This is a genomic window from Pantoea osteomyelitidis (genome assembly GCF_044342975.1).
Classification (GTDB): domain Bacteria; phylum Pseudomonadota; class Gammaproteobacteria; order Enterobacterales; family Enterobacteriaceae; genus Pantoea; species Pantoea osteomyelitidis.
The window spans coordinates 55,406-113,076 of record NZ_JBGFSN010000006.1 but is presented as its reverse complement, the minus strand read 5'-3'; the positions used below and the strand labels follow the sequence as shown (position 1 = coordinate 113,076).

The 57,671-nt window shown below is 50.3% G+C and carries 48 protein-coding genes and 3 pseudogenes (2 of these 51 running past the window's edge); 32 read left to right on the top strand and 19 right to left on the bottom strand.

Translation table 11 applies throughout. The annotated features are described in order from the left end of the window. From ddpX to ABU178_RS16565, 5 genes are all read right to left on the bottom strand, one after another. Positions 1 to 445, bottom strand: the 5' portion of a protein-coding gene (gene ddpX / locus ABU178_RS16585) for a D-alanyl-D-alanine dipeptidase (RefSeq protein ID WP_397216891.1). The gene continues 140 nt to the left of window position 1, outside the view; 445 of the gene's 585 nt are visible here — the first part of the coding sequence; it begins with the start codon at positions 443 to 445; its stop codon lies beyond the left edge, outside the window. A gap of 18 nt (positions 446 to 463) precedes the next feature. Next, positions 464 to 1,330, bottom strand: a complete 867-nt coding sequence (locus tag ABU178_RS16580; protein ID WP_397216889.1) for a MurR/RpiR family transcriptional regulator — start codon at positions 1,328 to 1,330, stop codon at positions 464 to 466. A 683-nt stretch (positions 1,331 to 2,013) separates the two neighbouring features. Next, positions 2,014 to 2,832 (bottom strand): ABC transporter substrate-binding protein, encoded by an 819-nt coding sequence (locus tag ABU178_RS16575; RefSeq protein WP_397216887.1) that lies wholly within the window; start codon positions 2,830 to 2,832, stop codon positions 2,014 to 2,016. 126 nt (positions 2,833 to 2,958) lie between these two features. After that, positions 2,959 to 4,305: an MFS transporter gene (locus tag ABU178_RS16570; RefSeq protein ID WP_397216885.1), complete on the bottom strand. Its 1,347-nt coding sequence runs from the start codon at positions 4,303 to 4,305 to the stop codon at positions 2,959 to 2,961. 274 nt (positions 4,306 to 4,579) lie between these two features. Further along, a complete protein-coding gene (locus ABU178_RS16565; protein ID WP_397216883.1) occupies positions 4,580 to 5,329 on the bottom strand; it encodes an IclR family transcriptional regulator in 750 nt (249 codons plus the stop codon). Positions 5,330 to 5,586: 257 nt separating this feature from the next. Between ABU178_RS16565 and ABU178_RS16560 the strand changes: the two genes are divergently transcribed. From ABU178_RS16560 to ABU178_RS16520, 9 genes are all read left to right on the top strand, one after another. Continuing rightward, positions 5,587 to 6,930: an NAD(P)/FAD-dependent oxidoreductase gene (locus ABU178_RS16560; RefSeq protein WP_397216881.1), complete on the top strand. Its 1,344-nt coding sequence runs from the start codon at positions 5,587 to 5,589 to the stop codon at positions 6,928 to 6,930. 38 nt (positions 6,931 to 6,968) lie between these two features. Further along, positions 6,969 to 7,673: a hydantoinase/oxoprolinase N-terminal domain-containing protein gene (locus tag ABU178_RS16555; RefSeq protein WP_397216879.1), complete on the top strand. Its 705-nt coding sequence runs from the start codon at positions 6,969 to 6,971 to the stop codon at positions 7,671 to 7,673. Further along, positions 7,627 to 9,018 carry a hydantoinase/oxoprolinase family protein gene (locus tag ABU178_RS16550; RefSeq protein ID WP_397216877.1) on the top strand — a complete coding sequence of 464 codons (1,392 nt, stop codon included), beginning with the start codon at positions 7,627 to 7,629 and terminating at the stop codon, positions 9,016 to 9,018. Before ABU178_RS16555 ends, ABU178_RS16550 begins: the two co-directional genes overlap by 47 nt. Before the next feature lie 16 nt (positions 9,019 to 9,034). Then, positions 9,035 to 11,029, top strand: a complete 1,995-nt coding sequence (locus ABU178_RS16545; protein ID WP_397216875.1) for a hydantoinase B/oxoprolinase family protein — start codon at positions 9,035 to 9,037, stop codon at positions 11,027 to 11,029. A gap of 373 nt (positions 11,030 to 11,402) precedes the next feature. After that, positions 11,403 to 12,074, top strand: coding sequence for a haloacid dehalogenase type II (locus tag ABU178_RS16540; protein ID WP_397216873.1), 672 nt, complete (start codon positions 11,403 to 11,405; stop codon positions 12,072 to 12,074). 31 nt (positions 12,075 to 12,105) lie between these two features. Continuing rightward, positions 12,106 to 13,158, top strand: coding sequence for a phosphotransferase (locus ABU178_RS16535; RefSeq protein ID WP_397216871.1), 1,053 nt, complete (start codon positions 12,106 to 12,108; stop codon positions 13,156 to 13,158). Between the two features lie 14 nt (positions 13,159 to 13,172). Continuing rightward, positions 13,173 to 14,543 carry an aspartate aminotransferase family protein gene (locus ABU178_RS16530; RefSeq protein WP_397216869.1) on the top strand — a complete coding sequence of 457 codons (1,371 nt, stop codon included), beginning with the start codon at positions 13,173 to 13,175 and terminating at the stop codon, positions 14,541 to 14,543. 7 nt (positions 14,544 to 14,550) lie between these two features. Then, positions 14,551 to 15,054: an Lrp/AsnC family transcriptional regulator gene (locus ABU178_RS16525; protein ID WP_397216867.1), complete on the top strand. Its 504-nt coding sequence runs from the start codon at positions 14,551 to 14,553 to the stop codon at positions 15,052 to 15,054. 657 nt (positions 15,055 to 15,711) lie between these two features. Then, a complete protein-coding gene (locus ABU178_RS16520) occupies positions 15,712 to 16,143 on the top strand; it encodes a molybdopterin-binding protein (RefSeq protein WP_397216865.1) in 432 nt (143 codons plus the stop codon). Positions 16,144 to 16,436: 293 nt separating this feature from the next. Here ABU178_RS16520 and ABU178_RS16515 read toward each other — a convergent pair whose 3' ends face one another. After that, positions 16,437 to 17,015, bottom strand: a complete 579-nt coding sequence (locus ABU178_RS16515; protein ID WP_397216863.1) for a TetR/AcrR family transcriptional regulator — start codon at positions 17,013 to 17,015, stop codon at positions 16,437 to 16,439. Between the two features lie 396 nt (positions 17,016 to 17,411). On the opposite strand from ABU178_RS16515, the gene uidA reads away from it, so the two are divergent. The 7 genes from uidA (at position 17,412) to codA (ending at position 27,637) form a co-directional block, all read left to right on the top strand. After that, positions 17,412 to 19,223 carry a beta-glucuronidase gene (gene uidA, locus ABU178_RS16510; protein ID WP_397216861.1) on the top strand — a complete coding sequence of 604 codons (1,812 nt, stop codon included), beginning with the start codon at positions 17,412 to 17,414 and terminating at the stop codon, positions 19,221 to 19,223. Then, on the top strand, positions 19,220 to 20,593 hold the full coding sequence (uidB, locus tag ABU178_RS16505; RefSeq protein ID WP_397216859.1) for a glucuronide transporter: 1,374 nt from the start codon (positions 19,220 to 19,222) through the stop codon (positions 20,591 to 20,593). Before uidA ends, uidB begins: the two co-directional genes overlap by 4 nt. Before the next feature lie 36 nt (positions 20,594 to 20,629). Further along, positions 20,630 to 21,895, top strand: coding sequence for a glucuronide uptake porin UidC (gene uidC, locus ABU178_RS16500; protein ID WP_397216857.1), 1,266 nt, complete (start codon positions 20,630 to 20,632; stop codon positions 21,893 to 21,895). A 197-nt stretch (positions 21,896 to 22,092) separates the two neighbouring features. Further along, on the top strand, positions 22,093 to 23,577 hold the full coding sequence (locus ABU178_RS16495) for a fructuronate reductase (protein ID WP_397216855.1): 1,485 nt from the start codon (positions 22,093 to 22,095) through the stop codon (positions 23,575 to 23,577). Between the two features lie 324 nt (positions 23,578 to 23,901). Beyond that, complete coding sequence (gene codB / locus ABU178_RS16490; RefSeq protein WP_397216853.1) at positions 23,902 to 25,170, top strand: cytosine permease; 1,269 nt, start codon at positions 23,902 to 23,904, stop codon at positions 25,168 to 25,170. Then, positions 25,167 to 26,402: a PucR family transcriptional regulator gene (locus ABU178_RS16485; RefSeq protein WP_397216851.1), complete on the top strand. Its 1,236-nt coding sequence runs from the start codon at positions 25,167 to 25,169 to the stop codon at positions 26,400 to 26,402. The genes codB and ABU178_RS16485 overlap by 4 nt, the downstream gene beginning before the upstream one ends. Then, on the top strand, positions 26,399 to 27,637 hold the full coding sequence (gene codA / locus ABU178_RS16480) for a cytosine deaminase (protein WP_397216849.1): 1,239 nt from the start codon (positions 26,399 to 26,401) through the stop codon (positions 27,635 to 27,637). The genes ABU178_RS16485 and codA overlap by 4 nt, the downstream gene beginning before the upstream one ends. 138 nt (positions 27,638 to 27,775) lie before the next feature. On the opposite strand, the pseudogene ABU178_RS16475 reads toward codA, so the two are convergent. Beyond that, a pseudogene (locus ABU178_RS16475) lies at positions 27,776 to 27,982 on the bottom strand (MFS transporter); the annotation flags it as partial. A gap of 267 nt (positions 27,983 to 28,249) precedes the next feature. Next, positions 28,250 to 29,269, bottom strand: coding sequence for a LacI family DNA-binding transcriptional regulator (locus ABU178_RS16470; RefSeq protein WP_397216847.1), 1,020 nt, complete (start codon positions 29,267 to 29,269; stop codon positions 28,250 to 28,252). 270 nt (positions 29,270 to 29,539) lie between these two features. Here ABU178_RS16470 and ABU178_RS16465 point away from each other — a divergent pair, with 270 nt between their 5' ends. The 3 genes from ABU178_RS16465 to ABU178_RS16455 all read left to right on the top strand — a co-directional run bounded on the left by ABU178_RS16465 (position 29,540) and on the right by ABU178_RS16455 (position 33,890). Beyond that, the gene (locus ABU178_RS16465) at positions 29,540 to 30,604 is read left to right on the top strand and encodes a 1,4-beta-xylanase (protein ID WP_397216845.1); all 1,065 of its coding nucleotides are present in this window, start codon (positions 29,540 to 29,542) and stop codon (positions 30,602 to 30,604) included. 99 nt (positions 30,605 to 30,703) lie between these two features. Beyond that, complete coding sequence (locus ABU178_RS16460; RefSeq protein WP_397216843.1) at positions 30,704 to 32,062, top strand: MFS transporter; 1,359 nt, start codon at positions 30,704 to 30,706, stop codon at positions 32,060 to 32,062. An 838-nt stretch (positions 32,063 to 32,900) separates the two neighbouring features. Further along, entirely contained in the window at positions 32,901 to 33,890 is a 990-nt protein-coding gene (locus ABU178_RS16455) for a tyrosine-type recombinase/integrase (protein WP_397216841.1), read from the top strand. A 96-nt stretch (positions 33,891 to 33,986) separates the two neighbouring features. Here ABU178_RS16455 and ABU178_RS16450 read toward each other — a convergent pair whose 3' ends face one another. Further along, a complete protein-coding gene (locus ABU178_RS16450; RefSeq protein ID WP_397216839.1) occupies positions 33,987 to 34,874 on the bottom strand; it encodes a LysR family transcriptional regulator in 888 nt (295 codons plus the stop codon). 113 nt (positions 34,875 to 34,987) lie between these two features. Between ABU178_RS16450 and ABU178_RS16445 the strand changes: the two genes are divergently transcribed. Then, the gene (locus tag ABU178_RS16445) at positions 34,988 to 35,647 is read left to right on the top strand and encodes a glutathione S-transferase family protein (RefSeq protein ID WP_397216837.1); all 660 of its coding nucleotides are present in this window, start codon (positions 34,988 to 34,990) and stop codon (positions 35,645 to 35,647) included. A gap of 117 nt (positions 35,648 to 35,764) precedes the next feature. Here ABU178_RS16445 and ABU178_RS16440 read toward each other — a convergent pair. From ABU178_RS16440 to ABU178_RS16430, 3 genes and pseudogenes are all read right to left on the bottom strand, one after another. After that, positions 35,765 to 35,890, bottom strand: a pseudogene (locus ABU178_RS16440) (GntR family transcriptional regulator); the annotation flags it as partial. Positions 35,891 to 35,985: 95 nt separating this feature from the next. After that, positions 35,986 to 36,291, bottom strand: coding sequence for a HigA family addiction module antitoxin (locus ABU178_RS16435; protein ID WP_397216835.1), 306 nt, complete (start codon positions 36,289 to 36,291; stop codon positions 35,986 to 35,988). After that, positions 36,291 to 36,569 carry a type II toxin-antitoxin system RelE/ParE family toxin gene (locus tag ABU178_RS16430; protein ID WP_397216833.1) on the bottom strand — a complete coding sequence of 93 codons (279 nt, stop codon included), beginning with the start codon at positions 36,567 to 36,569 and terminating at the stop codon, positions 36,291 to 36,293. The genes ABU178_RS16435 and ABU178_RS16430 overlap by 1 nt, the downstream gene beginning before the upstream one ends. A 578-nt stretch (positions 36,570 to 37,147) precedes the next feature. On the opposite strand from ABU178_RS16430, the gene ABU178_RS16425 reads away from it, so the two are divergent. The 5 genes and pseudogenes from ABU178_RS16425 to ABU178_RS16405 form a co-directional block, all read left to right on the top strand. Next, positions 37,148 to 38,629 (top strand): UbiD family decarboxylase, encoded by a 1,482-nt coding sequence (locus ABU178_RS16425; protein WP_397216831.1) that lies wholly within the window; start codon positions 37,148 to 37,150, stop codon positions 38,627 to 38,629. A 12-nt stretch (positions 38,630 to 38,641) separates the two neighbouring features. Beyond that, the gene (locus ABU178_RS16420; RefSeq protein WP_397216829.1) at positions 38,642 to 39,220 is read left to right on the top strand and encodes a UbiX family flavin prenyltransferase; all 579 of its coding nucleotides are present in this window, start codon (positions 38,642 to 38,644) and stop codon (positions 39,218 to 39,220) included. Between the two features lie 9 nt (positions 39,221 to 39,229). Beyond that, positions 39,230 to 39,946: a DUF554 domain-containing protein gene (locus ABU178_RS16415; protein WP_397216827.1), complete on the top strand. Its 717-nt coding sequence runs from the start codon at positions 39,230 to 39,232 to the stop codon at positions 39,944 to 39,946. 39 nt (positions 39,947 to 39,985) lie between these two features. After that, the gene (locus tag ABU178_RS16410; protein ID WP_397216825.1) at positions 39,986 to 40,867 is read left to right on the top strand and encodes a LysR family transcriptional regulator; all 882 of its coding nucleotides are present in this window, start codon (positions 39,986 to 39,988) and stop codon (positions 40,865 to 40,867) included. A gap of 204 nt (positions 40,868 to 41,071) precedes the next feature. Then, positions 41,072 to 41,209, top strand: a pseudogene (locus ABU178_RS16405) (GNAT family N-acetyltransferase); the annotation flags it as partial. A gap of 7 nt (positions 41,210 to 41,216) precedes the next feature. On the opposite strand, the gene ABU178_RS16400 reads toward ABU178_RS16405, so the two are convergent. Continuing rightward, positions 41,217 to 41,639: an NUDIX hydrolase gene (locus ABU178_RS16400; protein ID WP_397216823.1), complete on the bottom strand. Its 423-nt coding sequence runs from the start codon at positions 41,637 to 41,639 to the stop codon at positions 41,217 to 41,219. Positions 41,640 to 42,065: 426 nt separating this feature from the next. Here ABU178_RS16400 and ABU178_RS16395 point away from each other — a divergent pair, with 426 nt between their 5' ends. Continuing rightward, positions 42,066 to 43,214, top strand: coding sequence for a methionine synthase (locus ABU178_RS16395; RefSeq protein WP_397216821.1), 1,149 nt, complete (start codon positions 42,066 to 42,068; stop codon positions 43,212 to 43,214). 105 nt (positions 43,215 to 43,319) lie between these two features. Here ABU178_RS16395 and ABU178_RS16390 read toward each other — a convergent pair whose 3' ends face one another. Further along, on the bottom strand, positions 43,320 to 43,979 hold the full coding sequence (locus ABU178_RS16390) for a TetR/AcrR family transcriptional regulator (protein ID WP_397216820.1): 660 nt from the start codon (positions 43,977 to 43,979) through the stop codon (positions 43,320 to 43,322). A 115-nt stretch (positions 43,980 to 44,094) separates the two neighbouring features. Between ABU178_RS16390 and ABU178_RS16385 the strand changes: the two genes are divergently transcribed. Further along, positions 44,095 to 44,748, top strand: a complete 654-nt coding sequence (locus ABU178_RS16385; RefSeq protein ID WP_397216819.1) for an O-methyltransferase — start codon at positions 44,095 to 44,097, stop codon at positions 44,746 to 44,748. A gap of 130 nt (positions 44,749 to 44,878) precedes the next feature. Continuing rightward, complete coding sequence (locus ABU178_RS16380) at positions 44,879 to 46,348, top strand: alpha/beta hydrolase-fold protein (protein WP_397216817.1); 1,470 nt, start codon at positions 44,879 to 44,881, stop codon at positions 46,346 to 46,348. Positions 46,349 to 46,743: 395 nt separating this feature from the next. Here ABU178_RS16380 and ABU178_RS16375 read toward each other — a convergent pair whose 3' ends face one another. From ABU178_RS16375 to ABU178_RS16355, 5 genes are all read right to left on the bottom strand, one after another. Then, positions 46,744 to 47,808, bottom strand: coding sequence for a VOC family protein (locus ABU178_RS16375; RefSeq protein WP_397216812.1), 1,065 nt, complete (start codon positions 47,806 to 47,808; stop codon positions 46,744 to 46,746). Positions 47,809 to 48,336: 528 nt separating this feature from the next. Further along, on the bottom strand, positions 48,337 to 49,647 hold the full coding sequence (locus tag ABU178_RS16370) for an MFS transporter (RefSeq protein ID WP_397216810.1): 1,311 nt from the start codon (positions 49,645 to 49,647) through the stop codon (positions 48,337 to 48,339). Between the two features lie 28 nt (positions 49,648 to 49,675). Further along, positions 49,676 to 51,001 (bottom strand): MFS transporter, encoded by a 1,326-nt coding sequence (locus ABU178_RS16365; RefSeq protein ID WP_397216808.1) that lies wholly within the window; start codon positions 50,999 to 51,001, stop codon positions 49,676 to 49,678. Positions 51,002 to 51,019: 18 nt separating this feature from the next. Next, positions 51,020 to 52,372: an MFS transporter gene (locus ABU178_RS16360; protein WP_397216806.1), complete on the bottom strand. Its 1,353-nt coding sequence runs from the start codon at positions 52,370 to 52,372 to the stop codon at positions 51,020 to 51,022. Between the two features lie 85 nt (positions 52,373 to 52,457). After that, positions 52,458 to 53,369 (bottom strand): dihydrodipicolinate synthase family protein, encoded by a 912-nt coding sequence (locus ABU178_RS16355; protein ID WP_397216804.1) that lies wholly within the window; start codon positions 53,367 to 53,369, stop codon positions 52,458 to 52,460. Between the two features lie 465 nt (positions 53,370 to 53,834). On the opposite strand from ABU178_RS16355, the gene ABU178_RS16350 reads away from it, so the two are divergent. The 4 genes in view from ABU178_RS16350 to ABU178_RS16335 are tightly spaced (at most 47 nt apart) and all read left to right on the top strand, a layout consistent with a single transcriptional unit that may run on beyond the window. After that, positions 53,835 to 54,692 carry an IclR family transcriptional regulator gene (locus ABU178_RS16350; protein ID WP_397216803.1) on the top strand — a complete coding sequence of 286 codons (858 nt, stop codon included), beginning with the start codon at positions 53,835 to 53,837 and terminating at the stop codon, positions 54,690 to 54,692. Between the two features lie 47 nt (positions 54,693 to 54,739). Beyond that, complete coding sequence (locus ABU178_RS16345; RefSeq protein WP_397216802.1) at positions 54,740 to 55,738, top strand: dihydroxyacetone kinase subunit DhaK; 999 nt, start codon at positions 54,740 to 54,742, stop codon at positions 55,736 to 55,738. Next, positions 55,735 to 56,340: a dihydroxyacetone kinase subunit L gene (locus ABU178_RS16340; RefSeq protein WP_397216800.1), complete on the top strand. Its 606-nt coding sequence runs from the start codon at positions 55,735 to 55,737 to the stop codon at positions 56,338 to 56,340. The genes ABU178_RS16345 and ABU178_RS16340 overlap by 4 nt, the downstream gene beginning before the upstream one ends. Then, positions 56,337 to 57,671: the 5' portion of an aldehyde dehydrogenase (NADP(+)) gene (locus tag ABU178_RS16335; RefSeq protein ID WP_397216799.1), read on the top strand. The gene runs 195 nt beyond the window's last position; only the first 1,335 of its 1,530 coding nucleotides appear in the window; the start codon lies at positions 56,337 to 56,339; the stop codon falls past the right edge of the window. The genes ABU178_RS16340 and ABU178_RS16335 overlap by 4 nt, the downstream gene beginning before the upstream one ends.

The following is a 57,671-nucleotide window of genomic DNA, read 5'->3' as shown; positions in this document are numbered from 1 at the left end:
CGTTTAAAAGAAGCCGGTTTCGCTGAAAAGCCTGAGCAAGTGATGGATGATAGGGATGTGATAATTCGTCCATTTCGTCAAAGCCGGTGCCCATATCAAGAATTTGCCCGTCTGCATCCATCAGGGTGACATCAATGGCTGTTCCCCTGGTATGATTAGAACCCTGTGAAAGAGGGACGACATAGTCCTGGTCAGGACAGGCATGCCACAGCAGTTCCTGGGCTTTTTGTGGTCGGTAAGCATCCAGTACGAGTAAAGAGAACCCGGCCACACGGGCTATCTCGATACTTTTTCCAAGCGCAACGGCTGCATCAGCGTGAAGCAAACACTTCGCTATGCTGTAAATGGGCTGACCCGTAATGTTGTCTGATGTGGCGTATTTCATATCAATATGCAGCTGGGGAAATTTCTCTGCGACATCGATGAGCTGTGTTTCCTGAATCATTATTGATTCCCTGTTTTATTAACGTTCAAACTGACCAAATTCCTGCTGAAGCAGGCGGTTTTGCGAGAGACGGGCTGAGAGCCTTGGTCCCAGGCGCTCTACTACTGCAGAAAGGAGAAGGTTGAAAAGGCAGCTCACGGGGGCAAGAGAATCCCAGAAGTTACCGGTATCAGTTTTTACCTGTAACAAATCAACCGGATAATCCCTTGCCCAAGGGCACCAGATATCAGTCACCAGTGCCATGGATACGCCGCGCTCCGTTGCCACGCGGCAGAACTGTCTCGCAACCGTTGAATAAGCACGCGTGTCCGTCAGCACGACGTAAGGTTTTTCATATTCAGAGTTAAGCGATTCAAGCCAGCTTCCGGAACTCCCATCGGCATACGTCACACGCGGACGCAGGTACTCAAGATGGCTGAAGAAGGTGTTGGCTACTCCTCTGGTTGACTGAATACCCAGGATGACAACCGCATCCGCGTCAGCTATCTGCTGGCTGATAGTGGCAAACACCTCAGTCTGCGCCAGCTGATAGACGTAACGGATTGCCTCCAGCTCCAGCTGAAGCGACTGATGAGCCCGGTCGGGCAGTGACTGCTGATGCGCCCAGGAATCAAGGCGGTCAATGACCCCCCAGTGCTTGTAAGGTGTGTTTGGCACGTCACGCAAAATATTTTTGACGTCCTCCAGATTGCGATAGCCCAGCTTTCTGAGGTAACGGCCGACAGTGATGCCGCTGGTACCGGTTACCTGCGCAATGCTGTCGGCTGTCTCAAAGGGGATCTGCTCCCTGTTATTCAGCAGCCATGAACTGATCCGTTTTTCACTGGGCGTCTGAGAGCTGTAAGCCGATTCGATTGTCTTGAAAAAATTTGTGTCCGCGTTCATTCCCGACCCAATGTTATTTTGTTGTCATTGCACCTGGTTCTGACATAAATTTCACAAAGCATGATGCGTGCCAGGTTTTGAACTAAAAGAATTCAAATAAATTTCATTAGGTTATTTTTTATCTGGTTGTTGTTGGCAATTTATCTGAATGGGGCTGAGCGTAATACCGGTGCAACACCAAGGGCATTTGCCTCACATCAGTGCAACGTTTGATCACAAGAGTTTTGACGGGAAGCAGCGTTCTGTTCCCGTCCAGTCCGATGGTTAACTACTGTAAAAGCCAGCAGCCAGAAGCTGCCGCATCGTCTGCTGGATTCGGTACGTTAACACCTTGCACACGGCACTGAATTTGCCTTTCTGTTACTGGGTGTTGTCGCATGGATGCGCTATGTCAGCCGTAAAAATGAACAGGGAATGCCAGTTAAGGTGGTTAATCCCCTTACTGCGTAGCTTTAGCGAAGCAGTACCTGAATAGCGAAGAGTTTGACCGACCTTAACTGGCATCAAAGCAGATATTTGATGATGAACTGCCCGCAGATTTAATCTTTGTAAATAGTGTGATGAAGGCTTACCGTTTTTTGAAAGAAACCGGGGTTTTTATAATATCCAGTCATCACTTTCCCCTCGGTTATTCAGACCGAAATGCCTCATCACTCATCGCCGCTAAAATAGTTTTTAACGGATCAGGCCGGGATGTACTGCATGCCCCATTTGTTGAGGATTTTTTGCAGAGAGCCGTCTTGTTTCATGCTCTCAATCGCCTGATTGATTTTCAGCAACAATGGCTCATTACCTTTGCGTAGTGCAAAAGCGATCGGTGCCACTTTCGTTGACTGATAGCTTTCTACGACGTGCATTCCTTTAAGCGCGCCGATACTGGCTTGCCCTTTTATAATAGGATAATCGTTCATACCCACTGAAACCCGTCCCAAAGAGACGTCGCGGGCCAGATCCGCTGCGCTCTCATAAAACTTGATCTCTTTGGCTACATTCATTTCAGAGATACGCCGGCCATAGTCAGTGCCGGCCATAATACCAATCGCTTCGCCTTTAAAATCGGCGGGTGAGCGGTACTGTTTTTTATTGTCGTCCCGGGCATAAATACCTTCGCCAACACTGGTTATGCCGTCAGAAAAATCAACTTTCGTTTTTCGCTGGTCGGTTGGGGACATACCCGCCACAATCATATCGATCTTGTCAGAAAGCAGTGACTGCAACAAAGTTGAAAAAGGTATGGCATTAAAACTCACTTCAAAACCGGCGCGTTTTGCCACTTCCTGCGCAATTTCAGGCATGAATCCTTCAAATTTGCCGGACTCCATATCCATAAAACAGGTAGGGCGACTGGAGGGAGTCGACCCCGCCAGAAGCTTCAGGGTTTCGGCTTGAGCACTGACACTGAGCAGGTTGACGCAAAGCGCACCCGTTACCATCAGCTGTGAAAATCGCAAAAAGCCCCTTTTACAGGCATCACTGGCGGCGGAATATGACATCGTTGACATATTTACTCTCCGTATAAAAGTTAAGCATGGCTGATAACAAAACGTGACGGAACGCAGTATGTGCGGACTTAACATCTGAACTCCGTTTGATGGAATACCACTGTCGGTTGGGTCTGTGAGAGCAAACTACTTAACTGCGGAATACCGCTGCTTCAGGTTCTCAGTGCTCTTATTACTAATACTTTGTGAAGGATATTTGAAAAATAAACCTATAGAAATTAGTGAAATAAAGGCAATGGCTGCGACGTAATAGACCAGCGCAAAGGGGCCTGACCAGCCTATCAGGGACGCAGCAACAAGCGGTGCCGTTCCGCCAAAAAGCGCGGTGCCAGTGTTATAAGCAATCGCGCCTGCCGTCGTTCGCATTTCCGCCGGGAACATATCGACCAGGCTGATCGTCATTCCGCTGGTAACCATAGGGAATATCATTACCGGCACAATGGCGGCAATAATGGCGCTCGTCAGCGTACCCTGTTGTGCAAAAGTGAAGGCAAAGAACATCGCCGGGATAATCAATATACAACCCAGCATCAACCAGCGTTTTCGGCCGATGACATCACTCAGGTAGCCATGTAACAACGTGCTGAAGATAAGTACAAACTGAGAAACAAGCACCGCCAGTGCGGCATCCGGTTTCGCCATGCCGATAAAAGTTGTCAGATAGGTGGCAAAGAATCCCAGCATCAGATAATTGGGCAGGGTATGGCTCATCAGAATCGAGATGAACACCAGGATGTTTTTCCACTGTGAACGAAGCACCACCAGCATGGAGGGTGGCCTGATGTTCTTTTCAATTCGCATCTGCTCAACTGCTTTGAACTCGGGACTTTCGTCCAGCTTGCGCCGAATCAACAGGCCAACCAGTCCGAGAGGCAGACCGATGGCAAACATCACACGCCATCCCCAGGACTCCATTTGTTCAGGTGTAATCAGTGACGACAGCAGTGTGAACAGACCCATCGCAATCACTGTTCCGATGTATGCGCCTATAGGAGAAAAAGAAGCGCGGAAGGCGCGTCGCCGCTGATTACTGTTTTCAACAATGTAATCCGTTGCAGTAGCGTATTCGCCTCCGGCGAAGAACCCCTGAATCAAACGGCAGATGATGAGCAGAACGGTGGCTGTTGTGCCTGCCTGGTCATATGTCGGAAGCAAAGCCGTCAGGCCGGTTACGATGCTCATGCCCGTAATAGTGATCATTAATACTGAACGTCTTCCCCAGCGGTCACCAGCCAGCCCAAGGACAATCCCCCCAATCGGGCGCACAAGAAAGCTTGAGGCATAGACCAGCAAAACAGCCAGTAATGCGGTGAGGGGAGCATCCTGAGGAAAAAAGATGCGAGATATCACGCTGGCAAGAAGACCGTAAATCGCAAAGTCGAGAAATTCCACCAGATTACCAGCCACTGCGCCTATTAACGTTTTACGCTGCATCTCAGCGGTTACCGCCGGAAGCTTTACTGAAGTAGTCATTGTTAACTCCATCATCACCGCAAAAACACGGACAGTTGAACGTGATGGAATAAGCATTGCACTCATTCCACTATACGGCATGGCATTCCGTCTTTTACGTTAATTGAGCAAAAATTGAACGTCAACAGTCTGGTAATAGGAGTTCTTTATGGATCACACTTAGAGATGTTCTGCGAAAGTAAATGGCTTTTACCACTATATCTATAAAAAACAATCAGATGAGAAGAGATGTGATGAAAAATGGCAGGTTTTTGATGGTGCCTGCCATGTGATATTAGCTTTTGAGGCTCTTCTGAAAGCCGATGGACTGAGCGGCTTTTACCGTCAGGTTACCCCAGTGATCAATTTTATTTTCCTGATAGCGGGAGTCAGGCATTGAAATGCAGATACTGGCAACAGGCTGATGCGCCGCATCAAAAATGGGTGCACCAATAGCAAAGATGCCTGAGCGATAATAACCCCGGTTGACCGAATAGCCACGCTCACGGACCCGCTGCAGCTCCTGTTTCAGCTCTGCGGGATCGGTGATAGTCGACGGGTTAAAAGCATTCAGACCCGCATCTATAATCTCATCGATCCGTTTTTCCCCCAGAAAGGCCATGATAGCCATTCCGTTCGCGGTCGAATAAATAGGAGCAATATCGCCTACCGGGCTTACCGCCCGCACCGGATGGGGACTTTCGAGGCGATCGAAAACTACAACGGCACCGCTACCGTCATATACGGAGACGTACACCGTTTCTTGGGTGGCATCGCGTAATTCTGCCATAGGCCCCTGTACTGCAGAAGCCAACCCGCCTCCAGCCAGTTCATTGGGACGCACAGCCAGTACCCGTGGACTGATCGTCCAGCGGGGCATATCGCCTTCCAGAAGGCGTAGCCAGCCAGCTTCATGGAATGTCCATAAAATACGCTGCACGGTTGTCTTTGGCATCGCCATCATTTTTGACAGCTCACCCACGCTTACGGGCTGCTTTTCAGACACCATTTCTAGCACTTTAAGACTCTTAATCAGACTTTGCATAATAAAAAGCGTTACCTTTCAACAGGGTTAGCATCAGCAGACTTCTGGTTTGCTGTGCCATAATATGGCACAGCAAATATGTTATGGCTTCTCATTTCACCCTTCTGGTTACTTTAAATACGATTTTTGCCGCATTTCTGTGCTTGCATGTCTGTCAAATCCATGACAACTTAAATATATGGAATGGCATTCCGTATTATGGAACGTTTAAGCATATCACTGATTCCTTGTATAGAAACAATTCATGAGGCCTGTTTATGCCTGTCAAAAAATCTATTTTTTCTGATGATTTTAAAGAACTGCCTTACTGGTGGGAGCAGTGGACACCTGCGGATGCCATTCCTGCTACTGTCCCGGCTGAAACGGAATATGCCATTGTCGGCGCAGGTTATGCGGGACTCTGTTGTGCGCTTGAGCTGGCAGGAGAGGGCAAACACGTCGTAATCTTAGAGGCCGGATTACCAGGCGAAGGGGCCAGTACCCTGAGCGGTGGTCAGGTTACGGGGGGCATTAATGTCGGTAAAACAATGTCGTCAAAAAAAGGCATCGGGAAAGGCGATGACGCTCTGAAACGAGCCATGCTGACAGAAGCCGCGCAGGGATACCGCTACCTTGAGGCGCTAATCAGGCGTTACGACATACGGTGTGATTATCAGCAGAATGGCAGAATCGCTGCGGCCTGGATCCCCGAGCACCTTAATAACTGGAAAAAAAGGCTGCCGCTTCTCAATGAAGTCAGCCAGGTTCGGGCAAAAATTCTTACGCCTGACGAGATGCGCGAGGAAGTGGACAGCCCGAGCTATCACGGCGGTGTGCTTATTGAGCGTGGCGGACATCTTAATCCGGCGCTTTACTACGCCGGTATGCTAGATGCCGCCCGTTCAGCAGGCGTTACCGTCTGCAGCCGTTCAGCGGTAATGCGAATAATAAAAGAAGGAGCGCATTATCGTGTGATCTCGCAGCGGGGAAATATTCAGGCGCGTCACGTCATTATTACCACAAATGGCTATACCGGCGCTGAAACCGGTAGCCTGCACCAGCGGATTGTACCGGTAACCAGCCATCAGATTGCCACCGCACCTTTGCCGGAAGCACTCCGGAAAAGTGTGATCCCGCATAATCGCGGTATTGCGGAGACACAACGGGTTACGCATTATTTTCGCTATTCTCCGGACGGCACCCGCCTTCTCTTCGGCGGCCGTGCCCGCTTTTATCCGTTAAGTCGCCGGCAGTCTGCGCAGGTTTTGCATGCGCATCTGATCCAGCGTTTCCCTCAACTTAGAGACATCAAGGTCAGCCACAGCTGGGGAGGTAAAGTCGCCGTCACGCTGGATTATCTGCCCCACATTGGCAGAACGGCGGAAGGACTCTATTACGCTCTGGGCTGTAACGGAAGCGGTGTGACAATGATGAGCTGGCTCGGTCACCGCCTGGCCCGACACCTTATTGAGAACACACCTCTGCAGACAAGCCCTTACGGGACTTCTCCACTGCCGGGCCATCCTCTCTATCATGGAAATACCTGGTTCATACCTTTACTGGGCAGTTATTACCAGGTTCGTGACTATCTGGACAAATCCACTTATCAGCAGAAGTTCTGAAACTTTTACCGGTCTGTATCAGCGAAGCAGGAGGGACGATGGGTTTACGTATAGGCGTTGACATCGGGGGGTCGTTTACAGACTTCGCCGTATTTAATGAAGACACGGGAAAGCTACAAAGCTTGAAAGTCTTTTCCCGTCCTGATGAACCCGGTCAGGAGGTGCTTCTCGGCTTGCAGGAATTGAGCAGCCGTTACGGCATCAGCCCGGCTGATATCAGTTACTTCACTCATGGCACCACCGTGGGTGTAAATGCCGTTGTGCAGAAAAAGGGGGCAAAGCTGGGTTTGATCACTAACCGCTATTTTGAGGATGTGCTGGCGCTGGGAAGACTGAAAACACCGGATATGTACAGCCTGCACTCACTCAGACCCGAGCCGCTTATCGCACGTGAGCATGTCTTTGGAATAGATGGGCGGCTGGATGCTGCGGGCAATGAGCTAACAGCAATTGATTATGAAAGCGTAAAGCTGGTCATTGAGGGGCTGTTACGTTCAGGTTGCGAAGGGGTGGTGATTTCGCTGTTACATGCTTACCGTAATCCGCAGCATGAACACCAGGTCAAAACTATTATTCAGGATCGGATCCCCGGCTTCTTTGTCTGTTGCTCCAGCGATGTCTGGCCAACCATACGTGAATTTGAGCGCACGCAAACGGCCGTGATTAGCGCTTATGTTCAGCCACGTGTATCACACTATGGGCGCGCTTCAGCAGGCATTGAATCAGGCGGGCGTCAGTGCTGAGCTGAAGGTCACCAAATCTAATGGTGGCGTCATGAGTGCGGAAAGCGGTAAATCAGAGTGCGTTCAGATGATCCTTTCAGGCACGGCGTCAGGAGTGATAGGTGCTGCATGGGTTGCAAGGCAGTGCGGCAGACCAGACGTTATGAGCCTGGATATAGGTGGCACAACTGCTGATGTCGCACTGATCGTAAAGGGTCAGCCACAGTACGATACGGGGGAATACATCGGAGATTATCAAATCCACATTCCCTCCGTCTCGGTAACCTCTATTGGCGATGGCGGAGGGTCAGTTGCCCGCGTCGATCAGTTTGGTGTACTGAAAGTGGGGCCGGAAAGCGCGGGCTCAACGCCAGGTCCGGTATGTTATGGCCGGGGCGGCACACAGCCGACGATTACGGATGCATTCGTCACGCTCGGGATCCTGGGGCAGGCAAAACTGGGCTACAACGCTGTTGATGTCGATATCGCTGCCGCAAAAGCTGCAACAGGAACACTGGCAGAAAAACTGTCCCTCACAGCAGAAGCGACAGCAGAAGCGATAATCAATGTTTCTGTCTCAGGCATGTACGCCGGTATCAGCCGCCTGGTTTCACGCTTCGGCATTGACCCCCGGTCATTTTCTCTGATGCCTTTTGGCGGGGCCGGTCCAATGATGGCCTGCTATCTTGCCCGGGCAATGAACATGCGCGAAGTACTGGTTCCACTTACGCCCGGCGTGCTGAGCGCACTGGGCGGTCTGGTCGCCGATGTCAAAAACGACTTTGTGCGAATTACCTATTACGACCTTACGCCCGAAATCTTAACGGCACTTGAAAAAGAGTGCGAGGCACTGGAAAACAAGGCCCGCCTCTGGCTGAGCAATGAAACAGACGACAGTGCAAAAGGACACTTCACCCTCTCAGCGGAGATGCGCTACAAGGGGCAATCTTTTGAAATCGAAACACGCCTGAACCGTTCGGATATTTCACAAGGTGAAATAGCATCCATTCGCGACGCTTTTCATCAGGAGCATACACGGTTATATGGTTACAGCGATGCGCAGGCACAGATTCAGGTTGTCTCCTTACGGCTCGTCGTCAGTCATGAAACCCCCAAGCCTCAGCTTGAACCTTTGCCGGAAACCGTCAAAGCACCGTTTGCCACAGACCAGATTGATGTCTGGATGGAAGGGCGCTATCACACCGTACCGCTTTATAAGCGGGAGCATTTAACCAGCGGGCAGCAGTTTTCCGGCCCAGCCGTGATTGCTCAGGAAGATACCACGGTTACCGTCCTGCCGGGATTTGACGCACGCGTCGATGCACTGGGCAACCTGATCCTGACTGACATTCACCATAACGTTTAATTCGGGAGGCACTGCTATGAGTTTTGACCCATCCGGCCTGCAAATCCTGGCTAATTACTGCGTCGCAGCAGCAGAGAGCATGGCCCATACTCTGGTGCGTACCGCACATTCGACATTTATAAAAGAGACTGAAGATTTTTCCTGCGCACTTCTGACGCCGGAAGGACTGGCTTTTGCCTCCCCGAAAACACTGGGCGCCACCTGGTATATTGGTCTCGATTATGGCCCGGTGCTGGGCATGATAGAAGATTACAGACCCGGCGATGTGGCTATGACCAATGATGCCTACAGCGGTAATGTCGCGACTCACAGCCCGGATATGGTGATGTGGAAACCGATATTCTGGCAGGGCAAACTCGTCTGCTTTGTTGGCGGCCATATTCATAATACCGATGTCGGAGGTGCGGTTCCGGCATCGCTGTCCAGAACGCTGACAGAAATCCATCAGGAAGGTGTTCGCATTCCCCCGACCAAAATCGTGCGCGAAGGCGTACTGGATGACGCATTACTGAATCTGCTGAAAATCAACGTTCGTGCGCCAGAGCAAAATACTGGCGATCTGCATGCTCAGCTGGCCATGCTGGCAAATGGTGAAAAGCGTGTACTGGAAATGGTCGCTCATTTCGGCGTCGACTATTTTTCACAAGGCATGTACGCCCTGTTGGATTACGCAGCCATGCAGGCTGCAAGTGTGCTTGAAACGATCCCGGAAGGAGATTACTTCTTCGCTGAATATGCGGATGAAGACAGCGTGAATGGTAAGCCCATGCGCGTCGCCATGACACTGAAAATCCGTGGTGGGAGTGCCGTCCTCGATTATACCGGTAGCGACCCTCAGCTTCTTTCTTCGCTCAATATGCCAACGGGTGGGATGACCCGACACGCGCTTGCTCTTGTCGGCTATCACTATGTTCTCTATACGCTGAATCCCGACATATTGCTCAATGCAGGACTGGATCGTGTTGTGGAATGTGTTCTGCCGCCGGGGACAGTAATGAATGCCGTTTATCCAGCCGCGGTGGGTATGCGCAGTCTGACCTGCAAACTTACTCATGTACTGACTTTCGGCGCCTTTTCCCAAGCCATTCCGGATCGACTTCCCGCCTGTGCTGCCTGTGGGCTCGCTATTTTGAATGTTAAAACAACAGATCCTCATGGACGTACCATTATTGCTTCCATTGGTCCCGTTGGCGGTGGTGCAGGCGGTATGCCTTTTGATGACGGCGAAGAGGGTTCTGGTGCGAATGTTGCTTTCCTGCGTAATACGCCGGTTGAGATCAACGAAGCAGAAGTGCCAATCCGTATTAATCGTTACTGTCTGGTTCCGGATTCAGGCGGTGCAGGACGTTACCGTGGCGGGCTGGGACTGATGATGGAATTTCAGGTTTTTGCCCCAAATACTATCGTAACGGCGAGAAACCGCGATCGTACACATTTTGCTTCGTGGGGTGTTCTGGGTGGAAAAGCGGGCAGTAATGCCATATTTTCCCGTAATCCGGACAGTAGTAAGGCTGAAATACTGGGCAACAGCGACATCATCCAATGTCAGGCAGGCGATATCATCAGACTCATCGGGGCTGGCGGGGGGGGTTATGGCTCGCCTCTGGAACGCGAACCGGAACGTGTACTTGCTGATGTTAACAGCGGCTACGTTTCGGCAGCACAGGCAGAAAAACATTACGGTGTAATTATCCGTAATGGTGAGATAGATAACCCACGAACGTCGGCTTTACGAGCCTCTTTGTCTGAAAATGAACCGAGTATTCAAGCGCATTTTGATTTTGGGTCGTGGCGCATCGCTTTTGAAAAAAAATGGACACATGAACGATACGCAGCACTGACAGAAATTCTGGCCTCGCTGCCGGTTAACTGGCGCTTTTTTGTGAAGCACCAGCTTTTTGAATTGCTTGAAACGAGAGAAACACAGGGGCAATTCGCTGACGGGAAAGAAGGGATTCATGAACTCTTTGATGATTTAAAAAACAGATATCCGGAGCTACAGACATTTTGACGCTCGTCCTGGATCCAGAGTCTGAACAGAGTGTTAAATAGCAAAAAACAGCATGATGTGAATATGAGCGCGCTCAGCTTTTTTTCACACGGCTTGTAATGAGGTTATCCCCTGTTTTTGTGGATAAGAAGCCTATAGCTGACAGACAGAACCTAACAATACCTGCCTCGCCTCTGCGTCTTAAAGAGCTGTGCGCAAACAGGCAGGTTTTTTTGGCTGTTTTAGTTGGCCACTACAAACATACCGAAAATCAATAAATGCTGTGATTGGCTATGAATTAAGTAAGACTGACTTCATTCCCCAAACAATCTGAAATTTTATGTTCGTTCAGGACGATATACTTCTTCTATACCAAAGGAAGAAGGTTAATCCAATGATTTTTAAACCGAAGTTCATAAGTCTTGATTGTTACGGAACACTCATTAACTTTGAGATGGGGCCAACGGCGAAAAAACTCTTCACTGATCGCGTTAATGAAAAGCGGATGCCTGCGTTTCTTGAAAGCTTTCGCTTCTATCGACTTGATGAAGTTCTGGGTGACTGGAAACCCTTTTTTCAGGTTATCGAGAACGCCATCCAACGGGCGTGCAAAGCGCACGGAATCGAATACCGTTCTTCTGACGCACAAGCGCTCTATGATGCTGTGCCAACCTGGCAGCCTCATCCTCATGTCGTCGAGACACTGGAGGTGGTTGCACGACATATTCCGTTAGTGATTTTGTCGAATTCGATGGTTGATCTCATCCCACACAGTGTCGCGCATCTTAAGGCCAGCTTCCACGCTGTATACACTGCTGAAGATGCTCGCGCTTACAAGCCGCGTGCCCAGATCTTCGAATATATGTTCGACAAATTGGGTTGCGGGCCTGAGCAGATGATGCACTGCTCGTCTAGCTTTCGTTACGACATGATGACGGCGTCTGACCTCGGTTTCATGGCCAAAGCATTTATTGATCGCGGCCACGAACCTGCTTTTGATGGGTACGGTGTGAGCCGGCTGACTGATTTCCGTCAGCTTACTGCCTTGCTGGGACTTGATCTTTAAATCGGAGCGGCAAGATGAAGCGAGGATTAGAATGCTGAAGGTACACTCGCAAGTGACCGATGCGGCCGAACTGAGTACAGAAGCCCCAAGTATTCCCCTCTCAGAGGTGCAGTCTATAGTAGCAAGACTGTATGGAATCGAAGGCACTGTCAGTCAGTTGGCTGGAGAGCGCGACCAGAATTGCTGCATCGAGCAAAGGGATGGGACACGATATGTCTTTAAGATCAGTAATCAGTCTGAATCTGCATCGGTTGTAGATTTCCAGATTGCTGCACTTAATCATGTCGCTGAGGTCTCTCCTGATCTGCCTATTCCACGTATTATCCGGACATTGAGCGGACAAAGCTGTGAAAAAATTTCGTTAAATAACGGGGCGTGCACAACTGTTCGGATGCTTTCTTATCTGGAAGGGCTACAGATTAAAGAAACGGTTCGAACACCTGAGCAGCGTCGCACCATGGGGACTTGCCTGGCAAAGCTGGATTTGTCCTTACATGATTTTTCACATCCTGCCGCCAGCCACGACCTTCTTTGGAACGTATCGGCCGCGCATCGATTGACTGATCAGCTGGAGTGCCTTGTAAATCCTGAAAATCGCAGGCTTGCCTCTGAATTTATGGCACGCTTTAAAAAGTATGTATTGCCTCTTCTTTCATCGCTCAGGACCCAGGTGATACATAACGATTTTCATCTTTATAATGTGCTCGTCGCGCAGGAGGAGCAGGATCGCATCACTGGTATCATCGACTTTGGAGACATGCTGTATGCGCCATTGGTAGGAGAAGTGGCAACCGCAGCAGCCTTTCATATGACAGGATGTGCTGATCCGTTTGAGGGGCCTGCTCAGTTTGTCGGGGCCTACCACAAGGAATGTGCACTCACTGATATGGAGCAGGAAATCCTTGCCGATCTCATGGCAACGCGCCATCTCATTACAGCCCTGATTTCGGAATGGCGGGTTATCCAATATCCCGACAACCGCGCCTATATCATGCGTCACAATCCCGCCGCATGGGAAGCCCTGTCACAAATGGCAGACATATCCCGCGAGAATGCGCGCGATCGGCTGTTATCCGAAACTTAAAATGGTAGAAATCGATGAAAAGCACGACAGATCTTAATATGGTGAATGCGTACATTCCCGGTCTTGCCGACGTGGAACCTGCTACTGCGGAGATGATCCAACGACGCGATAAGCTTCTGGGACCCGCCTATCGCCTTATGTATGAGCATCCTTTGCATATCGTACGCGGTGAAGGCGTCTGGCTCATTGATTCTGAAGGTCGCCGTTACCTCGACATTTACAATAATGTGACCTCGCTGGGGCATTGTCACCCGGCCGTGAGCGAGGCGATTTGCAAGCAGGTCCAGACCCTCGCGACTAATACCCGCTATTTGCATGACACAATTCTGGAGTTGGCCGAACGCTTGCTGGCAACCGTTCCTGAAACAGAACTGGCCCATCTCATGCTTACATGCACCGGCAGTGAGGCGAACGACCTCGCCTATCGCATCGCAAAGATACGCACTGGCGGCACCGGCATTATCGTCACCGAGACAGCTTATCATGGTATCACTGACGCAGTTTCTCTGTTCTCGCCATCACTGGGAACGGCGGTCGACCTCGGCCCCCACGTGCGTATGGTGCCTGCGCCTCGCCAATACCATGCCGATGGTGCTGATCTGGGCGACCGCTTCACCCGAGACGTCGAAGCCGCAATCGCCGATCTGCAGCGTCATGGGATCAAACCAGCCGCATTGATTGTCGACTCACTGTTTACAAGTGATGGTATCCTTCCCGGGCCGACAGGTTTCCTGAAAGGTGCGGTCGATGCAATTAAGCGGTCTGGCGGCCTGTTCATTGCTGATGAGGTACAGCCCGGTTTTGGACGGACAGGAGAGCATATGTGGGGATTCCAGCGTCACGGTGTTATTCCGGATATCGTCACTATGGGCAAACCGATGGGTAATGGTCAACCAATTGCAGGACTGCTGGCGACTACTGACGTATTGGAGGAGTTCGGCCAGCGCTCCCGATACTTCAATACCTTCGCGGGTAATACAGTTTCGTGTGCAGCAGCCTTAGCCGTTTTGAAGACGATCGAGAAGGATGACTTGATAGCTCACGCGCGCGAAGTTGGAAAGCGCCTTCTTGATGGTATTTCAGCACTCGGCGATCGTCACCAAGCCATCGGTAATGTGCGTGGGGCAGGGCTCTTCGTGGGCGTGGAACTGGTGTCTGATCGCCAGTCGCGTACCCCTGATCGCTGGCTAACAAGCCAGGTTGTGAACCGGATGCGTCAGAAGGGAATATTGCTGAGCGCCTGTGCAATGGGACACAACGTCCTGAAAATCCGCCCTCCGTTGGTGTTGACGCGTGAGCATGCGGGGATGATCATAAGCGCGATCGATGAAGCGTTAAAGGACGCGACGGCAGCGAAAGATGTTCAGTCTAATAAGAGGTCATGAACAGTTAATGCCATCTTCAAAACCCTTGGACCGTTTCGACATCAGGATTATCGAGCTGCTTCAGCGCGATGGTCGTTGTTCAAACCTTGAACTGGCCGAGAAAATAGGCCTCAGTGCCAGTCCGTGCTTGACGCGTACCAAACGCATGGAACAAAGCGGTATCATCTCGGGCTACAGAGCACAGGTCACGCTAGACAAATTGGGGAGCAATGTTGTGGTATTTTCTGAGATCACCCTGATGAGTCACTATCCAGCTGATTTTCGTAAGTTCGAGATGGGCACAAGCAAGTACCATGAAATTGTTGAATGCTACAACGTCAGCGGTGGTTACGATTATCTGCTTAAAATAATCGCCCCTAACGTTTCCATGTTTCAGGAGTTGATGGAACGTTTACTGGAAGATGAAATCGGTATAGCGAAATTTGCCAGTCGTATTGTATTACGTCAGCCTTATCAGCGGCGCGTGGATCCTTTGACCGTCATTGCTACGGGTGGTTCGAGTTGGAAGTAAGACTGCATATCATTAACTGTGAACAGAATTCGTTATCGAAGGAAATGTCTGCTCTTCCGTCAAAAAAGAAGACATATAAGTATACCAGGTTATTTTTGTTGGTAAAAAACTAACGTAATAATTATTCTCATTTGCAACAAAATGGAATCATGTTGTTACCCAATAACTTAACTGGTTACATCTTTTGACATAGTGCTGCGCAAAAATTTTCAGTGCTTTTTTAAAGCGGAAACAGGGAGAAAACTCAGGGGGTTTTGACAGGTAGTACGTGTACGGCATGGCTCAGTTGCAGCGCGATCTGACAAACCTGCTGGCTGCCAATGCTTTCGGTGTGTTTGTGCCATCCGTGGCGTCAACAAGGCGGGCAGCAACGAATTCTTTGAGGGGAAGGGGATTATCTCTTTGAGCTAGCCGAGATGAGGGATTTAGCCTGCAAAATGATGATCCTTTCCTGCCCGACCTGTTTGCCGATCCGCATCTGAAAAACACGCAAATCCTGTTTAAAGCGGGTGAATACGTAGAAATTTATTTCTGTGGCATACGGTTCTTTCGTCGGATGTTAACTGTCGGGCGGGCAGTGATGCATCAGAGCGCTAAAGCCTGTCCTCATATACACTTCGGTTTGTTATTAAACCTTCCTGTATAAAGGAGAACAGTATGTCAGTATCTGCACGTAATCAGTTGCCCGGCAAAATTTCCGCCGTTCGTCCCGGCTCTGTTAATGATGAAATTGAAATTTCATTGGATAAGGGTGGGAAACTCGTCGCCGTGGTGACCAGCAGTAGCAGAAGCACCCTGGGTCTGGAACCGGGTAAAGAAGCGGTCGCGCTTATTAAAGCGCCTTGGGTTATCCTGGCGACTGAGGATAGCGGTTTGCTTTTTTCAGCCCGTAACCAGTTTCCCGGCAATGTCACTGCCGTGGAAAGAGGCGCTGTAAACGCTACCGTTCATATCCTTACAGATGAGGGCCTTACCCTGACCTCTGTCGTCACGAATGAAAGCATAGAAGAGATGCATCTTAGCGAGGGCAAAAGGGTCATCGCTCTCGTTAAGGCCTCTTCCGTGCTGCTTGCGGTTAAAAAACCCTGACGCGAACCTGTCAGAACGGTTTTAGTTTTTTTATTAAAGGACGACACCTGACTGTCGTCCTTTAATAACTACTGGCATAACCGATATTAAAATAATGCACCACCCCGTGTGGATTTACCTTACTCACAAACAGCGAATGGCAGGGCCGGAATGAAACCAGACTGAAACCCGACGTAAACGGTATCTGCCTGCTCAGGCGTTCACTTGACAGCAGTTTCGATGCAGAAGGGTGCCAGACAGGTTCCTTGATAGCCAGAGCCCACTACAAAACTCGCCAGCCATCGTTAAAAACTTCAGATTTGTAACAGGCCACAAAACATGTTTTTCAGCGTGGCGGAAAACGTATCCCTGTTACTCTGTCCCAGCGCATCAGCATCGGCGATCGCACCGTAGGTCATGGTCAATAGTAATCTTGCCGCACAGGGTAAATCTACCGCCGTACCGATAACGCCCGCTTGTCTGGCTTCCCGGAGGCGTTCGGTTATTAATGCTGTGATTGCCAGATATTTTTCTTCGAGCATTGTTGCAACTTCAGCATTGCGCATTCCCTCCGCCATGATTTCCACCACCAGCGCACGTTGTGCCTTATCTTCCTCAGTCACCTTTAGAAAAGATTCGACCAGATAATCAACAAGCTTTTCTTCCGCAATGGGCTCGCGAAAATGTACCAGCGCACGTTCCTGATCTTCCTGAATAATAGCCTGAATCAACGCCTCTTTTGAGGGAAAGTGATGGTAAAGGGTGCCAGGGCTAATATCACATGTTTTACAGATGGTTTTCATTGATGTGCTGTGAAACCCATTAATAGAAAAACATTGCCGTGCCGCAATCAGCACACGTTCAGGCGTAGAGAGAACTATGTTTTGCGTCATTCCGTTTCCAGATCAATTCAGTGGCTCGTAACAGGCATTGTAAAAGAGTTATCCGGGAAGACACACATTGGCGCTGAAACTTTGGTTTTTTGCATCCCACGTGCGAAAACCTTCCGGGAACAAGATTAAAATAACTCGAACGAACGTTCGATTGAACAAAAAAGACCAAAAGTCAATCGTGTAATTTTATGTTTTGTGAACAAAGTCTCGCTCTATAACTTGCAATATAAAATTTTATGATCGTCATTTGAGAACGTCACGCCACGAATTCTTCCGGTTGGAGCTTCATGTTAAGTCTGTGAACCCGCTTTCTGGTGAATCTCTTCTGGTTGTAGGTTTGGTCAGTTAACGGGTAACCCAGGCTTTTCCCCTGTTTTACTTTTAAGGAGCTTTACCATGTTACGTCCTACTGAAACGGTGTCCCGCGAAATCAAACGACTCGATGGTCTTTGGTCATTCTCACTCGATGCAGAGAATACCGGGTTAAAGCAAGGCTGGTGGCGTCAGGGCTTACCTGTGTGTCGTACTATTGCCGTGCCGGGAAGTTATAACGACCAGTTTGCCGACGCGGAAATTCATGACTATGTAGGGAATGTTTGGTATCAGCGGGAAGTTCGTATTCCACGCGGCTGGGATGATCGCCGCATTGTGCTGCGGTTTGATGCCGTAACCCACCGGGGAAGTGTATGGGTTAATGATCACTTTGTGATGGAGCATCAGGGCGGGTATACCCCTTTCGAAGCGGACATCAGCCATCTGATAACAGTCGGAGAAACGGCACGCATTACTGTCTGCGTCAATAATGAACTTAGCTGGCAAACCATTCCACCGGGTATAGTCACTCAGCAGGAAAATGGTAAAAAACAGCAGTCATATTTTCATGACTTTTTCAATTATGCGGGTATTCACCGCAGCGTGATGCTCTATACCACACCTAAAACATACGTTCAGGACATCACGGTGCTGACCGATGTTGCTGCTGACAGAAAGCAAGCAACCCTGTCATGGAGTGTTGTCTCCAGCGGAGATATTCAGGTCGAATTACGCGACAGGAAGCAACAGAAAATTGCTACAGGTCACGGTGCGACAGGCCTGTTTGTAATGGATAAACCTCATCTCTGGGAACCGGGTGAAGGGTATCTGTATGAACTCTGGGTTTCCAGCGAAGCTGACGGTGAGCGCGATGAATATCCGGTACGGGTCGGTATCCGTTCAGTTACTGTCAGAGACGAGCAGTTTCTGATCAACCATAAACCTTTTTATTTTACGGGCTTTGGCAGGCACGAGGATGCGGACTTCCGTGGGAAAGGATTCGATCCTGTTTTGATGGTTCATGACCATGCCCTGATGAACTGGATTGGTGCCAATTCCTACCGTACGTCTCATTACCCTTATGCCGAAGAAATGCTCGACTGGGCTGACGAGCATGGCATCGTGGTCATAAACGAAACTGCCGCGGTTGGTTTTAATCTGTCACTGGGTATTGGTTTTGATGAGGGTGAAAAACCCAAAGAGCTTTATAGCGAAGAAGCGGTTAACGGTGAAACGCAGCAAGCCCATTTACAGGCAATTAAGGAACTGATCGGACGCGACAAAAATCATCCGAGCGTGGTTATGTGGAGTATCGCTAACGAGCCGGATACGCGTCCTGATGGCGCCCGGGAATACTTCGAACCTCTGGCTAAGGCTACCCGTGAATTAGATCCATCACGTCCGGTTACCTGCGTTAACGTAATGTTCTGCGATGCCGAAACCGACACCATTACCGATCTCTTCGATGTGGTCTGCCTGAATCGCTATTACGGCTGGTACGTACAGTGCGGCGATCTGGAGAAGGCTGAGCGGGTATTAGAACGTGAGCTGCTGGCGTGGCAGTCAAAGCTACACCGGCCAATTATTATGACGGAATATGGCGTCGATACGCTGGCAGGGCTGCACTCAGTTTATAACGATATGTGGAGTGAAGAGTATCAGTGTGCATGGCTTGAGATGTATCACCGGGTATTTGATCGCGTCAGCGCAGTGACCGGAGAACAGGTGTGGAATTTTGCCGATTTCGCCACTTCACAAGGCATTATGCGGGTCGGCGGAAATAAAAAAGGCATTTTCACTCGCGATCGTAAGCCAAAATCTGCCGCTTTTATGCTGAAAAAACGCTGGAAGGAGATGTCATTTGGCGAAAAGCCAGTTCAGGGAGAGAAGGAATGAGCCAACAATTGTCATGGCGAACCATTATCGGCTACAGTCTGGGCGATGTAGCCAATAATATCGCCTTTGCCATGGGCGCACTGTTCCTGCTCAGCTATTATACCGACGTCGCAGGCGTCGGTGCCGCTGCTGCCGGAACCATGCTTTTGGTGGTGCGCGTTTTTGATGCCTTTGCCGATATTGCTGCAGGACGTATTGTGGACAGCGTAAATACGCGCTGGGGTAAATTCCGCCCCTTTTTATTGTTTGGCACAGCACCGCTGATGCTCTTCAGCGTGCTGGTATTCTGTGTTCCGAGTGAATGGAGCCATACCAGTAAAGTCATTTACGCTTATGTGACCTATATGGGGCTGGGACTCTGTTACAGTCTGGTCAATATTCCTTACGGATCACTGGCGACCGCGATGACACAGCAGCCTCAGTCACGCGCCAGGCTGGGTGCAGCGCGTAGCGTGGCAGCGGCAATGACGTTTGTCTGCCTGGCATTTATTATCGGACCCAAAATAAGTGGCGTTAGCCTGTCAGAAATACAATCCATTTATTTTGACTGGACTGTGACCCTGGCATTGACGGGCCTGATTCTCTATTTTATCTGCTTTAAATCTACACGGGAAAATGTAGTGCGTATTGTCGCACAGCCTTCACTGCATATCAGTTTGCAGACGCTAAAGAGAAACCGGCCGCTGATGCTGTTGTGTTTAGCCGCCCTGTGTATCCTGATTTCAACGTTCGCCGTCAGCGCCTCATCACTGTTCTACGTACGCTATGTATTAAATGATGTCGGGTTATTTTCGGTATTAGTTTTAGTGCAGATGCTGGTAGGCACGCTCGGTTCAGCGCCGCTGGTCCCACGGTTTGTCAAACGCATGGGTAAGAAGAACACCTTTCTTGTCGGTGCAGGCATCGGAACCCTGGGGTATCTGCTGTTTTATTTGTTGTCAGATCAGACACCGCTTTACGCATTAACGGCTCTGGCCATTGCTTCCATCGGACAAGGGATCTCAATGGCTGTCATGTGGGCACTGGAAGCCGACACGGTGGAATATGGTGAATATTTAACGGGCGTGCGTATCGAAGGCCTGACCTACTCGTTTTTCTCTTTTACACGCAAATGTGGTCAGGCAATTGGTGGATCGTTTCCTGCCTTTATTCTGGGAATGAACGGATATATTGCCAATCAGGCACAAACACCTGAGGTCATTACAGGAATAAAAATATCAATCGCACTGGTTCCTTGCCTGTTTATGTTAATAGCGCTAGGCATTATCTGGTTTTATCCCCTTACGGATAAAAAATTCAGTGAAATCATGCAGGAAATTGATATTCGCAAACGCGCACAGCAGCAGTTAATTAAGGATTTTAATCAATAAGCGCCTCGTACAAATTAAAAATTCCAGGGTTAACTCATGAAAAAAATTGCGAACATCGCAGTGATGACTGTCGCTGTGCTGACAACCTGTACCTCTGTTTATGCCGGACAAATGAAGGAAGACGAATCAGCCTTCAGAATACGCTTAAAAAATGAGTTGCGCCGAGCGAATAAACCCAGCGCAGGAAATGCAAAAGATATTTATGCCTGGGTGCAGGGAGCGTTGATTGATTTCAGGAGTGGTTACTATCAGGATTATATCCGTGTGGAAGGGGGAGCTTATTATGTTTATAAACTGGGTGCCCGCGAAGATATGAGTACGCGCTGGTATCTTGATAACCATGACAGTTTTGGCTTTGCGCTGGGTGCCGTAGATATTAAACCTTCAGACAATATGTCAATAAAAGTTGGGCGTTTTGGTACCGACTACGGCTATGGCAGTTTACCCTGGCGTATCCCGCTCATTGCCGGTAATTCGCAACGAACATTACCGACAGTTTCGGAAGGGGCACTGGGTTATTTTGCACTGTCACCTAACCTTGAGTTTTGGGCGATGTGGCGTACACGGGTATTCAACTGGACGGATTCAGCAACCGGCATTCGTGATGAGGGCGTTTACAATGCGACAACGGGTAAGTATGACAAGCATCGTCCGCGAACGTTTCTGGCAGCAAGCTGGCATGATAAAAGCAGCCGCTATTCTGTTGGTGCCTCAGTTCAGCAGGACGTCTCAACGCAACTGCAAACTATTCTGGAAAAGCGGTTTGAGATAAATGATAAATATGCATTAAAAAGTGAACTGCTGGGTCTTTATGTACATCTGGATGGCCTGAGCCGCTCTGAAACATTACCTGATGAAACCTCGCTCGTCAGCGGACAACTGACCTGGACAACCCCGTGGGGGAACCTGTTTACCAGTGCGGGTTATATGCAACATTCAGTCAGCGGCGCAATAGTGGATACTGATATTGGATACCCTTTTTCGTTGAGTCTTGATCGTAATCGGGAAAATATGACGTCATGGCAGGCCGGAGTCAGTTATAACCTGTCAGCATCAACCAGCATTATTTTCGCACCAATATTGACACATGGCTATGAATCAAATCGTCAGGATGTAAAAATAAAAGGCGCAGGTCTTCTGGGTGGAATAAATTACAGGCAGACAAAGGGTGCGCTAAAAGGGTTAAACTTTTTCCTTGCAGCAGACAAAGGCAAAGAGAAAAGAAACGGTAGCGTTTTGGGTGACAGACTCAACTACTGGGATGTAAAGCTGAGCGTTCAATACGATTTCACTTTAAAATGAAAGCGATTTTCCTCCTGCAATAATAAACAGTAAATCCTGGAAGATGCAATCAAATAAATAAATTACGCGCTTTTGAAAAAAATCACTGGCATGTCAATGCTCAGGTTAATTACTTTGCCAATTAACTTTTTAATACAATGGAATTTAAAATAATTCTGCTATGAAGCTTTGACTTACGACCTTCGAAGGAGTTTATTTTGGAAAAAAATATTGCAACCGCATCGTTAAATGTAGCCCGGCCAGCATGGACTTCAGCGCGTCTGGTCCCCCGCATCGTGCATCTTGGCTGTGGCGCCTTTCACCGGGCACATCAGGCCTTTTATACACATCAACTGCTCGCCAACAGTGACAGTGACTGGGGTATTTGCGAAGTCAGCCTGATGCCAGGTAACAGCACTGGAATGATCGCTACGTTAAAAGCACAAAATTTTTTGTATTGCGTCGCGGAGCAGGATGCAACAGATACTCAGTTAACGGTTATTGGTGCAATAAAAGAAGCACTACATCCAGAAACAGACGGGTGTGAGAGTATCTTACATGCAATGACACGCCCGGAAACTGCCATTGTCTCCCTGACGATCACAGAAAAAGGATACTGCTTTGATGCTTTTCGTGGCCAGCCTGACTTTACACACCCGTTGATTCAACACGATCTTGTCTCTCCTGAGCGGCCTCAATCTGCAGTGGGTTATATTGTTGAGGCACTGCGCAGAATACGCCAGTCGGGGCAGCAGCCTTTCAGCGTTTTATCCTGTGATAATTTGCGTGAAAACGGTCGCGTCACCCAGGCCGTTGTGTTGGGGCTGGCACACGCGCGGGATCCGGACCTGGCTAAATGGATTGCCGCTCACGTTACTTTTCCCTCAACGATGGTTGACCGTATTGTACCTGCCTCAACGGAAGAGAGCAGGCGACATGTTGCGCTCAGACTAGGTGCTGATGATCCGTTGGCTGTGACTTGTGAACCCTATCGTCAGTGGATAATTGAAGACAATTTTGTCAAAGGAAGACCGGCCTGGGATCGGGTCGGTGCACAGTTTGTAACTGACGTCGTTCCGTATGAAATGATGAAATTACGCATGCTGAATGGCAGCCATTCTTTCCTTGCCTATCTTGGCTGCCTTGACGGCTATGACACTATTGCCGCCACCCTCAGTCACCCGGCGTATTCCAAGGCTGTGCTGGCGCTGATGCTGAAAGAACAGGCACCCACACTAAAACTGCCATACGACTATGATCTTCAAAATTACGCACAGACTCTTCTTCGCCGGTTTACTAATGCAGCACTGAAACACAGCACTGAACAAATCGCGGCTGATGGCAGCCAGAAGCTGCCGCATCGTCTGCTAGATTCGGTACGTTATCACCTCGCACACGGCAGTGAATGTGCCTTACTGATGCTGGGAGTTACCGCATGGATGTGCTATGTCAGCCGTACAAATGAACAGGGAATGCCAGTTAAGGTGGTTGACCCGCTTACTGAGCAGCTCGCTGCAATAGTAAAGCAGTCCCTGGATACCGAAGCGTCCGTCCGGTCTTTACTGGCGTTAGAACAGGTTTTTGGTAGTGACCTGCCCGCAGATTTACGCTTTGTAAATGGCGTGCTGAAAACTTACCGTAGGCTGAAAGAAACCGGGGCTAAGGCTACAGTGCTGTCGATACTGACCGCGTCTGAAAATTAGCATCGCTAACATTGAGCAAGAAACTGTATAGGCTGCCTAAATGTAGCGACTGCTGCTCCGATCGCTACCCTATAAAAGCAGCCAGAAAATCATCTGCACGGTGAGGGCTAAATGTATCTTAAAGGATGAACCATTATTTCTTTCGGCACTTTCCTGGTGCAATTATTTGCACCCTGCACTGAAAGCGTCCAAATATCGTTAATTTCCTCTTCTTTTTGTGCACATTGCACACTTTACTCTGTCAGGCTTGCCCGTGTTTTTTTGGCACACCTCTTGCTATGAGGATACTGATCTTATCTGCATCACTATCTTAGAGGTTTCAAAATGTCAAAAGACAATGATTTCCCCCTCACTGAAGCTCCGGCCTCGGGACGTAAAGGCATTTTTTCCATATCGATGGTGTTATTTAGTTTTACGTTTTTTACCGGCACGATGTTTGCTGGCGGCAAATTAGGCCTCTCTTTCTCTCTCCACGATATGTTATGGATTGCAGTGACAGGTAATTTTCTGCTGGCTCTGTACGCCGCATCGCTAGGCTGGATAGCAGCGCGCAGTGGGCTTAATACAGTCCTGATGGGGCGGTTCTGCTTTGGGGAGGTTGGCAGCAAACTGGCTGACTTTATTCTCGGTTTCGCCGAACTGGGATGGTATGCATGGGGTACAGCAACAGTAGCTATATCTTTAGTGAAAATTCTGGATTTACCCTCCACGCTCATCATGCCCTTGATGGTGCTGTTTGGTGTCCTTTTCTGTATTACCGCCCTGGTTGGCTACAAAGGCCTGGACGCTCTTTCCCGTATTTCAGTCCCGCTAATGTTTGTTTTGTTGATAGTGGCGATGTTTATTGCAACCCATCATGCTGGCGGCTGGCAGGCAATGACAAAAATCGAACCAACAGAAACCATGAGCTGGTCCGCGGCCATTACGATGGTTTTTGGAACATTTGCCAGTGGTGCGACCCAGGTGACTAACTGGACCCGACTGGCTAATTCCAGCCGCACGGCAATTATTTCAAGCATGATGAGCTTCCTGCTGGGCAATGGCCTGATGATCATTGCCGGGGCATGGTGTGCAATTGTCTATCAACAAGCTGATATCGTCGCCATTTTGGTGCTTCAGGGACTCTCTGTCGCCGCCGTTATTATGCTGTGTCTTAACCTGTTAACTATTCAGGGACCAACGATTTACAACGTATCTGCCGCCGCCTGTCATCTGTTTCGTAGCGAGCGCCGTCGTACCCTGACGGTGGTTGCTGCAGCAGTAGGTATTCTGCTGGCTCTTGGCGGAATGTATGAAATATTGATTCCTTTTCTCGTTCTGCTGGGCAGCATTATTCCACCGATTGGCGGCGTTATCCTTGCTGATTACTGGTTCCATCGCCACGGTCGTTATCCGCTCATTCACTCCGTCCGGTTACCACGTTTTAACTGGCCGGGACTTTGTGCTTATGCCGCAGGAGCAGTAGTGGCGTATTTCTCATCATGGGTAGCGCCATTGGTAGGAATCACTGTATCGGCTGCGGCCTATATTGCGCTGACTACCCTTAGCAAACGTCGGAGAGTGGTCGGTACTGTCGTGGAGCAACAGGAATGAGCATGACGGTAACCGAAATTCTTGCTCTCGAGGAGCTTTCTGCTCTTCAGTTGCGTGCGGGGAAACAAGGATTGCATCTGCCGGTTCGCTGGTACTACCTGGCTGAAAATGAAACGATCTCCGAATGGATTATGGGCGGGGAACTGGTGTTCATAACCGGCGTTAATTATCCGCGAGATGAAGACAATCTGGTTAATTTGCTGCTGGAAGGAAAACAACGCGCTATTGCCGGGTTGGTTATCCTTACCGGGGGTGCCTATATCAACGAGATCCCCGCGCGTGTTATTACGCTGGCGGATGAACTCGGCATTCCGCTGATTGAGCAGCCCTATTTACTGAAAATGGTGATCGTGACGGAGCGGATCGGCACTGCGCTGGTCAGCAGTGAAAACACGCTTCAGTCACGTCGCGATATCATGCTGCAACTTCTGACCGGCGACTATCCCGATCTTCATATTATCCAGCAGCGCGCTTCGCACCAGCAATTGGATCTTACAAAACCACTCAGAGTGGCAGCTTTACGCCTCGAAGGAATACAACAGCTGTTCCGCCAGTTTCCTGCAGAACAAGCAGAAGCCTGGTTGCAACAAACTCAGCGGACTATTCGACAACAGTTACAAAAGCAGCTTAACCAACAAGAAAATCCGTATCCGCTTATTGAGCGCAACAATATGTTTATATTTCTGCTGCCCGATAACGAAGGCGATTTTTACATTCAGAAAAAATGGCTTCAGCACTGGCTGCAATCCCTGGCCGAAGCTAACAGCACGTTGTCATTACTGTGCGGCCTCTCTGCTCCCGTGCGGCAATTGCAGGGTTATGCCAAAGCACTCACCCAGGCCCGCCAGGCACTGGATCTGACGGACAGCCTGCGCCCTGCGCAGCGTATCAGCGATTACCAGCAACTGGGTTTTATCAAACTTCTTTCCGCTGTCGGCGATCCGACACTGCTTACGGATTTTATGCATGACACCCTTGGCTGCCTGACAGAGCCTGACCGGAAAGCACCGTATTTATTAATGGAGACGCTGGAAATCCTGTTACAGGAAAGCGGTAACGTAGTGAAAGCGGCTGAACGACTGGGAATACACCGCAACACCTTACATCAGCGTATGCAACGTATAGAAAAACTGACCGGCTACCAGGTCAGTCATCCCCATTTTCAACTGAACGCCTCTGTCGCGCTTGTGATTTGGCGCATGTCGCAAAACTATCTATGGAAAAAGTTATGAAAATTATCAACGCACGCTTACGTCATCAGGAAGGGTCATATTCAATCGAACTGGAGAAAGGCGTAATCAAAACCATTATCCGCCAGAGCACGTCGACAGACATGGCGGTGGACGATATTGATGCGCAACATAAGCTGGTTATTCCTCCCTTTGTTGAACCACATATTCATCTGGACTATGCAATGACAGTCGGCGAACCGGAATGGAATATGAGCGGTACCCTGTTCGAAGGAATTGCCCGCTGGAGCCAGCGCAAGGAAACCGTGACCGCAGAGGATACCCGCCAACGAACGCTGGCGACAATCGCTATGCTGCGTGATAACGGTATCCAACATGTACGTACGCATGTTGATGTCACCGAACCTTCGCTTGCCGCGCTGGAAGCCATGCTGGCAGTGAAATCGGAAGTTGCGAACATTCTTGATCTGCAAATTGTTGCTTTTCCGCAGGAAGGTATTGAGTCTTTCCCGAACGGACGCGAACTCATGATCCGAGCGGTGGAAATGGGAGCAGACGTCGTGGGAGGGATTCCGCATTATGAAAATACCCGGGACCAGGGCGCGAGCTCAGTCACTTTTCTGATGGATCTTGCTGAACGCTATGGCCGCCTTGTAGACGTTCACTGCGATGAGACTGACGATCCGCAATCCCGTTTTTTAGAGATGCTGGCAGAAGAGGCCCGCGTACGCGGAATGGGCGCCAGGGTAACGGCCAGCCACACATGTGCTATGGGCTCATACGACAATGCTTACTGCTCTAAGCTTTTCCGCTTGCTGAAAAACTCAGGGATTAACTTTATCTCCTGCCCGACAGAGAGTATTCACTTGCAAGGGCGTTTCGATAGCTGGCCAAAACGGCGCGGTGTTACACGGGTGGCAGAGCTGGACCGGGCCGGAATAAATGTCTGCTTTGCTCAGGACTCGATCAAAGACCCGTGGTACCCGCTGGGGAACGGGAGTATTCTGCGCGTCCTCGATGCCGGACTCCATATTTGCCATATGTTGGGATATGAAGATTTGCAACGTTGCCTCGATTTTATTACCGATAACAGTGCCAGAACGCTATGCCTGGGCGACAGTTATGGTATTGCCGAAGGCAGACCGGCGAATCTGCTTATTCTTGATGCGGAAAACGACTACGAAGCAGTGTGCCGTCAGGCAAAAGTGCTGACCTCAATTCGCCACGGTAATATCATCATGCAGCGCCAACCGGAACAGATAACTTATCCGGCATAAACCTTTTTTGACGAAAGCAGCGGTAGCAAAATGAATGATGATTCATATTGCTACCATTTCAAACACGTTTTTTTAAAAACTTTCTGCCCTAAGAAAATCAAACATTTTAATAGAGATTCATTAACTCAATTATCAATATCAACCACGAACAGACCTCGTTTTACTACTATTTTTAACAGATTTAAGGGCGCCACTGAAAGGTTTACCATCAATCGCATCATTCATTCTTAAACCACTTGGGCGGTTCCATTTTTGAAAGCGGGAAGGCATATCAAAGCCTATTAGAACAATCACGACAAAAGTTAGGCTAAAAGATAGCGAGCCTAAGGCAAAGCTGACGGGCAGAAACCCCGGCTTCCGCCTCGCGGAGAATACTGATGATCTGTCGGTCGGAAAAACGCTTCTTTATGGGGATGTCCTCATGTGGATTATGAAGAAATTACTAACATCGGGATGTACTAATCAACGGGGAGCAGGTCAGAGAAAGCCTACAACACAGTTTGCGGCAAATGTCTTTTCGATCGGTTTAAGCAGATTATATGAACAGAGGATTAGAGAATCACTTGTATCTGCCATCAAAAACTGCTTAAGAGGCCTGAGAGAAAATTTTTTCTAATCTATTGATTTTAATGATGATTCTCTGACAATTAATTCACCTTCAATTTTCATTTTTTTTGATAATAAAGGGGAGTTCTGGATAACATTCAGCAGTGTATGAAATGCTAACTCTCCCATTTCGCTGTAAGGGAGGTCCACAGTACTTAGCTCAGGAGTTAATTCAGAAGAAAGGCTCTGATTATCATAGCCAATAACTGCAATATCTCTGGGTATAGTTAAACCGGATTTGTAGATAGCCTGATAACATCCTAAAGCAATATAATCACTTGAGCAAAAAATAGCTTCTGGAGGCGGGTCTGTATTTAACAAATCAAGCGTCTTGTTATAAGCCTCTTTCAGAGACCAGTTGGTGACCTGCATATACCTGTCGTCAGGAATAATATCATTATTGATAAGCGCCTGCCGATAGCCTTCAATTCTCTCTATAGCCGCATCCATCCATAATTCTCCTGCAAGAATGGCTATTTTTTTATATCCTTGTTCTATCAAATGGGTGGTTGCTTTATAAGAACCAAGCTTGTCAGCTGGCAAAATACAGGGGGCATCGGGCATTTGCGGACAATAGCCATTAAGTATGACGACCGGTAGCGAAAGATGGGTAAAAACAGGCAAAACTTTAGTCGTCATTGAACTGGCGTAAATAAACCCAAGATAACCTCCGGAGCTTAATTCTTTCTCTAATCTGGAATATTGCTCAGTTTCATGCTCAAGGTCAAAAATAACGAGTAACAAGTTATTTTTTGACGCGGCCTGTTGAACGGCAGTGATAGCCTCGATGAAAGGATCGTGATGAATTAATCCATTGAAAATCAAGGCTATTTTATCAAGATTAGAGGGTTGAGCAGCGGCTTTATGAATATAGCCCATTTCACGAGCTATACGGAGCACTTTATCTCGGGTTGAATCGGCCAGCTTAATGCTGGCATTACCGTTGAGAACTAATGATACGGTAGATTGTGACACACCACATCTGGCAGCGATATGACTCATCGTCACTTTGCTCTTTTTGCTCATAAATTACTCATATCTTTATCTGTTTGGCTAAAAATATCCTACATGATTTTCACCGAAAGGCATCAGTCTATCCTTCTCCATAAACTTAACATCGCACAACTTTCTCTGAAAGCAAATCATTGAAAAGTTATCTACCTGATAAATAATGATTTTTTTATTTTTTTATCTTTAATGTGACCATTGTCACTGTTAATAAAAATAAGGTTTGATTAATAATTATTAGCTAATATATTAACGAAAACCTGATAAATGAATTTGATGAGATCTGATATGAACCAATGGACTAAAGAGCAAGCGCAAGACTGGTACGAGCAGAATGGCTGGCTGGTTGGTTTTAATTACCTGCCCCGTACAGCTGTTAACTGGACGGAGATGTGGCAGCAAGATACGTTTGATCCTGAATGTATTATGGAAGAGCTTAAATGGGCTCGGGATGCCGGTTATAACAGCCTTCGCACAAATTTGCCTTTTATCGTGTGGTTACATGACAGAGACAGATTAATTGCGCGGATTGAAACTTTTCTGGCTATCAGTGCCAGTAATAACATAAAAGTTATGCTTACCCTGATGGACGACTGTGGGTTTTCAGGAGAGCACCCCTTTATTGGCCGCCAAAAAGATCCTTTACCTGGCGTTCATAATAGTCAGGCTGCAGCAAGTCCCGGACGTAATATAGTCATGCAGCCCTATTTATGGATGCAGATAAAAGACTATCTTAAAGATGTTATTGGCTATTTCGCAGAAGATAAAAGAATCATCATTTGGGATCTATATAATGAGCCAACTAACCGCATGATTTTTACGCCAATCGGAGAAGTCGCTTTTGACCCGGCAATGGAAATGTTCAGCCACAGATTAATGGAACTTGCATTTAAATGGGCCCGAGAGGTAAATCCTTCACAACCGCTCACAGTAGGTGCATGGCATATCGCAAATATTCTTAATCCTCATGACCCAATTTATGAGCACCAGACTGATATACGAGCGCTAGAGCTTTCTGATATCATTTCGTTTCATGCGTACGTCCCTGCCAGTTTATTGCATAAGGCCATTGATGTGTTGAAAAAGTATCACAGGCCAATGCTCTGTACCGAATGGCTGGCACGACATGCTGAGTCACATATGCATGAACAGCTTCCAATATTTAAAGAAGAGGGGATCGGCTGTTATCAATGGGGGCTCGTTAAAGGTCGTACACAAACTCATATTCCATGGCCTGAAATTAAAAAGTCTGACGCTACTTTCCGGGAGCGTTGGTTTCATGATTTTTTTAATGAGAATGGCGTAGCTTATGACGAATCAGAAAAACAGCTTCTTTCTCAATTACGCGATTAAATTTTAGGGAGAGTTTAGCTTCGCAGTGCAGCTTAGTGCCAATATTGCATCAGTAAAATAAAAAACCTTTCTGTGCTCTCTATAAAAGGCAATTATTATATGAACCATACAATCCATAAAATACCTCTCAAGGAACTCATGTCTTACTTCGGATATGGCATGGGGCAATGCCTGAGTTTCGGGTTGGTAGGTAGCTTTATTCTTTATTTTTATACAGACGTAATGGGGATTTCTCCAGTTGCTGCAAGCATAATATTCCTTGGGGCAAGATTATGGGATGCAATACATGACCCACTGATAGCAGGGATAATGGATACATTAAACTTGCGCAGAGGTAAATTTCGCCCATTTTTGCTTATAGCACCTGCTCTCATTGGCCTGGTGACTGTTGCAGCATTTTATAATATTGAGGCCAGCCTTACCACAAAAACTCTCTATGCAGGCATCACCTATATTATCTGGGGAACACTTTATGCTTTATCAGACATTCCTTTCTGGTCAATGACTTCTGTCATGACAGACGAGCCACAGGAACGAGCTAAAGCGGCAACATGTGCTATGTTAGGGGTGAATGCAGGAATTGGCGGAACGCTGATTCTTTTCCCTTATTTTATCCATTTCTTCTCTAATATCAGCAAAAACAATGGTTATTTTCTGGCTGCATTTGCCTTAATGGTCTTAGGCGTGGCGTTAATGTTGAATGGATTTTTTAATGTTAAAGAGCGCATTAAGATCACAACAAATGAAAAGGTGACTTTAAAGCAGACATTTATTGTAGTTTTGAAAAATAAACCTCTTTTTTTCATTCTGAGCGCATTCTTTATGAATGTATTTTCTAACATAGTTAGCAATTTATACATATTTTTCTTTACCTATAATATGGGTAATGCGGGACTTGTTTCGATTATAGGAACTATTACGCTTGTCTGCGCTTTGGCTTGCCTTGGAACACCGTTATTAACAAGACGCTTTAAAAAAAGAGATTTATTAATTGCGTTATGTCTATTGGAAATTGTGGCTCGCGTAGGATTCTGGTTTACCGGTTATAGCAATGAAAAGGCTGTGCTAGTATGGCTAACCATAATTTCCGCAATTTTCATGATGACTAATCCGATTATATCAGCCATGATAGCAGACACCGTGGAATATTCTTATTATCATACAGGTAAACGTTGCGCTGCGATTACTTTTTCAGGACAAACTTTTATCGGTAAATTGTCTGTAGCTGTTGCAGGTGGTGCTTCAGGCTTAATTTTATCCCTCTCAGGATATGTACCAAATAGTGCACAATCACAAAGCACCTTGACTTTACTGTTTTTTTGCATTTCTTTATTACCAGCAGCGGGTGCACTGATTCGGGTAATTATTATGAAAAAGTACTCTTTCACAGAGGATGAGCATATTATTATTCGGAATGAGTTAAGAAATGGACGATTCCATCCATCCATTGAGAAGTAAATATAAAAACAGGAAGACCGGATAATAAATTTATTCGGCTTTTTACTTCTGACTATTTTAAATAACGTGTAAAATATCCTTAATGTGCGGGGGTGAAGGTTGGCTTCCTTTCAGCTCTTCCTATTTTGATTTTGACTCGCTATATATTTATGAAGCCGATCATTATACCGATCAGCACAGACCTAAGGCGAGAAATCATTAAACAGGCATTATTAATTTTTGGGGTCTAATGATTATCCACTTCTAACCAGTTGTCAGGTGTAAATATTTGCGTAAGGTAAGTACAGGCCGGGCATCATCAATACAATTGTATTGTAATTTTTCACATTACTAATTTCCAAGACAATAAATTGGCTGTATTTTGCTTTTCCAGGCATCCAACGTAGAGTACCTGGCGCCTCCTCTCTTTCGTCACAGATAACCCAGCGGGGCTCTGAGCCTACCGTTTACGGCTTGATGTCCGCTCAGGTTCCGCGTGCATGCATTATCTGACCACGTTATGTCCCCTGGACAGGTAAAAATACACTCGTCCAATGCACGCTCATTGATTTATTGCGTCAGATGTCGCTGGAGAGCCGGACAGCTTAGATTGAAAGTTGAGAGGTTTACGCTTTAGCCCGCGAACTTTTAGCAGGAACACCGCCGTTTGCGTTCGCTAAATCGTTTATTTATGAGTACGAAATAGAGGAAAGCATTAGAAGAGTCATGAAGCCTATATTTACTTATTAAAATACCTCTTTGAAAAAGTAGCTTTACCGGAGGGGGTTGAGCAGGGGATAATCGCGCCAGATTTCAGCGTGTCGCCCACGCGGCATACTTCATAAGGTCAGGAGTGAAAATGACTGAATTCACTGAAGACAGCTTCCTTCCGCGCTCCCCGCATTTTCCTTCCGCTGACGGGCAGGATGCATCCGCCCTGGCTGCGATTAACAGCAGCCCGCCGCTGAACCCGGCGCAGGCCTATCTTATCGGCCTGTCATCCGCCGCCAGCCGGCAGACAATGCGCTCCTTTCTGAATATCGTGGCGGGCATGCTCGGCTTCAGCTCCCTCCAGAGCTGCGCCTGGGGCAGCCTGCGCCGTCACCATATCCGCGGCCTGCTGGAGATGCTTTCGGTCAGCGGCCGGGCGCCTGCCACCATCAATACCTATCTCTCTGCGCTGAAAGGCACGGCCCGCGAGGCGTGGATGATGAAGCAGATGGACACGGAAAGTTATCAGCAAATCCTCAGCGTTCGCGCGGTACGGGGCAGTCGGCTGACCCGCGGCCGGGCGCTGGGCGCGGAAGAAATTCATGCCCTGTTCCGCAGCTGTGAACAGGACGCCGGCTGCAAGGGCCCGCGCGATGCCGCGATGCTGGCGGTCATGCTCGGCTGCGGCCTGCGTCGCTCGGAGGTCATTGGTCTGGATTACGCCAGCCTGTTACATCAGGAGCAGGCGCTGCGGGTACGCGGCAAAGGCAACAAAGAGCGGCTGGCGTTTATGCCGGAGTCGGTCTGGCGGCGCATCCGCACCTGGACGGAAACGATTCGTGGCGAGGGCGACGGGCCGCTGTTCACCCGGATACGCGCCGGTGACGACGTCACGTCTCAGCGTATGACGCCGCAGGCGGTCTATCACATTCTCGGCCAGCGCCGGGCGGAAAGCGGTATTGAGGAATGCGCGCCGCACGACTTACGCCGCACCTTCGCCTCGATGATGCTGGATAACGGCGAAGACCTGATAACCGTCCGCGATGCGATGGGGCATGCCAGCGTCACCACCACGCAGAAGTATGACCGGCGCGGGGACGAGCGCTTGCGGAAAGCAGCTGACAAGCTAAGTTTTTAATTCACTTACTCCCGTCAGGCTGAAGCGGAGTATCATTTATGCCTGACACATCTTATTAAGCTGGCCAAAGCACCGGGCTGGTCAGAACTCAGTTCTTTAATTTCCTAATGCGGCGATGAGGTGAGCGGTCACTGCGCGTACCTTAGCCGAAGGCTTAGGACCCGAAGGAAATACGGCAAACGCCTTCAAAGGCTCGAGGGCATAGTCAGGTAATAACTGAATAAGACTGCCGTCATGTCGCTCCTGGGCTGACATGACAGTAGTGACGTTAGCAATGCCAAGTCCTGCCGTTGCCGCTGCCAGAATACCCGGTGCCGAGTCGATCCTGACCCGGCCACGTAATGTCACAACCTCCGTGGTGCCAGCCTTAAACAGTTTCAGTGTGCTTTTTTCTGAAAAGCTGTGTTCGTGCAGGAGTGCGTCATGAAACGCCAGATCTTCAGGTGATTTGGGTATCCCTCTTCTAAAGAGGTATGCCGGCGATGCCACCAACATCCGCGGCACGGAAGCAATTTGCCGCGCACCAAACGTGGAGTCCTCAAGCGTGCCCATGCGTATTGCCATGTCGACGCCGGCTGCTATCAGGTTCTGGCGCTCATCTCGCATGGTAATTTCGACACGCAGTTCAGGATAATGCTCAAGAAAATCGGCCAAGGCAGGAATGATCGCCCGCGTACCGTACATAACAGGTACCGCAAGACGAATGGTGCCACGGAGAGAATCAATTCCCCGGGCCGCATCTTCCGCATCTTCCAGGTCGGCAGACGCCTGGCGCGCCCTTTCCAGAAACGCAGCGCCGGCTTCTGTAAGTGCAAGATTTCGGGTCGTGCGTAGTAAGAGTTTTACCCCAAGGCGCGTTTCCAGCCCAGTGACGATACGGGAAGTCGAGGGCTGTGAAAGCCCGAGCTCCTGAGCGGCTCGGGAGAAGCTTCCCGACTCTGCCACACGAGTAAAAACGTCGATTTCAAGCCAGCGATCAGTCATTCATATTCCAAATAAGTGTTCTGCGAAATGACAGTATAATTTTATTTGGTGAAAGAGTTTATTTTGATTTGGTCATCCTTTTTGTAAACCCATAGCAATATATGAGGAAAACTATGACCATCAAAATCTACGGTGATCCAGGTTCAGGTAGCCTGCGTCGCGTCACAACTGCCGCCGCAATCATGGGCGTCACTATCGAACGTATCAATATCGATTTGTTCAAGGGTGAAAGTCATACTCCTGATTTCCTGAAGCTGAACCCGCACGGGCTTACTCCCGTACTTCAGGACGGCGATACCCTCATCTGGGAAGCGTCAGCCATAAACCTCTATCTCGCCGGGAAAATGCACTCCAGTCTGCTTGGCCGGACAGCTTCAGAGAAGCTGGAGGTCCTGCAATGGATGTTCTGGGCTGGTGAGCAGTGGCGGATATTTTCGACCTTGCTTTTCAATGAATGGGCAGACGCGACATTCATGGGCAAGCCGAAAACTGACGATATTGTCCAGCTGGCGATGGCCAATATCAGCAACGCTGCAAAAGTGCTGGATTATCATCTTTCGACCCGAAAATTCATCGTCGGAGATGCGTTGACCCTTGCAGATATTGATATTGCTGCGCCTTTCTCGCAGTACAAACGGACTGGCGCACCTTTTGAAGAATTCCCGAATCTGTTCGCCTGGCACCAGCGTCTGCTTGAGACCGTACCCGCGTGGGCTGCTACACGTGATGAGGTAGAAAATCGTATAGCTGGCGTCCTTAATACCACCAGCTGACCGCACACAGGACGCCGCCAGCCTCACGTAGAGTGAAACTGGCGGCTCAATTTGAATTGATGTCCGCTTCTCGTTCAGAGTGGATATCATCAGCACGTAGCAAAACTGTTCAATCTGCTCCAGCAGTGTGGTTTCTGACTGCATCAATCCACCGGTTTTATCGTGCAGGCGAAAGTACTGAAAGAAATGACTGAGGTTGTGAAGCGGGGCCCAACCGGTGACCACCGTGCCGGCTAGTTGACGAAAGCATTAGGTCAGGAGCTTTAACGGCAACACTGTGCAGCGTCAGCCCTTACACGACAGACGCTACTTGCCAGAATGAAGCCTCAACACAGGCTTTAGTTAACGCCGTGTAGTGGACCAGGCTTGAAGCTGGTATTCAGTACCGACAGGTCAACGGTTTTGGCTGCCCGGTCTAAATCATAGGCTGCCTGAATGCGCAGCCACATCGCGGGCGTGCTACCAATCACGGCCGATAATTTAATGGCCATCTCTGGCGTTACCGCTGTCGCTCCCGACACCATTCGTGAAGCCGTAGAGGGTGCTATAGCCAAAGCACGCGCCAGCTCTCTGATACCGATGTTGAGATCTTCCATGATATCGGCAATGATTTCACCCGCATGCGGGGGATTATGCATAGTCATTAGTGGTAATCCTCATAATTCAGAATGTAGGCGTCACCGTCTTTAAATTCAAAAGTAATACGCCAGTTTCCTGTAACCGTGACAGACCAGATGCCTTGTCTGTCACCTTTAAGAGGATGCAACCTGTAGCCACTAAGGTTCATATCCTCAATTTTCTCAGCCAGGTCAATCACCCTCAGGCGCGTACGTAGCCGCTTTTCGTGAGCTGCGTTAATCTTGCGGGTAGAGCCGGTGGTGTAAAACTCCTCAAGCCCCTTATGTAGCCAGGTTTTGATCATCCGTGTTTCTCAGTGTTGCTTGATAGGGAACACTATAACATGTGTTGCATGACAAGCAACAGGCCATAATACACGTGTTGCATAACGTGGATGTGAATGAAGAGAACGAGAGTGATGCCAGGCATGGGCTGTCATAGCCACAAATGAATCAATGAGAAAGTTAATTTAACATAATTAACGTTATGCGCATTAAGATTGATTGCTGTTAATTTATCTAAAGCCCATTTTTTTACAGTAGCCGAATATTCTGGCGAGCCTGGCCCGCCTTTTTTATAGGGATTTTTTATTTCAATCAGAAAAATTACATCATGCCGAAAGTAACATTTCCTTGATAATCCATTAATATCTAATAACATTTATGCAGCGCTGGAATAAAAATATCGCTAAATATTATTAACTCCAATTATATTCATACAATATTAAATTATAATGTTAATTATTCTAACAATTAGTATTGCCAGCATTGATTATATTTACCCATACCCAAAAGGTTTGGATGCTAAATATAAACGGTAGTTTTATCCTGTCTTTTACGGCGCTATGTTTTTCTCCATCGCAAACGCTCACAGGAGAAAAACATGTCAGAGCATAACTCACAACCAAAACACGATTTACGTTCGGCTATAGAATTATTGCAGTCCATCAAAAACGAATTTGTCAGTACGAATACTGAAGTTGATCCGCATGCGGAACTGTCTGGCGTTTATCGCTACGTTGGTGCAGGCGGCACCTGTGAGCGCCCTACCCGCAAAGGTCCGGCCATGATGTTTAACAAGATCAAGGGGTTTCCTGATGTACGTGTAGTGACCGGTCTGATGTCAACCCGCGAACGCGTTGGTCATTTGCTCGACTGTCCGCCAGAAAAACTGGGTTTTTTGTTACGCGACTCGGTTCATCATGCCGTCGCTCCGGTTGTTATCAGTGAAAAGCCCGTTTGTCAGGAGGTTGTGCACTACGCTGAAAGTCCTGATTTCGATCTGCGCACCTTGCTGCCAGCGCCGACCAATACAGAGGAAGATGCTGGTCCTTATTTTACCATGGGCATGTGCTATGCCTCCGATCCTGAGACGCACGAATCTGATATTACTATTCACCGCCTGTGTATTCAGAGTCGTGATGAGCTTTCTATGTGGCTGACACCTGGACGACATATTGACGCTTTTCGTGAAAAGGCTGAGAAAATGGGCCAGCCGCTGCCGATTTCTATCAGTATCGGCGTCGATCCGGCCATTGAAATTGCTGCCTGCTTTGAACCGCCCACTACGCCGCTTGGTTTTAACGAACTGAGCATTGCCGGTGCGCTGCGCGGTCAACCGGTAGAGCTGGCGCAATGCGTGTCGATTGACGAACGTGCCATCGCCCACGCTGAGATAGTTATCGAAGGTGAGCTGTTGCCTAACGTACGGGTGCGGGAAGACCAGAACACAAACACCGGCAAAGCAATGCCGGAATTTCCGGGTTATACCGGCGAAGCTAAAGAAGCACTGCCTGTTATCAAAGTAAAAGCGGTTACCCACCGTAAACATCCTATCCTGCAAACCACGCTAGGCCCGAGCGGTGAACATGTCAGCATGGCGGGCATCCCCACCGAAGCCAGTATTCTCGACATGCTGGATCGCGCTATGCCGGGCCGCGTACTGAACGTCAATGCACACACATCAGGCGGCGGCAAGCTGCTGGCAGTGATTCAGTTTAAGAAAGCTTCACCGGTTGATGAAGGCCGCCAGCGCCAGGCCGCTTTAATTGCCTTCGCCGCTTTCTCTGAACTCAAGCATGTCATTCTGGTGGATGAAGATGTTGATATCTTCGACACCGATGACATCCTGTGGGCAATGCAGACCCGTTATCAGGGTGATGTCGACACACTGACTATTCCTGGCGTTCGCTGCCATCCACTCGATCCCTCGCAGGAACCGCAATACAGTCCATCTATTCTGCAACAGGGTATGACCTGTAAAACCGTTTTTGACTGCACCGTGCCGTGGCACATGAAAGCCAGATTTGAGCGTTCAAAATTTAAAGATGTCGATGTGAAACGTTTTTTACCCGATTTTGAATAAGTGAGGTGAGTTGTGAGCAGAAGGCGCATTATCGTCGGCATAAGCGGTGCGTCAGGTTTTCAGTATGGTATGAAGGCGCTGCAACTGCTGCGCGATCAGGATATCGAGGTGCATCTTGTGGTGTCCAAAGGTGCAGAAGTCACGCGTGCAATGGAAACAAACTGGCAGCGGCAGGATATTACTGAACTGGCAGATGAGGTACATAGCATCAGCAACTTAGGTGCTTCCATTTCAAGTGGATCGTTTAAAACACTCGGTATGCTGGTTGCGCCCTGCTCGATGAACTCATTGGCGTCAATCGCGCAGGGCCTGACCAGTAACCTGTTAACCCGTGCAGCAGATGTCATTTTGAAAGAACGCCGTCGGCTGGTGCTGATGGTACGTGAAACGCCGCTCAATATGACGCATCTTCGCAATATGCAGTACGTCACTGAGATGGGCGGTATTATTTATCCGCCGGTGCCTGCATTTTATCAGCAGCCGCAATCCGTGGATGACATGGTTCATCACAGCGTGGCGCGTGCCCTCGATCTGTTTGATTTAGATGTAGGCAATCTGAAGCGCTGGGGTGAACAACGCAACGATTCTTAAGGGGAAATCATGGTTGTAGGACCTTTTGTTAACGGCAGCGCGGTACTGGTGGGCGGTTTAGCCGGCGCGTTTTTGGGCAACAAGGTGCCGGAACGTTTGCGAGTGGCGCTTCCGATGACGTTTGGCCTGGCATCAATGGGCTTAGGCATTGTACTGATCGGTAAAATCCACAGCTTGCCGGCGGTTATTCTGGCACTGATCCTTGGCGCTGCACTGGGTGAAAGCGTTTTTCTGGAGACGAAAATTGGTCGCCTGGGCAACCTGGCTAAAGGCCTGGTTTCACGCTTTCAGAACCAGGATACCGGTCTGGATCCTGCCGCTTTCACTGAACGCTACGTTGCCATTCTGGTACTGTTTTGCGCCAGCGGTACAGGCATAATTGGCGCAATGACGGAAGGCATGACGCATGATGCTAATATCCTGTTAGTAAAATCGATCATGGATATTTTTACCGCCGCCATTTTTGCTACTGTTCTCGGTTATGCAGTGGCGGTAATCGCAATTCCGCAGCTTATTGTGCAACTACTGCTGGCGTCGAGTGCAGTGCTGATTATGCCGCATACCAGCGCACCGATGATGAATGATTTCACGGCAGCGGGCGGATTCGTCATGCTGGCGGCAGGTTTTCGCATCGCGGGTATTAAATCTTTTCCGGTCGCGAATATGCTGCCTGCACTAGTACTGGTAATGCCGGTCAGCTATCTCTGGACGCACTTCATTCACTGAGTTTACAGTAGTGACGGGTAAGCGTATGGCGGAAAAAATATGGATTTGAAACGACTACAGTACTTTTGCACTATTGCTGAGCAAGGCTCGATCAGCAAAGCGGCCCGGTTGCTTAACATTGCACAACCGCCCTTGGGTAAAAGGCTGCAGGAACTGGAGGAAGAAATAGGCTCTCCGCTGTTTAACCGCACGCCACGCCAAATGGTGCTGACTGAAGCTGGCACCTTTCTTTACCGCCAGTCCTGCGACATTCTCAGCAAAATAAACAGCCTTAAGCGGCAGACCATTACTATCGCCACGCGTAAAAAACGTGTCGTGAATATTGGCCTTTCTTACCTTTATCTGCGTTATTTCAACCCTGTGTTGCTGGATTATTATCGCAACCGCCCGGAATGGGATATCAATGTTGTGGTTTCAGATTCCAGTCATCTCGAAGCAATGTTGCTCGAACATACTCTGGATATCGCGCTAATACAGATGCCGGGCCAGTCTCAATCGTGGGATATTCGTGGGCTGGCACCGATAGACAGCGTGGCGGTAATCTCCTCCCACTATACAGCGATGCTTGCAGGTAAAACACTGCAGTTTGCTGATTTAAGCGGTGTCCCGCTGATCCTGCTACACCGGATCGGTGGAGAAGGAACCTATGAAATATTACGTAGTAAGCTATTCGATACCATGTCGCAGGTGAATATCAGCATCAAGGTCTCAGAGCCAAAGCTGATTCTGGACATGATGGAGCAGGGTTTTGATGGCGCGGCAATTATACCGCGCTCAGAATATGTGCCCAGCCAGCAGGGAAAATATCTAGCCTGCCCGCTGACAGAGCCGTTCGCGATCTATAAACCGGCTATCGTCACGCTCAGTACCGCACGAGATCGGCTGTTATGGCCTTTAGCGCATGAGCAGACAGAAGAATAATTGATCAATAACGCGGCTTATATTCATCTTCTCTGCAATAAAAATTAGAGGCCTGGTTTTAAATAACTACTCAACAGCTTGTAGGGGCTCTCGTGATCAATTACCTCAAACGGTCTGCCGCCTCCTGCCAGATGAACGGCGTTAATTACTCCTGCCACGCCCACATCCTGGAGGGTTTTCACCACCTCACCCATTTAGTCAGCGCGCCTGACAGATGAAGCGCGTCAGCGTGGAATTTCCACACTGTGGCTGTATACCCCGGATCAACAGGCATTGTACCGCCGCGTCGGCTGGCAGGACGTTGAAAAACGCGTGGTTGCGGATGAAGAAGTCACAGTAATGTGGCGCTTTAGGCTTTTCGCGCCAGCGCCTGCAATGCCGCTAACCCATCGCGTGCAAGCCAGCTGCGCAGCGGCGCAAATAACGGTTCAGGTAAGGCTTCCGGCGCGAACCATTGCCAGCCTTCGCACTTCTCAGGCTCCAGCAACTGCGGCTCACCGCTGGCATCATGCGAAATCACCAGCAGCGTAATATAGTGCTTGTTCACCTCAGGGAAAATGTCACTGACGAACGCGCCGTTTTGCAGCTTGTTAAGCTGCAAACCGGTTTCCTCCAGCACTTCCCGGCGCGCGCAATCGTCCGGCGACTCACCAAACTCAAGGTGGCCGCCAGGCGCTGACCAGTCGCCCGCACCATGGCTGCCTTTACGCCGTCCCAACAATAGTTTTCCGTCACGAAAAATTAAAACACCTACTCCCGTCTGCGGTGACATAGCAGCTCCTTAGCTTCACGACCGTCAATATTGTACCGTCTGAATAGCAGGTAACCGGAGGTCTGCACCCGGATCGCCAGGCGGCATGCCTGGCTTTGTCGTCCTGTGAAATTTTTGGCCCTGAAAATGCTGAGTTTCAGAGCTTCCGGGATAATGATGAATCATCAGCCTTCCCGGATCCACTTATTCACGCTTTAGCACCATTAGTGGTCGGCTTTGCGTTACGGTGTAACATTAAGGCGAACGACCTGAACGCTCATTGTCGAAGAGCCGTCATCAATAGCCTGCCGCCAGAGCATTCAGGGCGCGCCTATTTGGGTTTGACATGTTTTTCTTTTTGTATTTAGGTATGTTGACCCAAAATCAGGGCGCGAAACATGCTGTTATCGAACCCGTTTGCAAACCACATCCTTCAGGGAGAACATGGTGTCAGTTGAAAACCGTATTTTAACCACCCACGTCGGTAGCCTTGCTCGTCCGGTTAAGCTGCTTGACGTCATGAAAGCCAATATTCAGGGCGCGGAGAATAATGCCGAGCTGGAAAGCGAGATTCGCGATGCGGTATTTGAATCTGTGCAACAACAGGTAGCCGATGGCATTGATATCGTTACCGACGGTGAAATGTCTAAAGTTGGCTTCTTTGCCTACGTACGCGACAGAATGGCCGGTTTTGAACCCCGTCCGGGACAGGGCTATGCCGCTTTTGATGCTGAAGTGAATGCCTTCCCGGAATACTATAAACAATATTTTGGCGAAGCGATGCTGGGCGGAAACCTGGTGCCGTTTGTGCCCGTTGCCTGCACCGGTCCGATTTCCTACCACGGTGTGGCACAGCTCCAGCGCGACCTGAAGAACCTGCGTGACGCCGCCACGGCTGCCAATGCTTTCGGTGTGTTTGTGCCATCCGTGGCGCCAACGGGCGTGGGCAGCAACGAATTCTATGAGCGGGAAGGAGATTATCTCTCTGCGGTAGCCGAAGCGTTACGCGTAGAATATAAAGCCATCATCGATGCAGGTTTTAGCCTGCAAATTGATGATCCCTTCCTGCCCGACCTGTTTGCCGATCCGCATCTGAATAATGCGCAAATCATGGCTAAAGCCAGTGAATACGTTGAAATCCTCAATCATGCGCTGCGCGGCATCCCGGCTGATAAGATCCGCTATCATACCTGTTACAGCATCAATGAAGGTCCGCGTATCCATGATGTCCCTTTCATTGAGTTTGTCCGTTACATGCTGAACATCAACGTGGCGGATTATTCATTTGAAGCCGGCAACGTGCGTCATGAGCACGAATATCACATTTGGGAAGAAGTTAAGCTGCCGCACGGTAAGCGTTTGATTCCTGGCGTTATTTGCCACGCCAGCAACACGGTTGAACATCCGGAACTGATTGCTGAACGTTTGATTCGCTTCGCTGACCGCGTTGGGAAAGAAAACGTGATAGCAGGGGCTGACTGTGGTTTCTCTTCACAAGCTACTTATAAGCCGGAAGTTCATCCGACCGTAGTTCGTGAGAAATTCCGCGCTATGCGTGCCGGCGCCGATATCGCCAGTAAGAAACTCTGGCGTTAAGCATTGACTGTCGGGAAGAACGCGGCTTTCTTCTCGCAAAGAGCGGCGCGGTGTATCGCGCCGCAGGATCTCTTTCAGACAGATTCCGTGCATCTGTTGCTCTGATTACAAATCTTTTTCTGACAACCACCCCATGCCCCGCAATATTATCTGGATGCGCTTTTTAATTTCTGCCGTAATGTTGTTCCTGAACGCCGTATTGTGAATACGCCTGCAAGGCATTAGCGCACTAAACACAGTATCCATCAGCATACCGGCATAAACGTCAATCTCCTCTGACGGGAAGTTTTTCTCCCGGGCCGTGGCGTGTAACCATTCAATCAGCAATTCACGCGCCCTGACCGCCTCACTTTCATAGAGGTAGTCTGAGAGTTCAGGAAAGAGGATGGATTCACGGGTCATTAATCGCAGAATAGCATCCCGCTCCTGAAATTCTTCTTCGCTTATGTCCAATCGAAAAATACGAAAGAGACGCTCGTCCAGAGAACTGCGTTCATGTCCGGGCCTGGGCAGATCGAGCAAAAGATGGCGATGTTCGCTGATCACCGCAGCAAATAACGCTTTTTTATCGCTAAAGACTTCATACAGGGTGCGCTTAGATATTTTGGCCCGCTGTGCAATTTCAGCCGTACTGGTGCTGGCAAATCCCAACTCAATAAATGCACGATAAGCATGCGCAATAATGGCTTGCCGACGGCTGTTGACATCCTGATTTCTCGGGCGTCCGCGTGTAGCAGAATGTTTTGTGTCACTTATTTTCATCATAGATTGCAATTTCCGACCAAAAATACAGCTTAATGGTACTTGATAAGTACCGTAAATTGATACAAGCTATTTTTTTTCAATGGGCTGATTAAACCTGACCTGGGAGAATATCTTGATGAAGCCAGAATCATTAAAGCACGGTCATTCTGCTATTCATGATCCTTTAGTCTTAGAGACGATTAAAGCGATGAATACCCGTCGAAAGCACCCCGACGCATCGGCTTTTTCCGGCCCGGAGGCACCCAATCCGGAATTGTTCGCAGATTATGGCTTTTCGATCCATCCCGAACAGGGCGAACTTATTTACCTCTTATGCCGTGCAATGAAGGCGACACGTGTAGTGGATTTCGCGACGTCAGTAGGAATGTCGGCTATCTATTTTGCTGCAGCGATGCGTGATAATGGCGGAGGGCAGGTTATAGGCGCTGAGCTGGTGGCCGAAAAAGCAGAAACCGCACGCAGCAATTTGGCAGCGGCCAGACTGGAGTCATTTGTTGATATTCGCATCGGAGATGCGCGTGAAACCCTGAGGGATGTTGGTGGCCCGGTGGATTTTGTTCTGATTGATGGATGGCCGCTGTCTGAGGGCCCAACTCTGGCAAGGCAGGTGATTGAAATCATGGCGCCTCAGTTACGCGTGGGAGGATATGTGCTTAACGACAACGCGGAACCCGATTTCCTTGACTATATTCGTGACCCGGCTAATGGTTTTATCTCTGTCACGCTACCTATCAAGCGCGGTACGGAGTTGGCTGTAAAGATCAGCTAGCCAGACTTACCCGATGTAAATAAATCGTGTTTGTACCTGCTCTTTCTGCCCCCCGCTTCGGTAACATTAGTCAGCTGAAATACATGCGGGCGCCAACCACATGAAGTACAGTTTCAATCAGGAAACAGATATGGCAGATATATCACGAAGAAATTTTATGGTCGCCGGAACCCTGTTGGCCGGAGCAATATCTTCTACAGGCATGATCCGAGGAGCCAGAGCAGCGGATAAAAATGGATTTATGGCTGCCGCAACGAAAGGTGACAGTAATAACGACGCCATCAAAAAAGAGCCTGGCTTGCAACGTATTTTTGCGCTTTGTGAGGTTACGGGCGGCGGAGAAAAAGTTTTCGGCATTGCGGCTGAATATGATGCGGATATCGATCCTGCCAGCCTGACCCCTGACACCTATCAGACAGGCGTTGTTCCGGCTGCCGATGGGTTCTTTGCCGGCATGCCCAACGAACCGGATAAAAACGCAACGCAGGCTGCCCCTGTGATACGTGCTGTGAAAGTTATTTATACCAATACTGAACCCGCGATGCTGCCAGAAAAAACCAGCGTAACGGGCAGGTATGTGATTGTAGAGTTCAGCCACAACCCTGATCTCAGCCTGCCAACGACCGACAGTGATATCGTATCGTTGATGCAAATGAAAGACGTCAGAACGTTGGCAGGCCGCAATTACGCCGCAAGCAACAAGCGATGGGACAATACCGCTTCACACGGCATGAATGTTGTCATCCGTGGCGTTGATGACTGGGAGCAAAATCACTGGTGGTGGGATGATACGCGTTCTGCGTGGCTGGAATACAGCATTTACCTGCCAAAATCTTTTTTGAAGCCGGGCGGTGAAAAGAAAGCGTACCCATTAGTGCTGGCTATCACGCATTCAGGCACCAGTTATGATGGAACCTGCGAACAAACGCTGACAGAACAGTGTATTGCTTCAATCTGGAGCATGCCGGAAGAACAGGCGCTGCGTGAATGTGTGGTCGTCACGCCACGCTATGAACGGACCACAATGAATGATTACTGGGAGCATACCAGTGATGTCGAAAACACATGGCGCCTGGTACAGTCTTTGCTGAGTAATACATGGGACTTTGGCAATCCTAATCTGGAAGACCGCAGGGATAAAGTGCTGAGAATCGATCCTTCGCGCGTTTACTGCACGGGATGGTCAATGGGGGCGATGACCTCACTGTGGTTGATGGCCAGACACCCTGAAACGTTCACGGCCGGGCTGATTATAGCGGGACAACAGCGACCCAAAGATGTGGTTACACTTGCTAATCAGAATCTGTTGATAATCACCGGCTCTGAGGACAACAAGGCTACGCCATGGAATGAGAAATGTTTACCGGTTTGGCAGCAGGCGGGAGCGCATGTCACCCGGCCAACTGAGATGCTGGATCCCGCGCTTATTTTCCCTGTCGACGATCAGCATAAGCTGACCGATCAGATAAATGGCTATCTGGCAGAGGGGGGTAACATCACTTTCCTGACGTTCAAAGGAATCGATCATATGGCTTCTGCGCGTAAGTTCTTTTATATTCGTGCGGCGCGTGAATGGCTGTTTAATCAGATTAAAAGGTAATAAGCCTGCTTTCTGCCTGGTGGTAAGAGATGTGCCAACAGTGACCCAACGTAAGGCTCATTTTGGGTCACTGCTTTTCTGGCATGCTTATGCGATGGCGGTTAAAACCCCTCGCTTATTTAACATAATGATGATTATGCGCGCCAGTGTTGTCATGGTTAAATTCAGAAGTTACCAAAGTGAAAAATCAGGATAGAGTGGCAAAGCTTACATTCCGCTGACATATCCGTCATCAACCGGCAGTTTTCGCCAAAATCGTCACTTGTCGACTTTCACGCACAGCATTGAGCAGAAATTCTGCCTGTTCAGGCAGAAAATCGGATTAAGATTTAAATGCTATGCATTTGGTCTGTAAGTGCTATTTCCTTTCAATAAGGCAGCTTACAACAAAGGCATTAATCTTTTTTTGCATCCTTTGGCATCGGCGGTGTGCCGTGCGTATGGAAGGTTTCGATAGTCTTTAATCCCCACGCCTGCCCTTTTTTACGTTCTGTCTCGGTCCACACCACAGGCTGCCAATCCGGAGCCAGTATCAGACGAGCGCCTGAGTTTGCCAGCTCCACGCGGTTACCCGCAGGTTCCCAGACATAAAGAAAGAAGGTCCCCTGAATCGCATGCTTATGTGGGCCGGTCTCAATATGTACGCCATTTTCGAGAAAAATATCAGCAGCACGCAGGATATCCTCTCGACTGTCTGTGGCATAGGTCAAATGGTGCAGACGACCTCTGCCTCCGCCATGCTCTTCAGTGCAGGCCAGGTCGTAAGTTTTATTGTTGATGGTAAACCAGCAACCGCCAATACGGCCGTTATCAAGCTGAATCATCTCGGTGACCCGAGAGCCGAGGCAGATTTCCATAAAGTTTTTGAACTCACCGACATCTTCAGCCAACAGGTTAAGATGATCGAGACGGCGAGGAGAAGCTCCACGGCCATGGTAGCGTTGCGCCAGATTTTTTAATGACGGGCGCTCACCCGCTTCAGCCTGATAGCGAATGGTATCATAGTAGATCTCAAATATATGACCGAAAGGGTCCGAGAAGCGGAAGGCACGGCCATGTCCCTGGTCATCATTCACCCAGCCGATCACTTCATAATGAGTGGCTTCAATTGCCGCCACACGTCGCATCAGCGCCGCTTCCGAGCTGGCGCGATAGGCAATATGCCCCACGCCGGTGGTATGATGGCGCGTCAACTTCAGGGTATGAAATTCATAATCATCCCAGGCACGCAGCCATGCATGATTTTCATCCTGGGCCGAAACGGTAAGACCATATACGTTGACAAAAAAATTAAGGCTTTCCTCAAATTTGTCAGTATAAATCTCAACATGTGCAAGATGTGCAATATCATAACAGGGTTCCGTAATTTGATTTGTCATGAAGACCTCCCTATTTGTGTAGGCGTACCGACGCTTTGTCTTTAATTTAAGTAAGGAATAAGTTATCTGCCTTTCGCCCAACAACAGAGTCGGTTTTATCTTTGGGGGTATGAGTTTCTTTTATAATGTGACGGCGGTAACACGCAGATATGGGTGTAAAATCGGCAATGCCAAATTTATTGAGATTGATTGCGTGATCACAGAGTTGATCCGAAAGGCTTTTAACCAATCGGAACAAATAATTTGCGGCAATACACATAATTTATTTGAGGAGACGATTTTACGAGCTGGAGCTGTCAGCTTGCCTGGTAATGCATAGAGTTACGGTCAGTACCGGAGTGCCTTTTAAGATTTCACTCAAATTTCTACATCAGCCTGTTCCTGCAGGTAAAGCTTTGTAGCTTGATCATGAAGCTCCGGTTTAAATGGGGGGCTACTCAGTAGTCGAGTTTCAACTAATTTCGTCCATGACACCGCTTCGGTAACCTACGGAAGCATGGAGAACTGTTTTAGTAAGTGCTTCTAATAATTTTGCTTTTAAGAAATGTGAAGGCATCCTTGCCGTCGCTATCGCCGGGCCTGCCTTTATTGAAGGCCGCTTGCGGAACCTTATTCCATTTTTGCATCGCGCAGGCATCCCGCACTCACTGCAGAGAGCAGCGCCATAAAGATCATATAGCCAATCACCCAGCCATAGCCTTCGCCGCTCACCAACAGTGCGGTGGCAACCATGGGTGATAACCCGCCGCCGAGAATGGGACCGATCTGCTGCACCAGTGACAAACCGCTGTAGCGCACGCGCGCTGGAAACAGCGAGGAGAAAAACGCGCCTTGTGCGCCGAAAGTGCTGCCGTGCCCTATCGCCAGGCCGAGCGCAATAGCCAGATAAATAAGCGCCAGCTGACCGCTTGCCAGCATCAGCATAAAGGGCCAGGCAAGCAGCGCCTGCACAATCATGCCACCAATATAAACCCGCTTTTTGCCAAAGTGATCCGCCATGCGGCCAAACAGCGGTAGCGTAAAGCACTCCAGCAGACAGGCTAGAAGAATGCCGTAGAGGATAATCTGGCTCTTCATTCCCAGCACGTTAACGCAGTAGCTGATGGCGAACACGGCATAAATATTGAACAGACCGCTTTCGGCAATCTTCGCACCGATGCCAAGCAACACATCGCGCGTATGATGTCGCAACGCCTCCAGCACCGGCATTTTCGCCTGAGTACCTTCGCGCTTCATTCGTTTGAAAGCCGGCGTTTCCTCAATCTGGCTACGAATGAACACCCCAACGCCAAGCAGCACTACGCTTAACAGGAACGGGACGCGCCAGCCCCAGCCCAGGAAGTCGGCTTCATCCAGCATCACGTTCAGCAATGTGATAAAGATGATAGGCAACAGGAAACCGGCAGGTACCCCGATATGTACCAGCGAGCTATAAAAACCGCGCCGTTCCGGCGGCGCGTGCTCCACCACCATTGTCATACCGCCACCATATTCACCGCCAATACCAATGCCCTGCAGACAGCGCAGCACCACCAGCGCAATCGGTGCCCAGACGCCAATCTGCGCATAGGGAGGAATCAGGCCAATAAGGAAGGTGCCAAGCCCCATGATAACGAGCGTCATCATCAGCGCGAACTTGCGGCCAATGCGATCGCCAAAATGACCGAACAGCACGCCGCCGAGCGGACGCGCGCAGTAGCCAACAAAGTATGTCGCGAACGCCGCCAGCGACCCCACCAGCGGTGATTCACCGGGAAAGAAGATCTTGTTAAACACCAGCGCAGTGGCGGTGGTATAGAGTGTGAAGTCGTAATACTCAATGATGGTGCCCATCACGCTGGCAGTGACGATTTTGCGCATTTCGCCGCGTGTAGCGGTATGACTGACCGCCGCACTGGCGGTCAATTCCTGTGAGTGCATGGTGAACTCCCGACGCTGAATTAAGGGGTTAGTCGAGGCGGCAACCGCGGGTCTCAGGACCCAGCCACACGGAAACGATGGTGATAATACTCAGGACGATCATGTATGTGGCAACCGCGCCGTAATGGCCGCCTGACCACAGCAGAAGGCTGCTGGCGACAATCGGCGCCAGACCGCCAGCGAAGATGGACGAGATTTCGCGCGACATGGATATTGCCGTCACGCGTGTGCGGCCATCGAACAGCTCAGCGAACCATGCAGCCTGCACTGAGAACATTGAATAGTTAGCGATAGAGATCATTACCACCATTGCGCTGATAATAAGCCACGGATTACCGCTGTTGAGCAGCCAGAAGTACGGGAACATGCCAAGACCAAACAGCAGTGCCCCGCCTATATATACCGGTTTGCGGCCAATACGGTCCGACAACGAGCCAAACAGCGGAATGGTGATGCAGCCGATGCCTGACCCCAGCAGCACGCCCGTTACCGGAATTGCGCTACTGACGTGCAGCGACTGCGTAACATAAGAGATGGTCCACACCTGGAGGAAGAAACCGGCAGTGTTCTCTGCCATCCGCGCCCCCAGCGCCACAAAAAAATTACGGCGCTGGTGCTGCCATACCGCCACGAACGGCGCACGCTCCAGCTTCTGCTCTGAAGCCAGCTTGCGAAATACCGGGGACTCCGAAACGTAAAGCCGGATCGCACCGCCAACGAACACCGCCACGATGCTGAGCAGAAACGGCACACGCCAGCCCCAGCTCATAAAATCCTCCTGCGGAAGCTGTTGCGCCAGTGCAAAGGCTGAAGCGGAGAGCAGCACGCCGCAGCCGATGCCCACACCCGACCAGCTGGCGTAAAAGCCGCGACGACGGGCTGGCGCTTTTTCCGCATTAAGCGTAATGGCGGAGCTGAACTCGGCGCCGGCGCCAAAACCCTGTAGCAGGCGCAGCAAAGTGAGCAGCAGCGGCGCGGCGATGCCGATGCTGGTGTAGCCCGGCAGCAGGCCAATCGCCGTAGTACTGAGGCCCATCAGGATAAGCGTGCCAATCAGCACTGGCCGGCGCCCATACTTGTCGCCAATATAGCCCCAGAACAGCCCGCCAATGGGCCTTACCAGAAAACCTACGCCGTAACTGGCGAACGCTGCCAGCGTACCGCTCAGCGGCGACAGCGACGGGAAGAACAAATGGTTGAAAATCAGCGCCGCGGCGGTGCCGTAGAGGTAGAAGTCGTACCATTCAAGCGCTGTGCCGATCAGGGAAGAGATAAGCGTCAGGCGCAGCTGGCGCGGGTTCAGTTCCACACGAGCCTCGCCTGCTTCAACAGCAAGCTGGGATGTTGCATCCATGATGTCACTCCTGAAATATCAGACCGGCAGACGATGACGTAGCGCCAGGCCATACATGCCAGCCGAAATCAGCGCCATAAATCCGGCCAGCATCAGCGCTGGCACAAACCCGCCAAAATGATCCACAACAATCCCGGTGACCACGGGCGCAAAGGCCCCGCCAAGAAAGCCGCCAAAATTCTGAATACTGCCCACCGACGCCACCCATTTTTTGGTGGTAACCACTTCAGCGGCCAGCGTCCAGTAATTGCCCGACGACAGGCTGTAGGTGAACATGCCGAGCGTTAGCATTACCACCGCCAGCGCGGGACCGTTAATCAGCGCGGTGACAAACATCGCCCCCGCCGTGAGCAGCGCCGCACCGGCAATAGTGTAACGTCGTGCGTGAAACGGATTGAAACCCTTACTCACCAACCGGTCGGAGAAGCGCCCACCAACCAGCACCGCCACGCCGCCTGCAATATAGGGCAACGCCGACAGCCAGCCCGCGTGGCTCAGCGTGAAGCCCTGCGCCTGCTGCAGATACGTCGGCAGCCAGCCGATATAAAACCAGAACACATATTGCAGACAAAAACCGCCAATAACCATGTACCAGACCGACGCGTGCTTAAACAGCTTGCTCCACTCGCGCACCGTGACGCGCGGCGCATCCGCCGCCTGCTGCGCGGTAGCCTGACCTTCACGGATGTAGCGCAGTTCATCTTTGTGCAGCCAGGGATGTTTCTCCGGCTCGCGGTAAAGCACCAGCCATCCCACCAGCGCTACAAAGCCAATCAGTCCCATGATGATAAACATCGCCGGCCAGCCAAACGCCGCCATCAACAACGTAGAGAGCGGCGGCGCCAGCGCTAATCCCACCTGCGTGGCAGCGATATAGGCGCTGGTAGCCGCGGCTTTTTCGCGATCGGGAAACCACGTATCAGTAGCTTTCAGCGCGCCGGGAAACAGCGGCGCTTCGCTGACGCCAAGCGCGACGCGCAGGCCGATAAAAGTCCCGACGCTGCGCGAAAAGCCGGTTAACACCGCCACCAGCGACCACAAACCCGCCGCCAGCGCCAGCAGCATTTTGACGCCAAAGCGATCCACCGCCCAGCCGGTCGGCAGGTTCATAATGGCGTAGGGCCAGACAAACGCTGATAAAATCACACCCATCATCGCGTGGCTGATGCCGAGATCCTGCATAATTTGCGGTGCCGCCACTGACAGATTGCCGCGATCGAGGTAGTTGGTTATGGTCAACAGAATAATGATGCTAACGATCGCCCAGCGCAGATGATGCTTTGGCCGCACCACGTGGCGGGTAATTTCCCGTGATGTTTCTGCAGCGTCGCGCTGCACGTTTTCGATTGTAGGGGAGTGGTCAAATTTCATCTTTCTGCACCTCCGCCACGCCCGTTTTAGGCGGGCCGTGGCGTGATTTTTTTATAATTTCCCGCCGCGACGCGGGACATATTAATCAGCGCATCAGACGGTCGAATGCCGCTTTAATATTGGCTTTGAGTTCATCGCTTACCGGCTGCATTGGCGGACGCGGCTGGTAGAGGGTAACGCCCTGCAGGCTCTGGATGTATTTAACGCAGGCTGGCAGATTGTCGTGCGGAAGCTCGCTCCACAGATCGCTCAGGCGGAAATGGATATCACGCGCCGTGGCGTGGTCGTTCTCCTCCACCGCCTTGAACAACTTCGTCACCACTGACGGCACAGCGCTGGTCAATGCCGAGATAGCACCCTGACAGCCAATGGCAAAGCCCGGATAGAGCAGCGCATCAACGCCGCTTACAATGATTTTTTCCGGACAGCGCAGCAGCAGATCGGAGACGGATTTCAGGTCGCCACCGCTCTGCTTCATGCCCACCACGCCCGGTACCTCGTCCATAATGCGTTTCATCAGCTCAAGGCTCAGGTAGTTCCAGGGGATCACGTTGTAGATAAGAATTGGAATCTGCGTCGCTTCATAGATTTCGCGAAAGTGCCGGACCGTAGCGTCGTCGTCCGGCTTAAACAGGTAGTGCACCGGCGTGACCTGTAGCGCATCCAGCTTCATTCCCTCCAGCATTTTCACACGGGCAATGGCCTGACGCGTGCTGTTGACGATAAGCCCGGCGACGAACGGCACGCGGCCATTATTGGCCTCCCAAGCTTCATGCATCGCCTGGCGAAACTCTTCGTCCGACAGCGTATGTCCCTCGCCGGTGCTGCCGCCCACCACAATCGCGCTGGCGCCGGAATCAATAATAAAGTCGATTTGCTCTTTCAGGCCGCCGCGCACCAGCTCGCCCTGGGCGTTAAACGGCATGGTGATCGGCGGTAGTACGCCACGCAGTTTGGTTTTTAATTCTTTGGCCTGGCTTTCAATCTGCTGACTCATTTTCTGCTCCTGTCTGTAAAGAGGCGGATTAAGGCGATAACAGTTCGCGCTAATCAATTAATGTGAGACAAAAGTTATTTATTCAACATTAAATCTCTTATTGTGGAATTAAGATCACATATCAAGAACAAAAATCATACAGACCATCAATCTTTGATTATCTCAAGAGAACCACACAAGTTATTGAAATTTAATAGTTAAAACGACAAAATGCTCTGCACCAGGCTTAGATCAGCATGAATGATGAGGGCGTTGACCGCTGTACAACAAGGATTAATTAACACATATTATCATACATATCCCACAATATGAGATAAAGACGTATCGCAACAGAAGATTGGGTGGCATCCCCGTAGAAAAGCGTTATTCTGGTGCAAGCATCTTAGTATGAGAACAAGCATGACGGATACCGGGTGCTGAACGGGTGTAGTTCACCTTTCTCTGTTGCTGATTTTTGAGGTGGGTATGAGTACAAACGGCGAAACCGAGGCCGACAAACTGAATCAGGCGTCCATTAAGAGCCTGACTAAAGTACTGCAAATTCTGGAGTGTTTTTCGCGGCGCGACGCCAACCTGACGCCTGCGGAAATCGCTATGCGCACGGGATTACCCCGCGCTACCACGCATCGTCTGGTGTCATCGCTACGCGATATTGGCTTGCTGGAACAAAACGGCAAGCGAGAAACCTACAAACTAGGCATGAAGTTGTTCCAACTTGGCAATCTGGTTATCCAGAACCTGGATCTCGACAGCCATGCACGCCCTTATGCCGCCCAGCTACAGCTGATAACCGGCGAAAGCACGCACATGTGCATATTCGATGGCGCGCAGATGGCGTTTGTAGAACGTCAGGAGATGACCAGCACAGGTAATACCACTATTACCCGCATTGAGGCGGCACTGGTGCACTGTACCAGCGTGGGAAAAGCGTTTCTCGCCTGGCAGCCGCCGCAGCTGATTCACAAGATCATCGCCGACTCGCTGCCGCAGCGCACCGCCTATACCATCACCGACGGCGAGGCGCTGGAAGCGGAGCTGGCGCGGATCCGTGAACGCGGTTATGCGCTGGATTTGCAGGAGAATGAACTCAACGTGCACTGCATCGGCGCGCCGGTGCGGGCAGCTAACGGTCAGGTATTTGCCGCCATTAGCGTATCGGGAGCGGCTGAGCGTCTCCCGCTGGCGCGTCTCGAAGGTCTTTCCGGCCTGGTAATAGAGATGGCCAACAAAATTTCGCTGGAGCTGGGGTGGAATCCACTTCGCCCGGCAGCAGCAGGTCATATCGCAACCCACCACGGCGCTCACCCCGCGCTGCCCGAGTAGAGCAGCACGTAGCAAAGGGGGCGTCGCCTGGCTACAGGAGAAGCAGAGTGAAGAAAATTTGCAACGACCCCCAACGCTATGTCGACGAGATGCTGGACGGCCTGTGCGCCGCTCATCCCCATCACTATCAACGCCTCGGCGACAGCGGCCGCGTGCTGACGCGCGTACCGCAGGGCGATCCTAAAGTCGCGATTGTCACTGGCGGCGGATCCGGCCACCTTCCTCTGTTCCACGGCTATGTCGGTGCCGGACTGGTCGATGCCTGCGCGATTGGCAATGTATTTGCCGGGCCGCGCGTTGCCGATTGCCTAACGGCAATGCAGGCAAGCCATCAGGACGCGGGCGTTTTACAGCTTTATGGCAACTATGGCGGCGACCGCATGAATTTCGAAATGGCGGCTGAAATGGCCGAACTTGAAGGCATGGAGATCGCACAGGTGCGCATGACTGATGATGTTGCCAGCGCGCCGCAGCAGGAAGCGCACAAGCGGCGCGGCGTGGCTGGCCTGGTCTACGCATATAAAATGGCAGGAGCCAAAGCCGCTGCCGGTGCCAGCCTGGCGGAAGTCACTGCTACGGCGCAGAAAACCGTGAGCGCAGTGCGCTCCATTGGCGTGGCGCTCTCGCCCTGTATCGTGCCGGAATCCGGTACGCCCGCCTTTACTCTTGATAACAGCGAAATTGCCTTCGGTATGGGTATTCACGGCGAACCCGGCATCTGGCGCGGTGAGATGCGCTCCGCTGAGGCGCTGACCCATGAAATGCTGGATCGCCTGCTCGAAGAAGTCCCTGCCGGGCGCGGCGAACGCGTAAGCGTGATGGTCAATAGCCTGGGCGCCACCCCGCTTGAGGAGCTTTACATTATCTATCGCAGTGTTGCGCAGCGCATGGCGGACCGCCAGGTATTACTGACGGAGCCGCTGATTGGCCGCTACGCTACCTCAATGGAGATGAGCGGATTTTCCCTTAGCCTGTGCGCACTCGATAACGAGCTTGAAACGCTGCTACGCGCGCCCGCCTCAAGCCCTTTCTGGAGCCAGCCATGATCGCTTCTGCTGAACTTCTCAACCAGTTGCGCCATGTCTGCGCGCAGATACCGGGTTTCACCGCCGAACTCAATGTACTCGACGGACAGCTTGGCGATGGCGATCTCGGCGCCACGCTTGAAAAATGCGCGCAGCTGACTGGCGCGGCATTGCAGGATCTCTTGCCGGATACCGGACTTAGCGAAATATTTCGCGTAGCCGCCAGGGCCTGTATGCAGGCGTCTGGCTCCAGTTTTGGCACCTTACTGGCGCAGGCGCTGATCGTCGCCAGCAAATTCAGTAGCGACAAAACCGCGCTGACGCGCCCGGAGATGGCCACCTTATTGCATCAGATAATTGATACGCTGGCGCAGCGAGGCGGCGCGATCCCTGGTGATAAAACTGTACTTGACGGTCTGCAGGCGCTGGCTGAAACGCTGGAAAAGCCTGCACACCCAGGCGAGCTGCGCCGCAGCATGCAAGCGGCGCTCGACAGCTTTCGACCGCTGCCAAACCGCATGGGACGTGCGCGGATGTTCGCTGAGAAATCGCAGGGGATGGACGATCCCGGCATGGTGGCGCTGTTGCGCCTGGTTGAATCACTAACGGAGGAAAAATCATGATGCTGAATGGAGAACTGCTCATCGGCGCACAACGACAGCGCGGCGGCGCGCAGGCGTTTCAGGCCATCGACCCGCAACAGGATCGCGCGTTGGATCCGCTATTTTATGAAGCCGATGCCTCGCAAATTGATGCTGCCTGCCAGCTGGCCACCGGTGCGTTTACTGTTTACAGTAGCCTCGATTTAAGGCAACGCGCACGCTTTCTGCGCCAGATTGGCAAAAATATTCTGGCGCTCGGCGATGCGCTGATTGAACGTGCAATGCAGGAAACCGCGCTGCCGCGCGGGCGTATTGAAGGCGAGCGCGGGCGCACCATCGGTCAGCTCAATATGTTTGCCGACGTGGTGGAGAACGGCGCGTTTCAGGGCGTGATTATCGAAAACGCGCTGCCGAATCGTAAACCGCTTCCCCGCCCCGATCTGCGTCAGCGTCAGGTTGCGCTTGGCCCGGTGGCCGTATTCGGCGCCAGCAACTTTCCGCTGGCTTTTTCTGTGGCGGGCGGCGATACAGCCTCGGCGCTGGCGGCGGGTTGTCCGGTGGTGGTGAAAGCGCATCCGGCGCATCCCGGCACCAGTGAATTAGTGGCGGGCGCGGTTGCTGAAGCGGTTGCGCAGTGTGAACTGCCGGAGGGAGTATTTTCGCTGCTGCACGGCGTATCAGCCCAGAGTGGTAGCGCGCTGGTAAAACATCCAGCGATCTGCGCCGTTGGCTTTACCGGCTCACGTACAGGCGGCTTAGCGCTGCTGAAGCTGGCGCAGCAGCGCCCGGTGCCGATACCACTCTATGCCGAGATGAGCAGTATCAATCCGCTGCTGCTGCTGCCCGCCGCGTTGCAACAGCGAGCCGCGTCCCTGGCGCAGGGCTTTGTGGATTCGCTGACGCTCGGCTGTGGTCAATTCTGTACCAATCCCGGCATTGTTTTTGCACTGGACGGCGCGGATTTTGATCGGTTTGTGCAGCACGCCTGTGAGGCGGTACGCCAGAAACCCAGCGCTACCATGCTGACGCCAGCCATTGCTCAGGCCTGCGCGCAACATGCTGCGGCGCTGGCAGCGCTGAGTGGCGTGCAACATTTGATGTATGGCCAGGAAAAAACCGGGGCGAACCAGGGGCAACCACAGTTGCTCAGCGTCAGCGCGCATGATTTTATTAATGAGCCGCGTATGCAAAACGAAGTGTTTGGCCCGGTATCGCTGCTGGTACGCTGCGCCAGCCAGGCGGAGCTGCGGGCGGCGCTGCGGGCGCTGCAGGGACAACTGACGATTACGCTGCATCTGGACGCGCAGGACCAACCACTCGCCGCAGAACTGTTGCCGCTGCTGGAGCAGCGT

Excerpts from the sequence above, each read along its gene's own strand:
- ABU178_RS16450 (WP_397216839.1), bottom strand. The coding sequence starts at position 34,874 with ATGACTGATCGCTGGCTTGAAATCGACGTTTTTACTCGTGTGGCAGAG.
- ABU178_RS16535 (WP_397216871.1), top strand. The coding sequence starts at position 12,106 with ATGCTGAAGGTACACTCGCAAGTGACCGATGCGGCCGAACTGAGTACA.
- ABU178_RS16410 (WP_397216825.1), top strand. The coding sequence starts at position 39,986 with ATGGATTTGAAACGACTACAGTACTTTTGCACTATTGCTGAGCAAGGC.
- ABU178_RS16540 (WP_397216873.1), top strand. The coding sequence starts at position 11,403 with ATGATTTTTAAACCGAAGTTCATAAGTCTTGATTGTTACGGAACACTC.
- ABU178_RS16350 (WP_397216803.1), top strand. The coding sequence starts at position 53,835 with ATGAGTACAAACGGCGAAACCGAGGCCGACAAACTGAATCAGGCGTCC.
- ABU178_RS16400 (WP_397216823.1), bottom strand. The coding sequence starts at position 41,639 with ATGTCACCGCAGACGGGAGTAGGTGTTTTAATTTTTCGTGACGGAAAA.
- uidA (WP_397216861.1), top strand. The coding sequence starts at position 17,412 with ATGTTACGTCCTACTGAAACGGTGTCCCGCGAAATCAAACGACTCGAT.
- ABU178_RS16455 (WP_397216841.1), top strand. The coding sequence starts at position 32,901 with ATGACTGAATTCACTGAAGACAGCTTCCTTCCGCGCTCCCCGCATTTT.
- codA (WP_397216849.1), top strand. The coding sequence starts at position 26,399 with ATGAAAATTATCAACGCACGCTTACGTCATCAGGAAGGGTCATATTCA.
- ABU178_RS16580 (WP_397216889.1), bottom strand. The coding sequence starts at position 1,330 with ATGAACGCGGACACAAATTTTTTCAAGACAATCGAATCGGCTTACAGC.
- ABU178_RS16360 (WP_397216806.1), bottom strand. The coding sequence starts at position 52,372 with ATGAAATTTGACCACTCCCCTACAATCGAAAACGTGCAGCGCGACGCT.
- ABU178_RS16355 (WP_397216804.1), bottom strand. The coding sequence starts at position 53,369 with ATGAGTCAGCAGATTGAAAGCCAGGCCAAAGAATTAAAAACCAAACTG.
- ABU178_RS16555 (WP_397216879.1), top strand. The coding sequence starts at position 6,969 with ATGGGTTTACGTATAGGCGTTGACATCGGGGGGTCGTTTACAGACTTC.
- ABU178_RS16570 (WP_397216885.1), bottom strand. The coding sequence starts at position 4,305 with ATGACTACTTCAGTAAAGCTTCCGGCGGTAACCGCTGAGATGCAGCGT.
- ABU178_RS16525 (WP_397216867.1), top strand. The coding sequence starts at position 14,551 with ATGCCATCTTCAAAACCCTTGGACCGTTTCGACATCAGGATTATCGAG.
- uidC (WP_397216857.1), top strand. The coding sequence starts at position 20,630 with ATGAAAAAAATTGCGAACATCGCAGTGATGACTGTCGCTGTGCTGACA.
- ABU178_RS16370 (WP_397216810.1), bottom strand. The coding sequence starts at position 49,647 with ATGCACTCACAGGAATTGACCGCCAGTGCGGCGGTCAGTCATACCGCT.
- ABU178_RS16340 (WP_397216800.1), top strand. The coding sequence starts at position 55,735 with ATGATCGCTTCTGCTGAACTTCTCAACCAGTTGCGCCATGTCTGCGCG.
- ABU178_RS16390 (WP_397216820.1), bottom strand. The coding sequence starts at position 43,979 with ATGATGAAAATAAGTGACACAAAACATTCTGCTACACGCGGACGCCCG.
- ABU178_RS16560 (WP_397216881.1), top strand. The coding sequence starts at position 5,587 with ATGCCTGTCAAAAAATCTATTTTTTCTGATGATTTTAAAGAACTGCCT.
- ABU178_RS16415 (WP_397216827.1), top strand. The coding sequence starts at position 39,230 with ATGGTTGTAGGACCTTTTGTTAACGGCAGCGCGGTACTGGTGGGCGGT.
- ABU178_RS16550 (WP_397216877.1), top strand. The coding sequence starts at position 7,627 with ATGGGCGCGCTTCAGCAGGCATTGAATCAGGCGGGCGTCAGTGCTGAG.
- ABU178_RS16365 (WP_397216808.1), bottom strand. The coding sequence starts at position 51,001 with ATGGATGCAACATCCCAGCTTGCTGTTGAAGCAGGCGAGGCTCGTGTG.
- ABU178_RS16445 (WP_397216837.1), top strand. The coding sequence starts at position 34,988 with ATGACCATCAAAATCTACGGTGATCCAGGTTCAGGTAGCCTGCGTCGC.
- codB (WP_397216853.1), top strand. The coding sequence starts at position 23,902 with ATGTCAAAAGACAATGATTTCCCCCTCACTGAAGCTCCGGCCTCGGGA.
- ABU178_RS16545 (WP_397216875.1), top strand. The coding sequence starts at position 9,035 with ATGAGTTTTGACCCATCCGGCCTGCAAATCCTGGCTAATTACTGCGTC.
- ABU178_RS16465 (WP_397216845.1), top strand. The coding sequence starts at position 29,540 with ATGAACCAATGGACTAAAGAGCAAGCGCAAGACTGGTACGAGCAGAAT.
- ABU178_RS16520 (WP_397216865.1), top strand. The coding sequence starts at position 15,712 with ATGTCAGTATCTGCACGTAATCAGTTGCCCGGCAAAATTTCCGCCGTT.
- ABU178_RS16385 (WP_397216819.1), top strand. The coding sequence starts at position 44,095 with ATGAAGCCAGAATCATTAAAGCACGGTCATTCTGCTATTCATGATCCT.
- ABU178_RS16460 (WP_397216843.1), top strand. The coding sequence starts at position 30,704 with ATGAACCATACAATCCATAAAATACCTCTCAAGGAACTCATGTCTTAC.
- ABU178_RS16435 (WP_397216835.1), bottom strand. The coding sequence starts at position 36,291 with ATGACTATGCATAATCCCCCGCATGCGGGTGAAATCATTGCCGATATC.
- ABU178_RS16565 (WP_397216883.1), bottom strand. The coding sequence starts at position 5,329 with ATGCAAAGTCTGATTAAGAGTCTTAAAGTGCTAGAAATGGTGTCTGAA.
- ABU178_RS16515 (WP_397216863.1), bottom strand. The coding sequence starts at position 17,015 with ATGACGCAAAACATAGTTCTCTCTACGCCTGAACGTGTGCTGATTGCG.
- ABU178_RS16575 (WP_397216887.1), bottom strand. The coding sequence starts at position 2,832 with ATGTCAACGATGTCATATTCCGCCGCCAGTGATGCCTGTAAAAGGGGC.
- ABU178_RS16425 (WP_397216831.1), top strand. The coding sequence starts at position 37,148 with ATGTCAGAGCATAACTCACAACCAAAACACGATTTACGTTCGGCTATA.
- ABU178_RS16380 (WP_397216817.1), top strand. The coding sequence starts at position 44,879 with ATGGCAGATATATCACGAAGAAATTTTATGGTCGCCGGAACCCTGTTG.
- ABU178_RS16430 (WP_397216833.1), bottom strand. The coding sequence starts at position 36,569 with ATGATCAAAACCTGGCTACATAAGGGGCTTGAGGAGTTTTACACCACC.
- ABU178_RS16485 (WP_397216851.1), top strand. The coding sequence starts at position 25,167 with ATGAGCATGACGGTAACCGAAATTCTTGCTCTCGAGGAGCTTTCTGCT.
- ABU178_RS16530 (WP_397216869.1), top strand. The coding sequence starts at position 13,173 with ATGAAAAGCACGACAGATCTTAATATGGTGAATGCGTACATTCCCGGT.
- ABU178_RS16470 (WP_397216847.1), bottom strand. The coding sequence starts at position 29,269 with ATGAGCAAAAAGAGCAAAGTGACGATGAGTCATATCGCTGCCAGATGT.
- uidB (WP_397216859.1), top strand. The coding sequence starts at position 19,220 with ATGAGCCAACAATTGTCATGGCGAACCATTATCGGCTACAGTCTGGGC.